Source organism: Micromonospora sp. WMMD812, assembly GCF_027497215.1.
In the GTDB taxonomy this organism is placed as follows: domain Bacteria; phylum Actinomycetota; class Actinomycetes; order Mycobacteriales; family Micromonosporaceae; genus Micromonospora.
The window spans coordinates 633,338-689,724 of record NZ_CP114904.1 but is presented as its reverse complement, the minus strand read 5'-3'; the positions used below and the strand labels follow the sequence as shown (position 1 = coordinate 689,724).

53 protein-coding genes and 3 pseudogenes (1 of these 56 cut by a window edge) are annotated in these 56,387 nt (G+C 72.9%); 36 read left to right on the top strand and 20 right to left on the bottom strand.

What is annotated here, in order from left to right; all coding sequences use genetic code 11:
- Positions 1 to 168: 168 nt before the first annotated feature.
- Positions 169 to 933, top strand: a complete 765-nt coding sequence (locus O7603_RS03110) for a DUF427 domain-containing protein (RefSeq protein WP_281574157.1) — start codon at positions 169 to 171, stop codon at positions 931 to 933.
- A gap of 57 nt (positions 934 to 990) precedes the next feature.
- Here O7603_RS03110 and O7603_RS03105 read toward each other — a convergent pair whose 3' ends face one another.
- A complete protein-coding gene (locus O7603_RS03105) occupies positions 991 to 1,416 on the bottom strand; it encodes a DUF6069 family protein (RefSeq protein WP_281574156.1) in 426 nt (141 codons plus the stop codon).
- A 131-nt stretch (positions 1,417 to 1,547) separates the two neighbouring features.
- Here O7603_RS03105 and O7603_RS03100 point away from each other — a divergent pair, with 131 nt between their 5' ends.
- Both O7603_RS03100 and O7603_RS03095 read left to right on the top strand, forming a co-directional pair.
- Entirely contained in the window at positions 1,548 to 2,717 is a 1,170-nt protein-coding gene (locus tag O7603_RS03100; RefSeq protein ID WP_281574155.1) for a histidine kinase, read from the top strand.
- Complete coding sequence (locus O7603_RS03095) at positions 2,705 to 3,367, top strand: response regulator transcription factor (protein WP_281574154.1); 663 nt, start codon at positions 2,705 to 2,707, stop codon at positions 3,365 to 3,367. Before O7603_RS03100 ends, O7603_RS03095 begins: the two co-directional genes overlap by 13 nt.
- Positions 3,368 to 3,419: 52 nt before the next feature.
- On the opposite strand, the gene O7603_RS03090 is transcribed toward O7603_RS03095, so the two are convergent.
- Positions 3,420 to 4,442, bottom strand: coding sequence for a zinc-dependent alcohol dehydrogenase family protein (locus tag O7603_RS03090; protein ID WP_281574153.1), 1,023 nt, complete (start codon positions 4,440 to 4,442; stop codon positions 3,420 to 3,422).
- Positions 4,443 to 4,688: 246 nt separating this feature from the next.
- Between O7603_RS03090 and O7603_RS03085 the strand changes: the two are divergent.
- Positions 4,689 to 6,486, top strand: a pseudogene (locus O7603_RS03085) (glycoside hydrolase family 15 protein).
- A 75-nt stretch (positions 6,487 to 6,561) separates the two neighbouring features.
- Here O7603_RS03085 and O7603_RS03080 read toward each other — a convergent pair.
- Complete coding sequence (locus O7603_RS03080) at positions 6,562 to 7,176, bottom strand: dihydrofolate reductase family protein (RefSeq protein ID WP_281574152.1); 615 nt, start codon at positions 7,174 to 7,176, stop codon at positions 6,562 to 6,564.
- Between the two features lie 113 nt (positions 7,177 to 7,289).
- Positions 7,290 to 9,053, bottom strand: coding sequence for a hypothetical protein (locus tag O7603_RS03075; RefSeq protein ID WP_281574151.1), 1,764 nt, complete (start codon positions 9,051 to 9,053; stop codon positions 7,290 to 7,292).
- Positions 9,054 to 9,437: 384 nt separating this feature from the next.
- On the opposite strand from O7603_RS03075, the gene O7603_RS03070 reads away from it, so the two are divergent.
- Both O7603_RS03070 and O7603_RS03065 read left to right on the top strand, forming a co-directional pair.
- Positions 9,438 to 10,199: a GNAT family N-acetyltransferase gene (locus tag O7603_RS03070; RefSeq protein ID WP_281574150.1), complete on the top strand. Its 762-nt coding sequence runs from the start codon at positions 9,438 to 9,440 to the stop codon at positions 10,197 to 10,199.
- A 101-nt stretch (positions 10,200 to 10,300) separates the two neighbouring features.
- A complete protein-coding gene (locus tag O7603_RS03065; protein WP_281574149.1) occupies positions 10,301 to 11,029 on the top strand; it encodes a tetratricopeptide repeat protein in 729 nt (242 codons plus the stop codon).
- 55 nt (positions 11,030 to 11,084) lie between these two features.
- Here the strand turns inward: O7603_RS03065 and O7603_RS03060 are convergent, their stop codons facing one another.
- The 3 genes from O7603_RS03060 to O7603_RS03050 all read right to left on the bottom strand — a co-directional run bounded on the left by O7603_RS03060 (position 11,085) and on the right by O7603_RS03050 (position 13,602).
- Complete coding sequence (locus O7603_RS03060; protein WP_281574148.1) at positions 11,085 to 11,552, bottom strand: hypothetical protein; 468 nt, start codon at positions 11,550 to 11,552, stop codon at positions 11,085 to 11,087.
- A 102-nt stretch (positions 11,553 to 11,654) separates the two neighbouring features.
- The gene (locus tag O7603_RS03055) at positions 11,655 to 12,578 is read right to left on the bottom strand and encodes a ketopantoate reductase family protein (RefSeq protein WP_281574147.1); all 924 of its coding nucleotides are present in this window, start codon (positions 12,576 to 12,578) and stop codon (positions 11,655 to 11,657) included.
- Positions 12,579 to 12,702: 124 nt separating this feature from the next.
- A complete protein-coding gene (locus tag O7603_RS03050; RefSeq protein ID WP_281574146.1) occupies positions 12,703 to 13,602 on the bottom strand; it encodes an alpha/beta hydrolase in 900 nt (299 codons plus the stop codon).
- A gap of 85 nt (positions 13,603 to 13,687) precedes the next feature.
- Between O7603_RS03050 and O7603_RS03045 the strand changes: the two genes are divergently transcribed.
- The 7 genes from O7603_RS03045 (at position 13,688) to O7603_RS03015 (ending at position 19,272) form a co-directional block, all read left to right on the top strand.
- Positions 13,688 to 14,443 carry a PIG-L deacetylase family protein gene (locus tag O7603_RS03045; RefSeq protein ID WP_281574145.1) on the top strand — a complete coding sequence of 252 codons (756 nt, stop codon included), beginning with the start codon at positions 13,688 to 13,690 and terminating at the stop codon, positions 14,441 to 14,443.
- Between the two features lie 119 nt (positions 14,444 to 14,562).
- Entirely contained in the window at positions 14,563 to 15,288 is a 726-nt protein-coding gene (locus O7603_RS03040; RefSeq protein WP_281574144.1) for an alpha/beta hydrolase, read from the top strand.
- A 406-nt stretch (positions 15,289 to 15,694) separates the two neighbouring features.
- Positions 15,695 to 16,225, top strand: coding sequence for a sigma factor (locus O7603_RS03035; RefSeq protein ID WP_281574143.1), 531 nt, complete (start codon positions 15,695 to 15,697; stop codon positions 16,223 to 16,225).
- 321 nt (positions 16,226 to 16,546) lie between these two features.
- Positions 16,547 to 16,768, top strand: coding sequence for a hypothetical protein (locus O7603_RS03030; RefSeq protein ID WP_281576922.1), 222 nt, complete (start codon positions 16,547 to 16,549; stop codon positions 16,766 to 16,768).
- Positions 16,769 to 16,940: 172 nt separating this feature from the next.
- Positions 16,941 to 17,507, top strand: a complete 567-nt coding sequence (locus O7603_RS03025; RefSeq protein WP_281574142.1) for a sigma-70 family RNA polymerase sigma factor — start codon at positions 16,941 to 16,943, stop codon at positions 17,505 to 17,507.
- The gene (locus tag O7603_RS03020) at positions 17,492 to 18,265 is read left to right on the top strand and encodes a hypothetical protein (RefSeq protein WP_281574141.1); all 774 of its coding nucleotides are present in this window, start codon (positions 17,492 to 17,494) and stop codon (positions 18,263 to 18,265) included. The genes O7603_RS03025 and O7603_RS03020 overlap by 16 nt, the downstream gene beginning before the upstream one ends.
- Before the next feature lie 131 nt (positions 18,266 to 18,396).
- The gene (locus O7603_RS03015) at positions 18,397 to 19,272 is read left to right on the top strand and encodes an alpha/beta hydrolase (protein WP_281574140.1); all 876 of its coding nucleotides are present in this window, start codon (positions 18,397 to 18,399) and stop codon (positions 19,270 to 19,272) included.
- Positions 19,273 to 19,428: 156 nt separating this feature from the next.
- Here the strand turns inward: O7603_RS03015 and O7603_RS03010 are convergent, their stop codons facing one another.
- The gene (locus tag O7603_RS03010; RefSeq protein WP_281574139.1) at positions 19,429 to 20,268 is read right to left on the bottom strand and encodes a helix-turn-helix transcriptional regulator; all 840 of its coding nucleotides are present in this window, start codon (positions 20,266 to 20,268) and stop codon (positions 19,429 to 19,431) included.
- Positions 20,269 to 20,381: 113 nt separating this feature from the next.
- On the opposite strand from O7603_RS03010, the gene O7603_RS03005 reads away from it, so the two are divergent.
- Positions 20,382 to 20,975 carry an NAD(P)H-dependent oxidoreductase gene (locus O7603_RS03005; RefSeq protein ID WP_281574138.1) on the top strand — a complete coding sequence of 198 codons (594 nt, stop codon included), beginning with the start codon at positions 20,382 to 20,384 and terminating at the stop codon, positions 20,973 to 20,975.
- 137 nt (positions 20,976 to 21,112) lie between these two features.
- On the opposite strand, the gene O7603_RS03000 is transcribed toward O7603_RS03005, so the two are convergent.
- Both O7603_RS03000 and O7603_RS02995 read right to left on the bottom strand, forming a co-directional pair.
- A complete protein-coding gene (locus tag O7603_RS03000; protein ID WP_281574137.1) occupies positions 21,113 to 21,775 on the bottom strand; it encodes a response regulator transcription factor in 663 nt (220 codons plus the stop codon).
- Positions 21,776 to 21,851: 76 nt separating this feature from the next.
- Positions 21,852 to 22,985, bottom strand: a complete 1,134-nt coding sequence (locus O7603_RS02995) for a sensor histidine kinase (RefSeq protein WP_281574136.1) — start codon at positions 22,983 to 22,985, stop codon at positions 21,852 to 21,854.
- A gap of 144 nt (positions 22,986 to 23,129) precedes the next feature.
- On the opposite strand from O7603_RS02995, the gene O7603_RS02990 reads away from it, so the two are divergent.
- From O7603_RS02990 to O7603_RS02965, 6 genes and pseudogenes are all read left to right on the top strand, one after another.
- Entirely contained in the window at positions 23,130 to 24,119 is a 990-nt protein-coding gene (locus tag O7603_RS02990; protein ID WP_281574135.1) for a carboxymuconolactone decarboxylase family protein, read from the top strand.
- A gap of 11 nt (positions 24,120 to 24,130) precedes the next feature.
- Positions 24,131 to 24,583, top strand: coding sequence for a DUF6220 domain-containing protein (locus tag O7603_RS02985; protein ID WP_281574134.1), 453 nt, complete (start codon positions 24,131 to 24,133; stop codon positions 24,581 to 24,583).
- Positions 24,580 to 26,319 carry a multicopper oxidase family protein gene (locus O7603_RS02980; RefSeq protein ID WP_281574133.1) on the top strand — a complete coding sequence of 580 codons (1,740 nt, stop codon included), beginning with the start codon at positions 24,580 to 24,582 and terminating at the stop codon, positions 26,317 to 26,319. The genes O7603_RS02985 and O7603_RS02980 overlap by 4 nt, the downstream gene beginning before the upstream one ends.
- Before the next feature lie 59 nt (positions 26,320 to 26,378).
- Positions 26,379 to 26,804: a nucleoside deaminase gene (locus O7603_RS02975; protein ID WP_281574132.1), complete on the top strand. Its 426-nt coding sequence runs from the start codon at positions 26,379 to 26,381 to the stop codon at positions 26,802 to 26,804.
- 515 nt (positions 26,805 to 27,319) lie between these two features.
- Positions 27,320 to 28,123 (top strand): annotated as a pseudogene (locus O7603_RS02970) (MFS transporter); the annotation flags it as partial.
- Between the two features lie 142 nt (positions 28,124 to 28,265).
- The gene (locus O7603_RS02965) at positions 28,266 to 28,910 is read left to right on the top strand and encodes a DNA alkylation repair protein (RefSeq protein ID WP_348651066.1); all 645 of its coding nucleotides are present in this window, start codon (positions 28,266 to 28,268) and stop codon (positions 28,908 to 28,910) included.
- 34 nt (positions 28,911 to 28,944) lie between these two features.
- Here O7603_RS02965 and O7603_RS02960 read toward each other — a convergent pair whose 3' ends face one another.
- Positions 28,945 to 29,988 carry a saccharopine dehydrogenase NADP-binding domain-containing protein gene (locus tag O7603_RS02960; RefSeq protein ID WP_281574130.1) on the bottom strand — a complete coding sequence of 348 codons (1,044 nt, stop codon included), beginning with the start codon at positions 29,986 to 29,988 and terminating at the stop codon, positions 28,945 to 28,947.
- Positions 29,989 to 30,089: 101 nt separating this feature from the next.
- Here O7603_RS02960 and O7603_RS02955 point away from each other — a divergent pair, with 101 nt between their 5' ends.
- The 4 genes from O7603_RS02955 (at position 30,090) to O7603_RS02940 (ending at position 32,875) form a co-directional block, all read left to right on the top strand.
- Complete coding sequence (locus O7603_RS02955) at positions 30,090 to 31,037, top strand: helix-turn-helix domain-containing protein (protein ID WP_281574129.1); 948 nt, start codon at positions 30,090 to 30,092, stop codon at positions 31,035 to 31,037.
- Positions 31,038 to 31,192: 155 nt separating this feature from the next.
- On the top strand, positions 31,193 to 31,963 hold the full coding sequence (locus tag O7603_RS02950; RefSeq protein ID WP_281574128.1) for a hypothetical protein: 771 nt from the start codon (positions 31,193 to 31,195) through the stop codon (positions 31,961 to 31,963).
- A complete protein-coding gene (locus O7603_RS02945) occupies positions 31,953 to 32,345 on the top strand; it encodes a transcriptional regulator (protein ID WP_281574127.1) in 393 nt (130 codons plus the stop codon). Before O7603_RS02950 ends, O7603_RS02945 begins: the two co-directional genes overlap by 11 nt.
- Positions 32,346 to 32,407: 62 nt before the next feature.
- Positions 32,408 to 32,875 carry a heme-degrading domain-containing protein gene (locus O7603_RS02940; protein WP_281574126.1) on the top strand — a complete coding sequence of 156 codons (468 nt, stop codon included), beginning with the start codon at positions 32,408 to 32,410 and terminating at the stop codon, positions 32,873 to 32,875.
- Between the two features lie 81 nt (positions 32,876 to 32,956).
- On the opposite strand, the gene O7603_RS02935 is transcribed toward O7603_RS02940, so the two are convergent.
- Positions 32,957 to 34,039, bottom strand: a complete 1,083-nt coding sequence (locus tag O7603_RS02935) for a hypothetical protein (protein WP_281574125.1) — start codon at positions 34,037 to 34,039, stop codon at positions 32,957 to 32,959.
- The gene (locus O7603_RS02930) at positions 34,036 to 34,602 is read right to left on the bottom strand and encodes an RNA polymerase sigma factor (RefSeq protein ID WP_281574124.1); all 567 of its coding nucleotides are present in this window, start codon (positions 34,600 to 34,602) and stop codon (positions 34,036 to 34,038) included. The genes O7603_RS02935 and O7603_RS02930 overlap by 4 nt, the downstream gene beginning before the upstream one ends.
- 404 nt (positions 34,603 to 35,006) lie before the next feature.
- Between O7603_RS02930 and O7603_RS02925 the strand changes: the two genes are divergently transcribed.
- Genes O7603_RS02925 through O7603_RS02915 form a run of 3 tightly spaced genes read left to right on the top strand, consistent with a single transcriptional unit; the run spans position 35,007 to position 37,665 of the window.
- The gene (locus O7603_RS02925) at positions 35,007 to 36,230 is read left to right on the top strand and encodes a macrolide family glycosyltransferase (RefSeq protein WP_281574123.1); all 1,224 of its coding nucleotides are present in this window, start codon (positions 35,007 to 35,009) and stop codon (positions 36,228 to 36,230) included.
- Between the two features lie 2 nt (positions 36,231 to 36,232).
- A complete protein-coding gene (locus O7603_RS02920) occupies positions 36,233 to 36,724 on the top strand; it encodes a hypothetical protein (protein ID WP_281574122.1) in 492 nt (163 codons plus the stop codon).
- Positions 36,721 to 37,665, top strand: a complete 945-nt coding sequence (locus tag O7603_RS02915; RefSeq protein ID WP_281574121.1) for a hypothetical protein — start codon at positions 36,721 to 36,723, stop codon at positions 37,663 to 37,665. The genes O7603_RS02920 and O7603_RS02915 overlap by 4 nt, the downstream gene beginning before the upstream one ends.
- Positions 37,666 to 37,720: 55 nt before the next feature.
- On the opposite strand, the gene O7603_RS02910 is transcribed toward O7603_RS02915, so the two are convergent.
- Positions 37,721 to 38,248: a LysR family transcriptional regulator substrate-binding protein gene (locus tag O7603_RS02910; protein ID WP_281576581.1), complete on the bottom strand. Its 528-nt coding sequence runs from the start codon at positions 38,246 to 38,248 to the stop codon at positions 37,721 to 37,723.
- Positions 38,248 to 38,646, bottom strand: coding sequence for a LysR family transcriptional regulator (locus O7603_RS02905; RefSeq protein WP_281574120.1), 399 nt, complete (start codon positions 38,644 to 38,646; stop codon positions 38,248 to 38,250). Before O7603_RS02905 ends, O7603_RS02910 begins: the two co-directional genes overlap by 1 nt.
- 154 nt (positions 38,647 to 38,800) lie before the next feature.
- Here O7603_RS02905 and O7603_RS02900 point away from each other — a divergent pair, with 154 nt between their 5' ends.
- Positions 38,801 to 40,000 carry an MFS transporter gene (locus tag O7603_RS02900; protein ID WP_281574119.1) on the top strand — a complete coding sequence of 400 codons (1,200 nt, stop codon included), beginning with the start codon at positions 38,801 to 38,803 and terminating at the stop codon, positions 39,998 to 40,000.
- Between the two features lie 143 nt (positions 40,001 to 40,143).
- On the top strand, positions 40,144 to 40,728 hold the full coding sequence (locus tag O7603_RS02895) for an SDR family oxidoreductase (RefSeq protein ID WP_281574118.1): 585 nt from the start codon (positions 40,144 to 40,146) through the stop codon (positions 40,726 to 40,728).
- Between the two features lie 89 nt (positions 40,729 to 40,817).
- Here the strand turns inward: O7603_RS02895 and O7603_RS02890 are convergent, their stop codons facing one another.
- Entirely contained in the window at positions 40,818 to 41,636 is an 819-nt protein-coding gene (locus tag O7603_RS02890; protein ID WP_281574117.1) for an SDR family NAD(P)-dependent oxidoreductase, read from the bottom strand.
- Between the two features lie 178 nt (positions 41,637 to 41,814).
- Entirely contained in the window at positions 41,815 to 42,915 is a 1,101-nt protein-coding gene (locus O7603_RS02885) for a winged helix DNA-binding domain-containing protein (RefSeq protein ID WP_281574116.1), read from the bottom strand.
- A 131-nt stretch (positions 42,916 to 43,046) separates the two neighbouring features.
- Between O7603_RS02885 and O7603_RS02880 the strand changes: the two are divergent.
- The 5 genes and pseudogenes from O7603_RS02880 to O7603_RS02860 form a co-directional block, all read left to right on the top strand.
- Positions 43,047 to 43,181: pseudogene (locus O7603_RS02880) on the top strand (HTH domain-containing protein); the annotation flags it as partial.
- Positions 43,182 to 43,453: 272 nt separating this feature from the next.
- Positions 43,454 to 44,083, top strand: coding sequence for a WYL domain-containing protein (locus O7603_RS02875; protein WP_348651065.1), 630 nt, complete (start codon positions 43,454 to 43,456; stop codon positions 44,081 to 44,083).
- 54 nt (positions 44,084 to 44,137) lie between these two features.
- Positions 44,138 to 46,954: a BTAD domain-containing putative transcriptional regulator gene (locus tag O7603_RS02870; protein WP_281574115.1), complete on the top strand. Its 2,817-nt coding sequence runs from the start codon at positions 44,138 to 44,140 to the stop codon at positions 46,952 to 46,954.
- A 115-nt stretch (positions 46,955 to 47,069) separates the two neighbouring features.
- Positions 47,070 to 47,594, top strand: coding sequence for a sigma-70 family RNA polymerase sigma factor (locus tag O7603_RS02865; RefSeq protein ID WP_281574114.1), 525 nt, complete (start codon positions 47,070 to 47,072; stop codon positions 47,592 to 47,594).
- 136 nt (positions 47,595 to 47,730) lie between these two features.
- Positions 47,731 to 49,686, top strand: coding sequence for a BTAD domain-containing putative transcriptional regulator (locus O7603_RS02860; protein WP_281574113.1), 1,956 nt, complete (start codon positions 47,731 to 47,733; stop codon positions 49,684 to 49,686).
- A gap of 96 nt (positions 49,687 to 49,782) precedes the next feature.
- On the opposite strand, the gene O7603_RS02855 is transcribed toward O7603_RS02860, so the two are convergent.
- The 3 genes from O7603_RS02855 to O7603_RS02845 form a co-directional block, all read right to left on the bottom strand.
- Positions 49,783 to 53,118, bottom strand: coding sequence for a S8 family serine peptidase (locus O7603_RS02855; RefSeq protein WP_281574112.1), 3,336 nt, complete (start codon positions 53,116 to 53,118; stop codon positions 49,783 to 49,785).
- 105 nt (positions 53,119 to 53,223) lie between these two features.
- Positions 53,224 to 53,811: a GNAT family N-acetyltransferase gene (locus tag O7603_RS02850; protein ID WP_281574111.1), complete on the bottom strand. Its 588-nt coding sequence runs from the start codon at positions 53,809 to 53,811 to the stop codon at positions 53,224 to 53,226.
- Between the two features lie 45 nt (positions 53,812 to 53,856).
- On the bottom strand, positions 53,857 to 55,044 hold the full coding sequence (locus tag O7603_RS02845; RefSeq protein WP_281574110.1) for a low temperature requirement protein A: 1,188 nt from the start codon (positions 55,042 to 55,044) through the stop codon (positions 53,857 to 53,859).
- Between the two features lie 265 nt (positions 55,045 to 55,309).
- On the opposite strand from O7603_RS02845, the gene O7603_RS02840 reads away from it, so the two are divergent.
- Entirely contained in the window at positions 55,310 to 56,050 is a 741-nt protein-coding gene (locus O7603_RS02840) for a DUF1223 domain-containing protein (RefSeq protein ID WP_281574109.1), read from the top strand.
- A 160-nt stretch (positions 56,051 to 56,210) separates the two neighbouring features.
- Positions 56,211 to 56,387 carry the 5' portion of a YciI family protein gene (locus O7603_RS02835; RefSeq protein ID WP_281574108.1) on the top strand. The gene runs 231 nt beyond the window's last position, so only the first 177 of its 408 coding nucleotides appear in the window; its start codon is at positions 56,211 to 56,213; the stop codon falls past the right edge of the window.

The window sequence follows — 56,387 nt, the reverse complement described above, 5'->3', positions numbered from 1 at the left end:
GGTCGGGGGCCCATCGTGCCCCGGACGCGTCGCCACCGACTCGGCGAGAGGTGGCCGAGGTGACGCGGATTACCCGCCGAAGCAACGGCGCCCCGGCGAGACACCTGAGCCTCCTGATCGTTGAGCCAATGCCACCAGAAACGGGGCTCTTGTGAACTGGAGGACGCGGTGCCGGACTATCCGAAGGCGGTCGCCCCAGAGAACCGGGTCGAGCCGGCGCCCCGCCGGATCCGCGCCTACCTCGCCGGCGAGCTGGTGCTGGACACCAGGCGGGCACAGTACGTGTGGGAGTGGCCGTTCTATCCCCAGTACTACATCCCGCTCGGCGACGTGAACCGTGGCCTGCTGATCGACGAGCACCGCACCGAGCGGATCCCGTGCGGCACCGGGCGGGTGCACGGGCTGCGGGTCGGCGAGACGTTCCGCCCTTCGTCCGCCCGGTGCTACGGCGACGACGCGCTGCCCGGTCTGGCCGACACCGTCCGATTCGAGTGGGCCGCCCTGGACAGCTGGTTCGAGGAGGACGAAGAGGTCTTCGTGCACCCCCGCAACCCGTACGCCCGGGTGGACGCGCTGCGGTCCACCCGCCGCGTACGGGTGGAGCTCGACGGGGTCGTGCTGGCCGAGTCGACCTCGCCGGTGCTGGTCTTCGAGACCGGGCTGCCCACCCGCTACTACCTGAACCGGACCGAGGTGAACTTCGGGCACCTCGTGTCGTCGGAGACGACGACCTCCTGCCCGTACAAGGGCCGGACCAGCCGCTACTGGTCCGTCCGCGTCGCCGGCACGGTCCACCCGGACCTGGCCTGGTCGTACGAGTTCCCCACCGGCCCGCTCCTGCCGATCGCCGGGCTGGTCGCCTTCTACAACGAGAAGGTCGACCTCGTCGTCGACGGCGAGCGACTCACCCGGCCGAAGACGCACTTCTCCTGATTGCGCCCAGGGCGCGCCTCGGGATCGCCGTGGCGCGCCCGGATTGTCGGATCCGGTCTACCGGCAGGTCCGCCGGCCCGGCAGCCCGATGATCAACGCCGCGCCGACGGTCAGGTGCATGCCGAGCAGCACCAGCCGGCTGCTCGTGCCGACGCCGCTGCCCAACGGACCGGCCAGCGAGAGCACCAGCACGATCAGCGCGATGATCCGGAACGTCCGGGCGGGGCGGCGGACGGTGCGCTCGAGCAGCGCGAGCAGGCCCCAGGCGGCCAGGCCGGCGATCAGCGCGGTCATCACGACGGCGACCGGACCGATGTGCCGGGTGGCGTCACCCTGGCGGACGGCGAGGTCGATGCCGGCCCAGGGGTCGTTGACGACCCACAGGAGGAGAACGCCGGCGGCTCCCGCGGCGACGGTGGTCGCGCGGCCCGTACGCCGTGCCGTGGTGTTGATCGTGTCGGTCCGCTGCATGTCGTTCGTCATGCCGATGAGCGTCGCGGTCCGGGCCGGGTCCCCACATCGAACCGGGGGCTGCGCCGGTGCTCACCTAGGAGAACCCGACCACCAACTTTGGCAGGTGTCGGCGCCCGGCACCTGCTGGTTAGCCTCGCCGGGTGAACAGCCTCGCCCCTGGGCCGGACGACTGCGACCGCCGCCGGAGCACCAGCTCGATCGCTACGCTCCTGGGTACGTCGGGCGTGCTCGTCGCGCTGACGATCCTGGGCTGGTGGAGCGACCGCCTGCCCGGTCCGCTGCTGGCGCTCGACCTCGCGGCCGGCGCGCTGAGCTGGCTGCTCACCCCGCTGTTGCTGTGGCGGCCGGTCGCCACCACGACCGTGCTCACCGTGCTGGCCGCGGTGTCGCCGGCGGCCACCCCACCGGCCACGATCGGCGCGCTGCAGGTGGCGCGTCGCCGGCGCACCCCGGTGGCGATCGCGGTGGCGGTGGCCGGGGTCGCCGCGCACGCTGTGCAGGGCGCCTGGCGGTCCCACGGCGGCATGTCGTACGGCTGGTGGCTGGTGCTGGTCGCCATCGGCTACGGTGCGCTGCTCGGCTGGGGCGCGTGGGCGCAGGCCCGCGAAGCGCTGATCCGCTCGCTGCACGACCGGGCCCGTCGCGCCGAGGCGGAGCAGGGCCGCCGGGTGGCCGAGGCGCGCATGTGGGAACGCCGCAGGATCGCCCGGGAGATGCACGATGTCCTCGCCCACCGTCTGTCGCTGCTGGCCACGTTCGCCGGCGCGATGGAGTACCGTCCGGATTCCTCACCCGAGCGGCTGTCCCGGGCCGCGGGGGTCGTCCGGGACGGCGTGCACCAGGCGCTCGACGAGCTGCGTGAGGTGATCTCGCTGCTGCGTGACGACGACCCGCCGCACAGCGAGGGCCGCCGCCCGCAGCCGGTGCTGGCCGACATCCCGCGCCTGGTCGACGAGTCCCGCGACGCCGGCACCGAGGTGCAGCTGCGCGACGCGGTGGACGAGCCGGCCGAGGCGCCCCCGTCGGTGGCCCGCACGGCGTACCGGGTGATCCAGGAGGGTCTGACGAACGCCCGCAAGCACGCCGCCGGCCAGCCGGTCCAGGTCGCCCTGTCCGGCGGACCGGGCGCGGGTCTGGAGATCGACGTCCGCAATGCGGTGACACCGGAGCGACCGGCGCCGCCCGGGTGGTCCGGAGGCGCCGGGCTGGTCGGGCTCACCGAGCGGGTGCACCTCGCCGGCGGGCGGCTCGACCATCAGGTGGTCGGCGGGGAGTTCCGGCTGCACGCGTCGATACCATGGCCGGCGTGACCCCGCCGGTGCGCGTGCTCGTCGTCGACGACGACGCGCTCGTCCGCGCCGGGCTGACCATGATGCTCGACGGCGCCCCCGGCATCGTCGTGGTCGGCGAGGCCGCCGACGGCGACCGGGTGGCGGCCGCGGCCGACGCGCATGCCCCCGACGTCGTGCTGATGGACCTGCGCATGCCCCGCGTCGACGGGATCACCGCCACCCGCCGCCTGCGGGCGCGCCCGCGGCCGCCCGAGGTCATCGTGCTGACCACGTTCGACACCGACGAGAACATCCTGCACGCGCTGCGGGCCGGGGCCAGCGGCTTCCTGCTCAAGGACACCCCGCCGGCCCGGATCGCCGAGGCGGTCCGGCAGGTCGCGGCCGGCGAACCGATCCTGTCCCCGCGGATCACCCGTCGACTGATGGACCGGGTCGCCGTCCAGGCCGGCTCGTACGCCCGGGCCAAGGCCACCCTCGCGGCGCTGAGCCCGCGCGAACACGACGTCGTGGTGGCGATCGGCCAGGGTCGCAACAACGCCGAGATAGCCACCGCGCTCGACATGACCCTGGCCACCGTGAAGACCCATGTGTCGCACATCCTGACCAAGCTCGACCTCGACAACCGCACCCAGATAGCGCTCCTCGTCCACGACGCCGGCCTCGCCTGACCGACCCACGCCGTGGCGGCGCGCGTCAGCCGGACCTGGGCGGCACCCCCCGTCAGGGCGTGAGGAGGACCTTGATGGCGCGGCGTTCGTCCATGGCCTGGTAGCCGTCGGCGGCCTGGTGGAGCGGCAGGGTGAGGTCGAAGACCTTGCCCGGGTCGATCCGCCGGTTCCAGATCAGGTCGATCAGCTCGGGCAGGAAGCGGCGTACCGGGGCGGGTCCGCCGTGCAGGTGGACGTGGGAGAAGAACAGCTCCTCGCCGGGCAGCTGGACGCCGTGGGCGACGCCGACGTAGCCGACGTGACCGCCGGCACGCGTGGAGCGGATCGCCTGCATCATCGACTCCTGCGTGCCGACCGCCTCGATGACCGAGTGCGCGCCGAGCCCGTCGGTGAGGTCCTTGATCCGTGCCACGCCCTCGTCGCCGCGCTCGGTCACGACGTCGGTCGCCCCGTAGTGGAGCGCCAGTTTCTGGCGCGGCTCGTGCCGGCTGACGGCGATGATCCGCTCCGCGCCGAACTGCTTCGCCGCCAGCACGGCGAGCAGACCGACCGCGCCGTCACCGACGACCGCGACGGTCCTGCCCGGGCCGACCTCGGCCGCCACGGCCCCGAACCAGCCGGTGCCGAGCACGTCGGAGGCCGCCAGCAGATCCGGGAACAGGTCCGCCGGGGGCAGGTCCGGGGTGGCGACCAGTGTGCCGTCGGCCAGGGGGATGCGAAGGAACTCGGCCTGGGCGCCGAGCCCGCCGATGGGCTCCCGGTGCAGGCACGAGCTCTGGTAGCCCGCGCGGCAGATGGCGCAGGTGTTGTCGGAGGCGAAGAAGGAGCCGACCACGAACTGGCCGGGCTTGATGGTGGTGACCTCGCTGCCGACCTCCTGGACGACGCCGACATACTCGTGGCCCATCGGGGACGGCCCGTTGACCACTTCGACGCCCCGGTACGGCCACAGGTCCGAACCGCAGACGCACGCGGCGGACACCCGAATGATCGCGTCGGTCGGGAGGAGAATCCGGGCATCCTCGCGCTCCTCCACCCGGACGTCGCCGGGGGCGTGCAGAACAGCACCACGCATCAGATTCTTGCTTTCACCGTGACGACTCCGGCCGCGACGCGGCCCGGTTGCCCTCCCCACGTACCCAGCAGGACGCGCGAACTGTCGCCGGTCACCGCCGTGATTCCGTCGGCCGGAGTTTCCTTCGCGAGCGCCGGCGAATCGCGGCCGGGCCGACCGTTGCCAACGGTGCCCCTGTCACGCTCGGACTGCGGTTCGAGGCATGACGTGGCGGTGTCAGTCGGTTCGGCTCGGGTAGTCCGTTCCATGGGGCGCGGACAGATCGCGGAGCACGGCTTCCTGGCCGACGGCCGCAGCGCGGTGCTGGTGGACCGCGCCGGGTCGGTGAACTGGTGGTGTCCGGCACGGTTCGACGCTCCGTCGGTGTTCGCCCGCCTGCTCGACGACGACGCCGGGCACTGGGCGATCCGTCCCGAGGGCGGGTTCAACACCGAGCGTGCCTACCTCGGTGATTCGCTCGTGCTGCGCACTGTCTTCACCACCGCGACGGGCAGCGTGGCGCTGACCGACGCGCTGGCCCTGGAACCGGGGGCGCGGGGCCACGAGGTCGGCCTGCACTCGCCGAGAGTGCTGGCCCGGGTGGTGCGGGGGCTCACCGGCGAGGTCCGGCTGCGGTCGCACTACCGACCCCGGTTGGAGTACGGCCGGATGGTCCCCCAACTGGTGCCACAGGACGACGCCCTGGCGATCAGTGCCGCGTCGGTTCGGCTGGATCTGCGCACGACCGTTCCGCTGGTCTGCGAGGTCGGGGAGGCGTTCGGGTCGTTCACCGTACGGGCCGGCGAGACGCAGCACTTCACCCTGGCGTACGCGCCGGCCTACGACTCCGGCCCGCCGGCGGTGCTCGATGCCCAAGAGGTGATCGACAACGCCGTCGCGGGCTGGCGCTCCTGGATGGGTCTGCACGACTACCGCGGCCTCCACCGGGAGCAGGTGCGCCGCAGCGCGCTGGTCGTGCAGGGCCTGACCTACCGGCCCAGCGGCGCGGTGGTGGCCGCCCCGACCATGTCCCTGCCCGAGGAGTTGGGCGGCGAACGGAACTACGACTACCGCTTCGCCTGGGTACGCGACTTCAGCTTAACCCTGGAGGCGCTCTGGCGCGTGACGTGCACCGACGAGCTCAACCTGCACGTCGGGTGGTTGGTGCGGTCGATGGGCATGAACGAGGGCATCGTGCCCATCATGTACGAGGTGGAGGGGGAACGGGACCTCACCGAACACCACCTCGATCACCTGGCCGGCTACGCCGGCAGCCGCCCGGTGCTGGTGGGCAACGACGCCTGGCGACAACGGCAGAACGACGTGCACGGTGAGCTGCTCAGCGCCTCCTGGCTGATGCGGGAACACCTCGACCCGATGCCACCGGACATCGGCCAACTGCTGCGCGCGATGACCGACCGGGCCGCGCGCGACTGGCACCTGCCGGACGCCGGAATGTGGGAAGCACGCGACGCCGAACGCCACTACGTGTCGTCGAAGGTGCAGTGCTGGACGGCGCTGGACCGAGCCGTCCGCTTCGGCTCCCATCCGGCGAACCGTGTTGACCCGGGGCTGGAGCGACCGGCTGGGGGCCTTCACGGCGGTGTTCGACACCGACGAGCCGGACGCGTCGGTCCTGCTGATGCCACTGGTCGGCTTCCTCCCCGCGACCGACCCGAGAATGCGTTCCACCATCCGCGTGATCGAGGAGAGGCTGTCCCACAACGGCCTGCTGCGCCGCTGGGAGGGCGACCCCGCCGGGTTCGTGATCTGTTCCTTCTGGCTGGTCAGCTGCCTGGCCATGGCTGGCGAGCGCGACCGGGCGGGGCAGCTTTTCGAGCGGCTCGCCGACCGGGTCAACGACCTGGGCCTGCTCGCCGAGCAGATCGACCCGCACAGCGGGGAAGCCCTGGGCAACTTTCCTCAGGCGTTCTCACACGTCGGCCTCATCAACGCCGCCGGAGACCTCACCGACCTGGACGCCGGGCGCCACGAACTCCCGGCGACACCGAAGCGGTTCATCCCGGCCGGCCAGGAGAGCGGTCGATCGGCGGACGACCACTGACGGTGGACGTACGGCGGCGCGGTCAGCTCGCCGGCGCTCGCCCGGCCGCGCGGCGCTCCGTCCCCTCGGCGCCGGCTACTCCCGTCCGGGCACCTGGTCCTTGACCTCGTCGTAGCCGACCTTGGTGGGTGCCTCGGTCGGCGAGTAGATCACCCGGATCACGCCCGTCGGGAAGACCTCCGTCGCCACCGTTCGCAGGTGGTACGGCACGTCGCCGTCGTCGAACAGCTTGCGGCCCTTACGAGCCGCCACCGGATGCACCAGCAGGCGCAGCTCGTCGACCAGCCCCGCGGCGAGCAACTGCTGCACCACGGAGATCGACCCGGGGATGAGGACGCCCCGGATGCCGGGATCGGCCTTGAGCGACGTGACGGCATCGAGGAGATCGCCGTTGATCAGCTCGGAGTTGCGCCAGGAGAACTCCAGCGCCTGGCGTGAGACGACCACCTTGCGCACGTCCCCGAGTTGCTTGGCGAACGGTGCGTCGTCCCCACCCGCGGCCTCGCGGTCCGGCCAGGCTCCGGCGAAGCTGTCGTAGGTCTCGCGGCCGATGAGCAGGACGTCGGCGGTGTCGTAGTCCTCGCCGACGGCGCGGCCCATGTTCTCGTCGAAGTAGGGAAAGTGCCAGTCGGGGTCGATCTCGGCCACGCCGTCGGCCGAGATGAACAGCGTGGAGATGACCTTCGCCATCGAGGTGCTCCCTTCGCGCCAGGTGGTGTCGATAGGCAGACCGGCGCATCATCCCAAACTCATCGGCCGGCCACAGATCTCTTCCGACGGACGGTCGGCATTGCCGGTAGCGGTCAGTCGGTGGCCGATTGGGTGCTCGACCGAGGCCGGGCAGTCCCCGGGTCCGGTCGCGGTTCCGCGCCGTCCCGCCGACGCGGCCGCGATCGCGACGTTGACCGCTGCTCGTCTCTTGCGGCGTCGGGGACCGCGACCGGTGCGGTAGTACGGCTGGCCGCGGCGTCGACCAGGTCCGGCAGGTCCCGTCCCGCGACCAGGGGTAGTTCTCGCGTGGCTGTCGCGATCGGCGCCGGCTCGCCCGAGGGGTCCGCGACCCGGGCCACCCGGGCCCGTCCCGTCGCGGTGCGCGGCATCGGCGCCGCGCTCCGGGTCGTTGCCGGTGACGCGGGGTCGTCCGGCTCCGCGACGGAGTCGGACGCCTCCGCGGTCGACGACGCCTCCGTCCGGCCGGTGGCCGACCGGGCCGGCGTGTTGCGCGACGTTCGGCGCGGTGCGGCCGCGGGCAGCAGTGGGGCGAGTTCCGCCTGCAGAGCCGCCCACCCGGAGGTCCGGGGCGTGTCGGGCTGATCCGTCGTGGAGGTGAGCTGACTCGGGCTTTCGGGGCGCTCCGACGGCCCGTCGGTACGGTCCGGCGTCACCGCTCGGAGCCCCTCCGCCGCACCTCGCTCGGCACCCGCTGCCTCCTGCTGGGCGGCGGACGCCCGCTGAACGGGGTCCCCGTCCGGCCCCGGCCGCACCGGTCCGCCGGACGTCGGGTCCGCCCCGGGAGCTGCCGGGGACGGGGGTGCCGCGTCCGCCACCGGGGCTGTGTCCGCCGCACGGGCCGCGTCCGGGGCCGCGATCGTCAGCGGCTCGGGGGCGCGGGCGAGCAGCCGCTCCGGGGTGTCGGCGAGCAGCCGAGCGGCCGACGCCAGCGCGGCGGGGTCGGGTTGACCGGCTCGCCGCCGCCACCACCGGCGGCGACCCGCCGGCAGGTTGCCGGCCAGCACGCGTGCAGGCGCCAGGTCTGCGGCGATCAGTGCCGTGAGCCCGTCGTAGTCCGCCTGCTCGGCCAGCCGCCGGGAGATCTCGTCAAGGTCGTACACCGCCACCGCGATGTCGGCCGTGGTGCCGTCGAGCGCTTGGGTGATCTTGCGGTGCAGCACCTTGCTGAGCGCCGACTGCCGCCGCTCGGCGCGGATCTGCGCGCGGGCCGCGTCGAGTGAGCCGTACAGCCCGAGGCCGGGGTCGGCCTTGGCCAGGGAGCGAGCGCGGCGGGTCAGCCACGGATGCCGCAACCAGTGCCCGACCGGTTCGTACGCCGGCGTCGTGGGCGGCAGCTGCCGCCGGGCGCGCAGCCGGTCCCGCCCGCGGTTCTCGGTGTTCATCAGCCACACCAGATAACCGAGCAGCGACATGCCCGCGTAGAAGCCCCCTTCGAGGTGGTTGCTGTGAGCCAACCAGTTGAAGGCGACCGCGGCGACGGCGATCCCGGCCGACAGCACGCGGGACAGCATCGCCCGCTCCCCCAGTCGACGGCGTACGTCGGCGTTCGCCAGCACCACGATGCCGCCCAGCTCAAGGGCACCCACGGCGGGAAGGGCGACGTACCAGGGCATGCCGAGCCGTTCCATCGCCCCGGACACCTGGCCGCCGAGCGCGATCAGCAGCACGACGACGTAGAAGCCGGTGCGCAGCACGGCGACGTGCCGCACCGCTTTGGCCAGCCCCGCGTCCCACGCCTCCGGCGGGTCGGTGCCGGGCGTCGCGCCCATGGCGCCCTGCCCCCCGCCAACGAAGTTTCCGCCGGTCATCCGGGTCCGGTCCGGTTCCTGGAACACGCCGAGCAGGTTCCTCTCTCACTCCGGCCCCGGCCTGACCGGCGCCGCGGCCGCCGACCCGGCGGTGCTGCCCGCCGAGTCGCACCAGAGCCGTGCTCCGGCTGCCGCCCGTCGTCCGCCGCATGCTACTAGGTGGCCGGCCGGATCGGAGATCTCAGATCTACGGACGGTGCCGCGCGGCCGCCTCGGCGAGCGGGGTCGCGCGGGTAGGGCCCGCCATCGAGCGGGTGGCGGAGTTTGCGCTGGCGGTTGGGCTGGCCGTGGATCAGGCAGGGCGGCCACCCTCCGTTGTGTGGGCGACGCCTCGACGGCGAGAAGCGGTAAGAGTCTGTCAACTCGCCCCGGCTAGGGTGCCGCTGGCTACGAGACATGAGGGGGACGGCAGTGACCACCACCGCCGATCGGATGGCGGCGGCGTACTTCGACGCCATCGAACTGCTCTGCCGGGTGACCCCGAAGGGCTGGTACGCCGAGCGGGGCACCGCCCGCGGGGCGGTGACCCACGCCCGCATCGCCACGCTGAACGCGGCCTACGACACGGCACGGGAACCGGATCTCGGGTCGCTCGACGAGATGGCGGGCGAGGTCGGCCGGCAGGCCGCGCACTGGTCGATCATGGTTCGCGGCGACGCGGGCGACGAGGTGGCCGGCCTCGCCGCCCGGCACGGGCTGCTCGAACGCAGTGATCTGCCGCTACTGGCGTGCACCGCGGGCGACATCCGGTACGGGGCGGGTGCGGCACAGCGGAAGCTGGTGCGTCAGGTCGACGCGGGCGAGAGCGACCTCTACACCGAGGCCCTCACCCAGGGCTTCGAGGCTCCCGAGGACGCCTTCGGCCCCTTGATGGGCGGCGGCGTGCTCGACGCCGGCCCGGTCACCGGCTACCTGGCCGAGGAGTCCGGCCGGACCACCGGCACCGGGCTCGGGATACACACCGCCGGCGTGGTCGGTGTGTTCAACATCGCCGTCGTTCCCTCCGCACGGGGTCGTGGCCTGGGCCGGGCGATCACCGAGACCGTGCTGTGCGACGGCGTCGCAGCCGGTGCGGACGCGGCCTACCTGCACGCCAGCGCGATGGGACGGCCGCTCTACGAGTCGATGGGCTTCCGCCTCGTGGAGAATTGGACCGTTTTCACCGCACGGTGACGGACGCGGCGCGGCTCGGGTGTCGAGGTGGCGGCCGGACGCCTCGCCACCCGGGCGGACCTGCCTGACCACACCGTGACACACCTGCGGGGAGAGGACTCATGACCTTCAGTGAGAACGTGCGCTCGGCCTTCCGACGCGGTGAGACCGACGCCGTGGTGCGCATGAGCGAGGCCGAGATCGAGCGGGCCCAGGCGGCCGGCGACCCGGCGGGCGAGGTGGAGGCCCGCTACAGCCTGGCCCGCGTCGCCATCCGCGGCGGTGACCTGCCGGGCGGAGAGGCCCGGGCCCGGGAGGCCCTCGCGGTCGCGGTGCGCTCCGGGGACCGGAGCCTCGAGGAACGGCCGAGGCACGTGCTCGCCGCCGTGGCGCGCATGTCCGGCGACCTGCTCCGCGCTCGGGAGCTGTACCGGGAGAGCATCGCGCTCAACGAGGCGCTCGACCGGCCCGCGACGGTCAACTCGGAGTGTCACAACCTGGCGTTCTGTGAGCTGGGGCTGGGCAATCTCGACGCGGCGCGGACCCTGTTCGCCGAGAGCCGCGAGCGGGTGTTCCGCAACGGCTGGGCCGACTTCGTGCCGTACGTCTGCGTGGCGGACGCCGCGCTCGCCTCGGCCGAGAATGATCACTCCCGGGCGGCGCGGATGATCGGCGTCGTGGAGGCCGCGTTCGCGTCGCTCGGCCAGGTGCCCGACCCCGACGACGCGGCCGACCTCGCCAGGGCGCGCGAGGCAGCTGTCCAGGCGCTCGGCCCGGCCGCGTTCGACGAGTCGTACGCACAAGGTCAGCTCCTCGATCCACGCGCGGCCTTCCCCGACGATCGACGCTGACCATCCTCGGCGTCGCCTGTCCCCGGCACCCCCGTCTGCGCGGTTCGTCGCTCAGCTAGGAGCACAGCCCTCGCAGTCGGCGCACCTCGTCGAGGATCTCGCCGTCGGTGGGGACGACGAGCACGGCGCGGCCGGCCGGATCGCGTTCCGTGACGACCATCCCCAGCGCGAGGGCCAACGCTGCGCGAAAGTCGCCGAGTCGCTGGGCCGAGTCGCCGACAGGGCCGTCAACTGGTCCTCCACCTTGGAGTGCGGCGATCCTGTTGACCTCGTCAAGCGCACCGACGAGGCTTTCCGGTCCCGCGTCGTTCCCGTCGCGGTCGCCCGCGACGGCAGGGCTGAGGTGCACCAGGGCTCGTGCTCTGCCCAGGCTGACGTCCAGCAGGTCATGTACGGCGTGAACGCACTGGAGGTCGCTCAGTCCGGTGGCCCGCAGCGTGGCCAGGACGGTGTCCAGGTCGTCGCCGGCGCTGAGCCGACTTCTCGCTCTCTCGACGGCGGCTCGACGCCGCTCCTCCTCCACCGGTCAATCGTGACACCGGCGGCCCGGGTCCCGCGGAGGTCGGTCGGGCGAAGGGCGGGGAACGACCGGGCCCGGGACCGGGTCGGCCCGGGCGACGGCACCCTATTCGCCGCCGATTCGCTTCTCGTGTACGCGCAGCGCCACCGTCGCGGCGTCCAGCAGCGGAGTTCGCACGCCGAGCGTGCGGGCCCGCGCGATGAGGTCGCCGAAGATGTGCTCGGCCTCGGTCGGCTGCCCGGCGATCAGGTCGCGGTACAGCGAGGCGGTGTCGGCCGAGCCGGGACGCGTCACGAAGGCCTGGACGTTGTCGAGGGTCTGCTTCGGCACCGGGTACCCGCTCGCCGCGGCCACGGCCGCCGCCTCGGCGGCGATCTGCGCGCCGAGGCGGTCGCCTTCGGGGACTGCCACGGCGTCACCCACGGAACCCCGCACGAGGGTGTTGAGGGCGCCGACTGTGCTGATGAAGACCCACTTGTGCCACATGGCGCTGCGGATGTCCGGTGCGAGGGAGAAGTCGAAGCCCGCGCCGGACAGCACCTCGGCGACCTGCGCGAGGCGCGGCGACGTGCCGCCCCGCTGTTCACCGACGACGATCTCGGCCAGGGAGCCCAGCCGGACGATGTCACCCTCGGCGTCGAGCGTGGTCAGCACGCGGACCACGCCGCCCAGCACGGCGTCCGCGCCGAAGCGCTCGTTCAGCGCGTCCAGGTGCGCCAGGCCGTTCAGGAACGGGATCACCGTCGTACGCGGGCCGACCGCGGCGGCGACGTCGTCGATCGCCGCCGGCAGCGCGGTGGCCTTCACCGAGACGAGAACGACATCGTAGTGCCCGTCGATGCCGGCGGCGGTGACGAGCCGCGGCGCGAGCACGGTCGCCGTCCCCAGGCCGGTGATCCGCAGGCCGCGCTCGCGGAGCACATCGGCACGCTTGGGCCGGACGAGGAAGGTGACGTCCCGGCCGGCCTGCTGGAGTTGGGCGCCGAAGTAGCCACCGGTCGCGCCCGCCCCCACCACAAGAATCCTCATGCGCCGAGACGTTACTAGCCGAGCGCATCCCCTCCCCCCGCCGATCTCCGCCCCGACCGACGCGGCGCTTGCCAACTCCGCGCGCGGTGGCGGCATGACGGTAACGCCCCTGCCGCCCGCCGGTTCACCAACGGCGCAGCGCGGCGGCCAACTGCGCCAGGGCGAGATGGGCGGCGTCGAACAGGGCCAGTTTGCGGGGGAAGTTGTGGATGAGCCCCTGGTAGCGGGTCGCGGTGACGGGAACGCCGGCCGCCAGCAGCCCGGCCGCGTAGCGTTCACCCTCGGCGGACAACAGGTCGAGCTCGGCGGTGATGACCACGGCGGGGGGCAGGCCGGTGAGGTCGGCCCGCAGTGGGTCCAGATCCGGCTGGGTCCGGTCCACGCCGGGCGGGGCGAACGCGTCCCAGAAGAACCCCATCTCCTCCCGGTCCAGGCCGTACTCGTCCAGGGCCGGGTATTCGGCCGCCGGGTCGATGACCGGGCAGATGAGGAGCTGACCCGCAAGGCCGATCCCCGCGTCCCGGGCGCGCCGGGCGGTCACCGCCGCGAGGTGCCCTCCCACGGAGTCGCCGGCCACGGCTGTCCGGCCCGGGTCGAGGCCGTGCCGCGCCGCGTCGGGCCCGCGAAGCCAGGTGAGCGCGCGCGCCATGTCGTCCACGGCGGCCGGGTACGGGTGTTCGGGGGCGAGCCGGTAGTCGACGGAGAGCACGGCCCAGCCGGAGGCGGCCGCCAGGTGCCGGCACAGACCGTCGTGGGTGTCCACGCCGCCCATCACCCAGCCCCCGCCGTGGGCGTAGAGGACCACCGGCATCGCGTCGTGAGCGGCGTCGCGGTAGAGGCGGGCGGGCACGCCGCCGGCGTCGACGGTGACGACGGACCGGATCGCCGCTCCACTGCCCACCTCGGACGGGGTCGCCCGGACCATGCTGAGCCGTGCCGCCGGGAGGGTCGCCCGGGTGAGCGGGACACGCTGCTGGACCTGCATCGCCGCCCGCGCCTGTGGATGGAGTCGACTGGGGTCCACCCGCCCATTGTTCCCTGCTCGCCGACGTTCGATGTGGCCGGTACGGCGGTGCCGGATCGGCCGGCGGGCGACTACGGTGTGGACCGTGGATGAGCTTCTGCCCGCACTGCCGGAGGACTGGGAGCGCTGCCTCGCGGTGGTCGCACACCCGGACGACATCGAGTACGGCGCGGCCTCGGCGATCGCCCGGTGGACCGCGCAGGGCAAGCAGGTCGCCTACCTGCTGGCCACCCGGGGCGAGGCGGGGATCGACTCCGTGCACCCCGACCAGGCCGCGCCGTTGCGCGAGGAGGAGCAGCGCGCCGCGGGCCGGGAGGTCGGCGTCGACGTCGTGGAGTTCCTCGATCACCGGGACGGGGTCGTCGAGTACGGGCCCGACCTGCGCCGCGACATCGTGCGGGCGATCCGCCGCCACCGGCCCGACGTCATCGTCTCGGGCGCCTTCACCATCCGCATGGTGGGCGGGCTCACCAACCAGGCCGACCACCGGGCGGTGGGGCTGGCCGCGCTGGACGCCGCCCGCGACGCGGGTAACCGGTGGATCTTCCCGGAGTTGGTGGACGAGGGGCTGCCGCCCTGGGGCGGCGTACGCTACGTCTGCTTCGCCGGCGCCGAGCGCCCCACGCACGGTGTGGACGTCACCGGCGAGCCGTTGCAGCGGGGCATCGCCTCGCTGGCCGCGCACGCCGAGTACACGAAGGGCCTCGGCGTGGCCGGCCCCGAACCGGGCCCGTTCCTCACCTGGGCGGCCCGGCAGGGCGGGCCGGCGCTGGGCGTGGAGGCGGCGGTCCTGTTCGACGTGCACGCCCTCGGCTTCGAAGGTCCCCCACCCTGGCTCTGAGCCGGTCCCCCGGCGCTGTCCGACGCCTCCATTTCGCGGATCTCCCGTCTCCGTCGGGGCCAGACAACTAGTTTGGCCCCGACGGCCGCGACGACGGCCCACACCTGACGGGGGATCCGATGAGCGACATGCCCGGTGGCGTCACCGTGGCCCTGGTGCACGGGGGCTTCGCCGACAGCTCGAGCTGGAACGGGGTGGTCGGCCGCCTGCAGGCCGGCGGCGTGCCGGTGACCGCCGTCGCCAACCCGCTGCGGGGCCTCTCCGAGGACGCCGCGTACGTGGCCAGCGCGCTCAAGCAACTACCCGGTCGGCTCCTCGTCGTCGGTCACTCCTACGGCGGGGCGGTCATCACCAACGCCGCCGCTCAGGTCGACAGCGCTGTCGGGCTGGTCTACGTCGCCGGTTTCGCCCCGGACGAGGGCGAGAGCCTCATGGACGTCGAGAAAGACTCCAAGGACAGCGTCCTGGTCTCCGCGCTGAAGGAGTTGCAGTACCCGACGGCGCAGGGCACCCAGGTCGAGTTCAGCATCGACCCCGCCAAGTTCCACGACGCGTTCGCCGGCGACGTCCCGGAGAAGGAGGCCGCCGTCATGGCCGCCACCCAACGCCCCTTCTCCTCGCTCGGGTTCTCGGAGAAGTCCGGCCCGCCGGCCTGGAAGAAGCTGCCGGTCTGGTCGATCGTTCCGACCGGCGACAAGGCCGCCGGCACCGACGCCCTGCGCTCCATGGCGCAGCGCGCGAAGGCCACCATCACCGAGGCCGACGGCTCCCACGTCATCATGGTCAGCAACCCGCAGCTCGTCACCGACGTCATCATGCAGGCCCTCGCCGAGGTGGGCCGCTGACCGGCCACCAGCGGTGCAGCCTGGGTGCCGCGGTGACGGCGTCGAGTGAGGCGGCCCACTCGGCGGTTTCCTCGGGGTCGCGGTCGGGAATCTGGTCGAGTGCGCGTGGCTGCTGTCGCCCGGTGTCGGTCATGGTGGGCCGCCTTCCGATGGTTCCGGACCTCACGTCGGCGGGGCGGGAGGTCGAGACGATTCGAGGGGTGGCCAGCCCCTGGGGAGTCGCACCATCAAGGACCAGGTGAGCTGCGGATTCGTGACACCCGGGCCGGCGCCGGCGGCCTGTCACGAACAGCGGAGCTGTGCGGTCCTATCTGGGAACGAGCAACGACCAGCGCAAGGAGAACCGCCGTGGCCCTCATTGTCCGAATCCCCCCCGCGCTCGGGCTCGTGGACTCCTCTCCCACCCGTGAGTGACGAACTGCCACCGTTGGGGCCGCCCGCGAACACCGGGAATCCGGTCGTCTTCGAACGACTTCTCCTCCGCACCATCGCGCTGCACCTGCTCGGATGCGCCGCGGACGCCGAGGACGCGGTGCGGCGGACCTACGTGCGCTGGTACACGGTGAACGGCGATCACCCGGCGCGGATCGACAACCACCTCGGTTGGCTCGTCCGTACCGTCGCGCGCACCTGCCTCGACGCTCTCGGGGTGCGACCCGACGGCCTGGGTGCGGAGCCCATCGGTGGCGGCGCCCTGGATAGGACGGGGAGCCACCTGGACGGTCACGTCGACCCCGTCGGCCTTGCCCTGCTCACCGTCTTCGAATCGATGACGGCCGCCGAGTGGGTGGACCTCGTGCTCCAGTCCCGCCGGACAACGCCGTCGCCGTCCTACCGCTGCGTCCTGGGCGGGCCGGAGACGACCTGCGGCGGCCCCGCCCGCTGCCGACGCCGGCCGGGCCCCGGGACCGCGCTGACCGGCGCGCCGCCGCCGTGACACGCCTTGCCCAGGCGGTACGCGGCTGCGGTGGCAGCAGACGGACCGGATCGCGGTACGGGATGTGACGGCCTCGTCACCACGACAACCAGGCTCAGCCTGAACGCGGCGACCTCGGCTCGCGCCCGACGCGAGTCCTACGTCGGCCCGTGGCTGCCGGAGCCCGTCCAGACCGCGGCCGACCCGGTGAGCCGGGTCGAGGAGGGTGAAGCGCTCGCGGCACGCGCCGGTCACGCCGGCCGACCACGGCCGGCTGCTCCACGCCTTCCTCGCCGCCGCACGCTCCGGTGCCCTCGGCCAGCTCGCTACCTCCGCGGCCTCATGACGAAGTACGGCCAGGACATCTCGCTGGACGTCGTCGATTCCAACGGGCAGGAGGCCGTCCTCGTCCGCCGGGCGGAATCGGTCGTTGCGCTGGGCGCGATCGATGCCTCCCCCGAGGGGATCGTACGAGTGTTGCTCGTGCTCAACCCGGCCAGGCTCGCCGGGTTCCGTCCAATTGACGCCACCCCGCGAGGAAGAATCCGGCTGTTCGAACGGTGACTCCTGCGACAACTCTTTGCCCAGGACAGGCATTTTCAGCCGGGCGCTGGCAGCCGTACGGGAATGAGAAGGCCGACCTTTCGGCCCCGGTGGTGGCAGCCCGCGGATCCGGGTGTGACAGTTGCCGCTGGGCTGGACAGGTAGGGGGCATGGACAACCTAGAAGAACCCAGATGAGCGGCGCTGACGTGGGGGCCCGGGAGGAGCGGTTCCGCGCTCTGCACGCCGAGACCTACGCCGACCTGCTGCGCTTCGTCGAGCGGAGGGTCCCGGCCGCCGAGGCGGAGGACGTCGTCTCGACGGTCTTCCTGACGGCCTGGCGGCGATTCGACGAGTTACCGGACGACGCGCGGCCGTGGCTGTTCGCGGTGGCTCGCAAGACCATGGCCAACCAGTCGCGCGGCTGGCTGAGGCGCCGGGCCCTGGACGTCCGGCTGGTGTCGCTGGAGGCACGCGAACTGTCCGACGACAGCGCGGGTGCTGCGGCGCGAATCGACCTGCAACGCGCCTGGCGGGCCTTGCGCCCCGAGGACCGGGAGGTCCTCGCCCTGGTCGCGTTCGACGGCTTGACGGCGGAACAGGCCGCCACCGTGCTCGGCTGCCGCCGGTCGACCTTCGCCATGCGGCTCGGCAGGGCCAGGCAGCGGCTGCGGGCCGCCCTGGAACCGGCCGAGATCGTTCCCCCCTCGTCCTTCCGTCCTCACGATTTCAAGGAGCAGCAGTCATGGAGCCGAGCATGAAGGACCTGCAGCAGCTGGCCGTCCTTGACCCGGCGCGCGGGCGGGAGCCCAGCCCGATGGAATGGACCCGTTCGGAGGCGTTCGTCGAGCGGGTGATCGCCGGTCAGGCCACCGGGACGCCGGCTCGCCGGCCGGTGGGGCGCCGGCTGGTGGTGGGCCTCGCCGCGGCCACCGTGGGTGCCGTCGCGGTCGTGACCGTGCCCGCGCTGCTGCCGGGGACGGCGGAGGAGGCGGTCGCGGCCTGGACGCCCGCGCCCGGGTCGCTCACCGGTGAGCAGGTGCTGCCGCAGGCCCGGATCTGCGCCGGAAACGACGTGGGGGGCAGGTCGTCGGCGGTCGACCCGGCGGACGTGCTCCTCGCCGAGCAGCGCGGGCTCGCGACGCTGCTCATCATGCGCAAGAGCAACGGTGTCGTCGTCGAGTGCATGAGCGCGGGAGACGACGACCTGCTCGCTTCGATGGGTCTGGCCGACGGCCCGCTGCCGGCCCCGCCCGCCGGGACGGTGGACCTGCAGACGATGAGTTCGCTGGGCAGTGGCGACGCCATGTGGTCGAACATCGTGGGCCTGGTCGGCCCGGGGGTCACCGGGGTGGACGTCCGGCTCGACAACGGGAAGGTCTTCCAGGCCAGCGTGAAGGCCGGCTGGTGGGCGGCCTGGTGGCCCGGCCCCGAGGGCGGCGAGGTCGACCACCTCACGGTGATCGTGCACAGCGCCTCGGGCAAGACGACCAGCTACCGCCCGTCCGAGCTGGCCTGACCGTGACTCGGCTGCGGCGGCCCACGGGCCGCCGCAGCCGGGTGCTTCCCCGTCCCGGTGACCAGCACGAATGACGCTTCCGCCACGTGGGTGGTTCGGCCCGGTGGGCACGTGACCGTAGTCTCACCGTCATGACGACGACCCAGACACACACGCTCGCCGCGCCCGGCGTCGATCTGGTCTACGACGTACGCGGACCGCTCCCCCCGGCTGACCGCCGGCCAGCATTGCTCATGATCGGTCAGCCCATGACGGCGGAGGGCTTCGACGCGCTCGCGGCCAACGTCACCGACCGCACGGTCGTCACCTACGACCCGCGCGGCCTGGGCCGCAGCAACCGCACGGACGGTCGGTCCGACCACACTCCGCAGCAGCAGGCGGCCGACCTGCACCTGTTGATCGAGGCGCTGGGTGCCGGTCCGGTCGACCTGTTCGCGAGCAGCGGCGGCGCGGTCACCGCGCTCGAACTGGTCGCGACACACCCCGACGATGTCGTCACGCTGGTGGCGCACGAGCCGCCGATCAACGCCGTGCTGCCCGACGCCGCCGGCGCCGAGCGCGCCCGGGCCGCCTTCCACGAGGCCTACCAGGCGAACGGCTTCGGCGCGGGGATGGCCGCGTTCATCGCGATGACGTCATGGCAGGGTGAGTTCACCGACGCCTACTTCGCCCAGCCCGCGCCCGACCCGGCGACGCTCGGCATGCCGGCCGACGACGACGGCACCCGCGACGATCCCCTGCTGTCGAAGAGCTCCTGGGCGATCACCGACTACCGCCCCGACCCGGGCCGGCTCACCGCCGCGTCGACCCGCATCGTGATCGCGGTCGGCGAGGAGTCGGGGGACACGTACACCGCGCGTACGGCCCGAGGAACGGCGGCTCTGCTCGGCCAGGAGGCCACGGTGTTCCCGAGCCACCACGGCGGCTTCCTCGGGGGCCAGTTCGGGTACGCGGGCAAGCCCGAGGAGTTCGCCACGAGGCTCCGCGAGGTGCTGGACGCGGGGTGACGCGCCTACCGGGTCCAGGTCCGCGTCGCGGGAGGGTCGTCGACCGGGTGGCCGTTGATGATCAGGTTCGCCGGTCGACCGCGGCAGCGCCCAGCGTCGTACGCCGGTAGCGGATCTCGTGCCGGTGGCGTTCGCCGACGACGAACCCGGTCTCGGCTAGTTGACGGCGCGGAGGATCCGGCCGGACTGGCGGCGCAGCTGCTGCATCGCCCGCGCCGTCGCGTCGTCGGCGGGCAGCAGCACGACCAGCTCCTGCGCGTCGGTCTTCGGCAACTCGAGCTTCTCGCGCTGCCACCGGAGCTCGTGCCCGACGGGGTGGTTGAGGCGGAGGGGGACGTGCGGCGGGGGCAGGTGGCGGTCGAGCCGCCGGGTGAACTCCGTTCCGGCCACGGGGGCCAGCTCGGCCCTGAACCATTCGGAGGTCTCAGCGGACGGCCCGAGCCAGAGCTCGAAGGCCCGTTCGTCGGCCACCTGGTCCCAGTCCCGGAAGAACGTCCGAGCGCGCGGTTCGGTGAACACGTAGCGCGTCAGGTTCGGCGTCGCGCTCTCGAGCAGCCCGATCCCTCGCATCAGCAGCTCGAATCCGCTGGTGTAGGCGAGCACATCGCCCAGGCGGTTGGTGACGAATGCGACGCCGGGCTCGAGAAGGTGGAGGGTCTCCAACACGGTGGGCCGGACCTCACGGTTCGGTGGCACCGGGCGCCCGCGCCCCGGGCAACCGCCGAGGGTGATCTTGGCGAGGTGGCGCAGGTGATTGCGCTCGGCGGCATCGAGGCTCAGGGCGTCCGCGAGCGCGTTGAGCACGGGAGGGGACGGGTTGCGGTCCCGCCCCTGCTCGATGCGGGTGAGGTATTCGACACTGATCCCGGCACGCGTCGCGAGGTCTGAGCGTCGTAGCCCCGGCGACCGCCGGCGGCCACGATCAGGCAGCCCGATCGACTCTGGCTGGATGCTGTCGCGCTTGGCGCGGATGAAGTCGCCCAGCGGCGTGCTCATGGTCCGAGTCTACGGCGATCTCAGCGACGTCCCGAAGCCCGCAGGGTGGCCCCACCAGGGCCAGCCTGCGCCCGGTCTGGTTGCCACCGTCGGAACGACGCACCGTTGAGGGCATGAGCACGAAGCACAAGTTGGTCATCATCGTCGGGAGCGTCCGAGAGGGCCGTTTCGGTCCGGTCGTCGCCTCCTGGGTCGCCGAGCAGGCGCGCGAGCACGGCGGCTTCGACATCGACGTCGTCGATCTCGCCGACGTCGAGATCCCGCTGTCGCTGCCGGCGGTCTCACCGAGGTTCGCCGGCGACTCGTACCCGCGCCCCGACGGAATCGCGTCCCTGACCGCCCACCTCGAGAGCGCGGACGCGATCATCCTGGTCACGCCGGAGTACAACCACAGCTACCCCGCGTCCCTGAAGGCCGCCATCGACTGGCACTTCACCCAGTGGCGGGCCAAGCCCGTCGCCTTCGTCAGCTACGGCGGCGCGGCCGGCGGCCGCCACGCCGTCCTCCACCTGGAGAATGTGCTCACCGAGCTGCACGCCGTCACCATCCGCGACGGCCTGGCGTTCCCGTTCTACTACAAGTCGTGGGAAGACGGTCGGCCGCTGGACCCGGAGGCGCCCGGTTACGCCAAGACCCTGCTGGACCAGCTCGCCTGGTGGGCCGCCGCGCTGCACGCGGCACGTAACTCGATCCCGTACCCGGCCTGAGGGTCACTCCGCCGCTCAGCCGCTGAACATGGTCGAAAGGCCGCCTCCCCACGCGGGAGACGGCCTTTCTGCCGTGCCGAGGTCGACAGCGGGCAAAGGGGTGCCACTGGTGACCTGCGCCAGAGAACGACGAGCTGTCAGCGGCGACGCGGTGTGATCAGCCCGGACTCGTACGCCCACACGACCAGCTGGGCACGGTCGCGGCAGTGCAGCTTCGTCATCGCCCGGTTGACGTGCGTCTTGGCGGTCAACGGGCTGATCACCATGCGCTCGGCGATCCCGTCGTTGCTCAGCCCCCGGGCGACGAGCTCGACGATCTCCTGTTCCCGGGCGGTCAGCACCTCGCGACCGGCCGCCGGGTCGGCCGGTGGCGGGCCGGCCACGAACTCGCCGATGAGCGTACGCGTGACCGCCGGAGCGAGCAGCGCGTCGCCGCGGGCCACGACCGCGACGGCCTGCAGCAGGTCGGCGGGGTCGGCGTCCTTGAGGAGGAACCCGCTGGCGCCGGCGCGGAGGGCGGCGAAGACGTAGGAGTCGAGCCCGTAGTTGGTGAGGATGAGGACGCGGACCGCGGTGAGGTCGGGGTCGGCGGCGATGCGCCGGGTGGCTTCGATGCCGTCGAGCCCCGGCATCTGCACGTCCATCAGCACGACGTCGGGCCGCAGGCGTCGCGACAGCTCGACGGCCGAAGCCCCGTCGGCGGCCTCGCCGACGACCTCCAGGTCGTCCTCGGCGTCGAGCAGAGCCCGGAACCCGGCCCGCATCAGGGCCTGGTCGTCGGCGAGCAGGACCCGAATCATGCCGGGCCCTCCCTCCGGTCTGGTCCGCCACGATCCGTGGCGGACTGAGCTGGCTGGACCTCGCGCACGCGCTCGCTCATGCCGGACCGTCGTCCAACGGGAACCTGGCCCGTACCGCGAACCCGCCGGCGTCGCGGGCGGCGGCGTGCAGCGTGCCGCCCAGTCCGGTGACCCGTTCCCGCATGCCACGCAGGCCCACACCCGGCGTCACCGGCCGGACCGGCGACGCCTGGCCGTCGTCGGTCACGGAGACGGTCAGCTCTACCGGGGCGTACTCGACGTGGATCTGCGCGGTGGCGGAGCCGGCGTGGCGGGCCACGTTGGTCAGCGCCTCCTGGACGACGCGATACCCAGCCTGGTCGACCTCGGCGGGCAGGTCGCGGCGCTGACCGGTCACGGTCACCTGCACCGGTACGCCCGCCGCCCGGGTCCGCTCGGCGAGCTCGCCCACCCGGCCCAGCCCGACGCGGTCCCCGTCGGAGGGTGAGCGCAGGACGTCCAGCGTCGCCCGCAGCTCCCGCATCGCCGCTCCCCCGGCCTCCTGGATCGCCAGCAGCGCGGCCGACGGCTCCTCGCCGTGCTTGCGGGCCAGGTGCACAGCGATCCCGGCCTGCACCTTGATCACGGAGATGCTGTGGGTCAGCGAGTCGTGCAGGTCCCGCGCGATGCGCAGGCGCTCCTCCCCGGCTCGGCGCAACGCCATCTCCTCGCGGGTGCGTTCGGCGTCGACCGCCCGCTGCTCGACCTGTTCCAGGTACGCCCGGCGCTGCCGCGCGACGAGCCCGGCGACGTTGGCCGCCACGAACCAGCCCAGCAGCAGGGCGGTCCGCTCGACGATGAGCTGGCCGGGCCGGCCGGCGGGCGCGACCGAGATGTCGCGGGCCAGGAAACCCCCGAGGAAGACGACGCTGGCCAGGGCGGCGGCGGATCGGTGCCCCCGCCAGGCGGCGACATAGACCGCGCCGAGGACGGGGAACGCGGCGGACACCCCGGAGTGCACCCGGACGTGGAGGGCCAGCATGGCGGCGGCCACCGCGAGCAGCGCCACCACCGGGTACCGCCGGCACACCGCCACGGCCGCCGCCATGACCAGGACCAGGACGACGTCGAGCGCCCGCACCGGCGCGGCGTCCGGCGCGAGGGCGGCGTTGCCTAGCAGGAGGACGCCGAGGGCGAGGCCACTCAGGGCGTACGGCAGGTCGCGGCGCATGAGCGCACTGTAGAACGGCCGTACGCCACCGAGCATCCCCCGTCCGCGGTAGGTGCGGCGTACCGCGGACGCGGTATCGGCGGCCGGGCAAGTGCCTGCGGCGGCACGACGTTTTCCCGGCCCGCCGAGGCGAGCATCGAGCCCATGACATACCGCTTCTTCACTCCCCCACCGGCGAAGGCGGCGACCGGTCGCACCGCGGAGGTCTACCAGCAGCTGCGGGACGAGTTCCTCGGGCCGGTGCCCACCTTCCAGGCACTGTCCGCCGTGCCGGAGCTGCTGGCCGCGACGTGGGCACTGATGCGCGAGGCCCTGCTCGCCGGGGACGCGCCCCGGGTCGACCGGGAGCTGGTCGCGTCGGTGGTGTCGCGGGCCAACCGCTGCCGGTTCTGCGTCGACGCCCACGTGATGCTGCTGCACGCGCTCGGCGAGCACGAGCTGGCCGAGGTCATCTCCCGGGGCGGAACGCCGTCGGAGCCGAGACACGCCGCGCTCGCCGCCTGGGCCGAGGCCAGCCGCACCCCCGAAGCCGCCGACTGGGCCAGCCCGTACCGCCCCGAGGTCACCGGCACCGCGATCGCCTTCCACTTCATCAACCGGATCGTCTCGGCGCTGCTCGACCCGGACCTGCTGCCCGGCGGCCTGCAACGCTCCCGGGTGGTGCGCTCGGCCGGGGGCCGGCTCTACGCCCGGACGGCCCGGGAGTCGAAGGAGGCCGGCCGCAGCCTGCCGCTGCTCGGCGCCGGCGAGGCGGCGCCACCGGCGTGGGCCGGCGACAGCCCGGTCGGCGTCGCGGACGCCTCGTTGCGGAGCGCGGCCAGGCACGGCGGAGACCTGCTGGGCGACGTGGCGCGCCAGACCGTCGTGGCCACCGTGCGCTGGGAAGACGGGCGGCATCCGGCCCAGCCCGCGGAGTGGGCCGCCGACCTGATCCGCGACCTGCCCGGCGAGGACCGCGTCGGGACGCGGATCGCGCTGCTGGCGGCGTTCGCGCCGCACACGATCCGCCCGGGCGACGTCGCCCTCTGGCGGCTGTCCCATCCGGACGACGCCGACCTCGTGCGGCTGGTCGCCTACGGCGCGATCACGGCCACCGACCACGTCGCCCAGGCACTGTCCCCGGCCCAGCTCTAGGAGGTCACCCCATGCGCAAGGCCTTGGTCGTCGTCAGCCTTCTCTTGCTCGTCGCGTTCGCCCTGCAGTTCGTCTTCGCGGCCGTGGGCGCGTTCACCAAACCCGCGGGTGACAGCGCGTACGCGCTGCACAGTGTCACCGGGATGGCCGTCATCCCCGTCCTCACCCTGCTCACCATCCTGCTCGCCGTGCTGGCGAAGGCGCCGGGCCGGCTCATCGGAATGGCGGTCCTGCCGCTCGGCCTCGTCGTCCTGCAGGCCCTTCTCGCCATGCTCGCGAACGCCTTCACCGACGCCGCGGGCGCCAGCACTCCGGTCGGCCTGACCATCGCCGGGCTGCACGCTGTCAACGGAATCGTGGCGGTCCACGTCGTGGTCGGTGTCCACCGGGCCGCGCGCGACCTGGCCAGCCCGGCCCCGGCCGCCGCCGCCAGCGTGACCGTCCGGGAAGCGGAGCCGGCATGACCGTCGGCTCGCTGCTCGCGGCGGACCTCGTCATCGCGGTCCTCGCGGCCGCCGGGTGGCTGGGCGGCGGCGCCGCGTCCGCCGCCCGACGACGTCGACTCGCACTGGGGCTGGCCGCCTTCGCGCTGCTCGCTACGGTCGCCCGGGCGATCACGATCACCGCGCTCGCCAACTCCGGCTGGTGGTTCGCGGCGGAGAAGGTGCTCATCGCCGCCCCACTGTCGCTCGCGGCCGCGGCCGTCGCGGGGCCGCGGCTGCCGCGGGCCCCGGCCGACATCCGGTCCGTCGCGGTACCGCTTCTCTTCGCCGGGTACGCCGCGAGCGCCGCCCTGCTCGTGACGGTCCTGCACGGCTATCCCGCGTCGGCCGGCGCGGGACTGCTCGCGGTCGCCGGGGTCGTCACGGCGACCGCGGTCACCTGGCGCGCCCTCGGCGCGCGACCGTCCCCGACGGTGTCCCGCACGGCCGTCGCGGTGGCGGTCGCGGCGCTGGTGACCGGAACCGGGCTGGCCGCCACCCCGGACGCCGCCCCTGCCGTACCCCATGATCATGAATATCGGGAGGCGCGGGCGGTGGGCGAACCGACCAGGCGGTTCACCCTGACTGCCGGGACCGCCACGGTGAGCGTGAGCGGTCGTGACGTCGCGGCCTGGACGTTCGACGGGCAGGTCCCCGGGCCGGAGCTGACCGCCACCGTCGGCGACATCCTGGAGGTGACGCTGCGCAACCGGGACATCGCGCGGGGTGTCACGCTGCACTGGCACGGGTACGACGTGCCGAACGGTCAGGACGGGGTGCCCGGCGTGACGCAGGACGCGGTGCTGGCCGGGCAGGAGTTCGTCTACCGGTTCCGCGCCGATCAGGCCGGCACGTACTGGTACCACACGCACGCGGTGTCCGATGTCGGGGTGCGGATGGGGCTCTACGGGGTCCTGGTGGTGCGCCCGGCGCCGGCGACCGGCGTCGACGTCACGGTGCCGGTGCACACGCTGTCCGGCCTTCCGCTGCCCGCACCGCGAACGGAACCGGTCGAGGCGGGTACGCCCGTGCGGCTGCGGCTGATCAACACCGACAGCACGACGCACCGGTACGCCCTCGCGGGAACGCCGTTCCGGGTGGCCGCGATCGACGGATACGACCTGCGGGGCCCGACCCCGCTCGTGGACACCACCGTGCTGATCCCGGCCGGGGGACGCTACGACCTGGTGTTCACCGCGCCCGCCACGCCGGTCGCGCTGTTCGTCGACGGACGGGCGGTCTACTCGACCGGACCGGTGCCCGCGGCACCCGGCGCGTGGCCGGTGCTCGACCCGCTCACCTACGGCGCCGGCTCTCCGGCACCGTGGTCCCACTACGACCGGGAGTTCACCCTCGTCCTCGACCGCGGCCTCGACCTGCGCGGGCTGCTTCCGCGCTACGCCCACACCGTCAACGGCGCGGCCGACCCGGACATCCCGCCGCAGGTCGTACGCCGTGGCGACATCGTCAGGTTCACGATCGTGAACCGATCACTCGTGGTGCACCCGTGGCATCTGCACGGGCATCACGTCCTGGTGCTGTCCCGCAACGGGGAGCCGGCGACCGGGAGCCCCCTGTGGCTCGACTCGTTCGACGTACGCCCCGGCGACGTCTGGGAAGTGGCCTTCCGGGCCGACAACCCCGGTATGTGGGCGAACCACTGCCACAACCTGGCCCACGCCGACGCCGGGATGACGCTGCACCTGATGTACTCGTGATCCGCGGTCGTGAAGGTCTTTGCGGCCGGGGCCGTGCACCACCGTTCTCAGGAGGACCGATGACCCCCGACGACGAGACGTTTCTCCGCCGTGCCGTGGAGATCGCGAGCCAGGCCGGCGCGTCCGGCGAACGGCCGTTCGGCTCGTTGCTTGTCGGTGCGGACGGCACAGTCCTGGTCGAGGACCACAACACCGTGGTTTCCGACTCGGACATCACCGCCCACCCGGAGCTGAAGCTGGCCCGCTGGGCCGCTCGGGAACTCGCCCCCGACGTGGCGGCCGCCACCACCATGTTCACCAGTTGCCAGCCCTGCCCGATGTGCGCGACCGCGATCGCCCGCTCCGGCCTCGGCCGGGTGGTGTACGCCCTGTCCACCGAACAGTTCGAGGAGGTCAAGCCGACCACGCCTCCGCCGCCTCCGGTGCGGTACGAGGGGCCGGCGCTGTTCGACGCGGCGCGCCAGCCGATCGACGACTACTACTAGAGCGCGCCCGGCGCACGCGCCATGTGCCGTCGGCGCGCGGCTGACCGACCGGCGTCGCCCGTGCGGGCGGCCTGGGCGAACCCCGATTTTCGCCGCCTCTGGGCTGGGCAGAGCGTGTCGTACCTGGGCTCGCAGGTGAGCCTGCTGGCGCTGCCGCTGACCGCGGCGGCGGTCCTGGACGCCGGTCCGGTGGAGATGGGTGTCCTGACGGCGTTGAACCGGGCCCCGTACCTGCTGCTCGGCCTCTTCGTCGGTGTCTGGGTGGACCGACTACCTCGACGACGCGCGTTGGTCGCCGTCAACCTGGCGTTGGCGGTGGTGCTCGCGCTGATTCCGGTCAGCGCCGCCGTCAACTGGCTGAACCTGACTCAGTTGTACGTGGTGACGTTCCTCGCCGGATCGTTGACTGTCTTCTTCGACATCGCCTACCTGGCGTACGTGCCGGTCCTGGTGCCGGCCGAGCAGCGTAGCGGGGCGCAGAGCATGGTCGAGGTCAGCCAGTCCGGCGGCCAACTGGCCGGGCCCGCCTGGCCGGCTGGCTCGTGCAGACGCTCACCGCGCCGATCGCCATCGTGCTGGACGCCCTGTCCTATCTCTTCGCCGCCGCGTCGGTGGTCGCGATCCGCGAGGGCACGCCTCAGCGATCGGGACAGCTGCCGTCGGTGGGCGTGGTGCCGGCCATCCGCGCGGGCCTGCGGGTGGTCTTCGGTGAGCCGGTGTTGCGGGCGGTCACGTTGGGCACCGCCACGTTCGTCTTCTGGTCCAGCGCCTCCTCGGCGCTGTTGGTGCTGTTCCTGCTGCGCGATCTGGGTTTCGCCCCGTGGCTGCTCGGCGTGGTGCTGAGCGCCGGGGCGACTGGTGGGCTGCTCGGTGCGGTCGCCGCGGCGCCGCTCGGACGTCGCTTCGGCAGTGGGCGGACGATGACGTACGCCCTGCTGCTCGGGGGCGTCGGCGCCGGCGTCGCCCCACTGGCCGGGCTGGTCCCGGCCAGCGGGGCCCTGGTGCTGATCGTGCTGTCGCAGCTGGTCGGCTGGTTCGGTCAACAGGTCTACAACGTCCAGCAGGTACCTGTCCGCTACGCCCTGACCCCGGACCAGTTGCACGGGAGGGTCAACGCCACGATCCGTACCGTGGTCTGGGGATCCGCTCCGCTGGGAGCTCTGCTCGGCGGTTTCCTCGGGGAGCAGTGGGGCCTCCCCGCCGTACTGGGGATCAGCGCTGCCGGTGCCGCGCTCGCGGCTGGCTGGATCTTCCGGTCACCCGCTCAGCGCGTCCACCACGTCGCCGATCTTCAGCCAACCAGGATCCCGGTTGGCTGATCAGCAGTGCCGGAGACGGGGGACCCTCGGCGGCTGCCACCGCACCGGCGTGCACGACGCGTCGTAGGCTGCATGCGCGGGTGACGGACAGGAGGCTGAGGTGGCCGGGACGACGCTGACCGAGACGACGGTGGCCGAGGTGATGGCCGAGCTGGCCCAGCTCGAGGACCCCAAGGCGCGTGAGGTGAACGAGCGGCGCGGTGACGATCACGGTGTGAACCTCGGCAAGCTACGCGCTGTCGCGAAGCGGCTGAAGACGCAGCAGGAACTCGCGCGCCGGCTCTGGCAGACGGAGGACACCGCGGCGAGACTGCTCGCGCTCCTGATCTGCCGCCCGAGGGCGTTCGAGCGTCACGAGTTGGACGTCATGCTGCGCGAGGCGCGCGCACCCAAGGTGCACGACTGGCTCGTGAACTACGTGGTGAAGAAGAACCCGCACGCCGAAGAGCTGCGCGTGGCCTGGTTCGCCGATCCGGACCCGGTGGTGGCGAGCGCCGGCTGGGCGCTCACCACCGAACGCGTGACGAAGAAGCCCGAGGGCCTCGACCTCGCCGGGCTGCTCGACGTCATCGAGGCGGAGATGAGGGATGCCCCGGATCGCCTGCAGTGGGCGATGAACCACTGCCTGGCTCAGATCGGGATCGACCACGCCGAGCACCGCGCCCGCGCACTCGGCATCGGTGAGCGCCTGCAGGTGCTCAAGGACTACCCGACCTCGCCGGGCTGCACGTCTCCGTTCGCGCCCATCTGGATCACCGAGATGGTGCGCCGACAGCACGACAGCTAGGAAGGGTTCGGCCGCGGTCCGGATCCGGCGCCGGTCAGCCGCGCGTGTCGAGCGGGACGTGCAGGGACAGGTGCGGAGCCAGGGCGCGGAGGAAGTCCGGGGCGTCGAAGACCGCGCCCGCGGAGGCGACGCCGGTCGTCCTCGTCCGCCCGCCGAGGATGCGGTCGACGGCCTCCACCGCGAGCGGCGCGCTGATGGCGTAGATGTCCTGTCCGGTGGCGGCGACGCGGCGTTCCGTGCCGCCGGAGCGAACGAGGACGTCGACGACGAAGGTCTGCGCGGAGCGACCGCGCGCGTCGACGGCGGTCGGTGCCGAGGCGTCCGGGGCGGACAGGTCCGCGGCCGCGTGGGCGGTCATGTAGGTGCGCACCTCCGGGACGGCCAGGTGGCTGGGCACGGTGACGACGTCGGCCATGGTGAACTCGCCGATGACGCGCTGCGGGCCGAGCGGAGCCGGGAAGGGCCACTCGAGCGTCGGCAGCGCGTCGTCGTGGTACTCCAGCCGTCCGCCGGAGTAGCGGACCCGGCGGCCACCCCGTCGCTGCCCGGAGACCACGCCCGAGGCGAGCGTTCCGGCCGTGGGGTGCCAACTGCTCAGGCCGTATGCGACGTGCGCCTCGTCCGCCGCCGTCCAGTCGCCCATCGCGGTCGTGACCAGCAGGTCGCCGAGGCCGCCGTAGAAGGCCATCGCCGGGACCACCAGGGCGCCCACGGCGCGGGCGCGCTCGGCGAAGTGCGCGAACGTGTCGACGTTCGCCTCGATCTCGGCCGCCACGTCGACGTACGGGATGCCGGCGCGCAGGGCCGCCTCCACCACCGGGGCGGCGGTCGAGGCGAAGGGCCCGGCGCAATTGATCACGGCAGCCGCGCCGTGCAACGCGCGGTCGAGCGAGGCCGGATCGTCGACCGACGCCTGCCGCGTCTCGAGCCCCGGTTGGGCCTGCGCCAGCGCGCGCAGCTTGTCCCGGTCGCGGCCGAGGAGCAGCGGGACGTGCCCGCGCTCGCGCACCTCCGCGACCACGAACCGCCCGGTGTGCCCGTAGGCGCCGAACACCGCCACGTTCCGACCCGATCCCATGACTGCTCCCGCGTGCTCGAAGTGATCCTCTGCGAAGAGCCTGTCCCCTGTGGGCGTCGGCGCCCAGTGTCGGGAACGACACGACCCATACAATTCCCGACATGAACTCGGTCCCGCGCTCCGTCGCGGTCGCTGCCACCGACGGGATGCTGCACTTCGAGTTGGCCCTGGCCTGCGAGATCTTCGGCTCCGCCCCCGACGCCGTGCCCGGCCCCTGGTACGACCTCACGGTGTGCGGCACGCACGCCATCCGGGTCGGCCGCTTCCTGATGGAGCCGGAGTGCGGCCTCGACCGGTTGGTTCACGCCGACACCGTGATCGTCCCCGCCGTGGCGGACGTCGACGAGGACCCGCCGGCCGACCTGGTCGAGGCGGTGCGCGCGGCCCACGAGTCCGGCGCGCGGGTGGTCTCCCTGTGCACGGGCGCGTTCGTGCTCGCGGCCGCGGGCCTGTTGGACGGGCTGTCCGCGACCACGCACTGGGCCCACACCGAGGAACTGGCCACCCGCTATCCCCGGGTGAAGGTCGACCCGGACGTGCTCTACGTCGACAACGGCAGCGTGCTCACGTCCGCGGGCAAGGCCGCGGCGATGGACCTGTGCCTGCATCTGGTCCGCCGCGACCACGGCTCGACGATCGCCAACGTGGTCGCCCGCCGTCTGGTCGTGCCGCCCCACCGGGCCGGTGGCCAGGCCCAGTTCGTCACCACACCGGTGCCCGCCCAGGACGGCCATCCCCTGGCCGACCTGCTCCCCTGGGTGATGCGGCGGCTGGACCAGCCGCTCACGGTGGAGGATCTGGCCCGCCAGGCGAACCTGAGTTCGCGCCACCTCGCCCGCCACTTCCGCTCGGTAACGGGCACCACCCCGCTGCAGTGGCTGCTGACGCAGCGGATCCGCCGCGCGCAGGAGTTGCTGGAGACCACCGACGACAGCATCGACACCATCGCCTCGGCCGCGGGCATGGGCACGGCGACGACGCTGCGCCGCCACTTCCACCGCACGATCGGCGTACCGCCGGACACCTACCGCCGCACGTTCCGGGGATGAGACCGCGGTCCCCGACTGCGACCCGCTTGGTGGGCCCGGACATCCAGGAGCGGTGGCCAGGTATGGCGCCCGTTCAACCCTTCCGCAGAACGGTTGGCGGAGCAAACCATTCTGGGATACAGTCTTCTGGGGATCGATCCCACCGGGAGGGCGTCGTGTCGAACCAACCAGACCCCTGGTCGAGCAGCGAGTCCACACCCGGCGAACTCCTGGCGTCGGTGGCCGCGCTCCGGCGACGCAGCCGGGCTGCCCGGCACGCCTACTGGTTCCCGCTCGTCCTGTTCGGTCTGCTCATCGTGGCGGCGGCGCCGCTCTACGTCGAATCCGCGGAACCTGGCCCCCTGCGAGCCGCCTCGCCGAACCCCGCGCTGACCGGCCTCGGCGGGGATTTCCTGGAGCACTCCGCAGCCCTCGGCTGGTACTGGCTGGCGGCGCTCATCGGCGGCTTTCTGCTCAGCCTCCGGTGGTACCGGTGGTATGGCCAGCGGGTCGGTCTGCAGACCCCGACCCGCGCATACCTCACCGCCGGTGTCGCGGGCATCCTGGTGGGACTGGCGCTGCCGGGCGCACTGCGCTTCCTGCTCCTCAACACCGCGACCTCGGTGTCGAGCGCGACCGGTGGAGTGACCGCGCCGCTACTGGGCGTCTCCAACCGGGGCATGCTCGCACACCTGGTCATCGCGGTGGGCCTGTTGGTCCTGGCCCGGCTGGAGCGCAGCCGGGCCCTGCTGGCCGTGGTCCTGGGCTATTCCGCCGCGCTCCTCGTCGTCACCGTCTACTTCCACACCACCGACTTCGGACCGGGCGACCTGAACCGATTCAGCTTCATGCTCGCGGCCCTGCTGCCGGCGCCGATCCTGCTCGTCGGCGGCACCGTCGCCCTCCTTGCCACGCTGAAGGCGTCCCGGAGCCGACGTGGGCACTGAGGACGACGCCAATCCCCCGACCGCGAGCCCGCGCCACGCCAGCCATCCCACGAACGGCCTCAGCGACACCGTCCACCAGCGCCACCGCCTCGGCATCCTCACCATCGCGGCGGACGCCGAGCGGGTCGAGGTCGCCTACCTGCGCCACGCGCTCGAACTCACCCCCGGCAACCTCTCCCGGCACCTTGCCGTGCTGGAGGAGGCGAGCCTGATCCAGATCGAGAGGGGCTACCACGGTCGCCGGCCCAAGACCTGGATCAGGATCACCCGACAGGGGCAGCGCGCGCTGGCCGCCGAGATCAGCGCGCTCCAGGAACTCCTCCGCCGCCACCACCGCCCGTCACCGACGGCGGCGCGCCGCGAAGCCGCGGACACACCCTGACGCCGGTGGCCGGCTCCTCCTCTGTTTAGATCGTTCTGACGATCGGAAGGGAGCGGTACGCCGTGACGCCAGAACTTCAGGAGCAGGAAGAACGCCTCCAGTTCGACCGCTTCGACCACGACGACGCCTGGGAGCTGGGAAACCGCCTGGTCGGGCTGGCCCGGGAGCGCGGCCATGCCGTCACGGTCGACATCCGCCTCGGCGACCAGCAGCTCTTCCACTACGCGCTGCCCGGCACCTCTGCCGACAACGACGACTGGATCGAGCGGAAGATCCGCGTCGTGCGTCGGTTCGGGCACAGCTCCTATCTCGTGGGCCAGACCTACCGCGACCGCGGCACCACCTTCGAGGCGCAGTCCGCCCACCTCGAACCGGCCCGGTACGCCGCGCACGGCGGCTGCTTCCCGATCATCCTCCGCGGCACCGGCCCGATCGGCACGGTAACCGTCTCGGGTCTGCCCCAGCTCGACGACCACCGCCTCGTCGTCGAGGCCCTCGGGCTCTTCCTGGATTCCAAGCGCTCCGGATAGGGGAGCGCCGCCGTACGGACACGGCAGAGGCCGGGGATCACGGGATCCCCGGCCCCGTCCCGCTCGGCCGATCCCCGGCGACTACTCGCAGCCCAGGGCCTCCTGGTATCCGGCGGGCGCCTGTCCGGCGGCCACCTTGTCAGCGGTCTCCCAGAACACCTCGGGCCAGGCGCCCTCGTCGTTCATCTGGTGCAGCACCTTCCACTGGTGGCTGCTCCGCAACGCGTCAGCGGCCCGGTGGAGGGCGGCGGCGTCGCCGGCCGTCTTCGCGCGCAGCCACTCGGCGATCCACCCGCAGCCGACGCGGCTGGTCACCGCGGCGCCGAACTGGTAGGCGTCGTTGGTGCCGAGGCCGTCCAGCGCGGCGGGGTCGAAGCCCGGAGGCAGCGGCACGTCGGCGAGCACCGTTGCCACCTGCCCCTGCACCCGCTCCGGCGTGACGATCTCCGCCGGGAGCGCGGCCAGCCACGTCTGGGCGTCGACGCGGATCACGTCGGCGAGCACACGATCGAACTCGCCACGCGTCCAGTCGCCCCCGGTCCGCAGTTCGACGAAGGAACCGTCGCGGGGGCGGAGCATGGCGGCGAAGTCGCTCGCGCTGTACCGGAACAGGTCGCCGGGCCAGCCGTCGACCTTCACCGGCTCCGGCTTGCTGACCCCGAGCCGATCCTTGTGGTAGCCGTCGTACTGGTCGGCCGGGTACCAGGTCATCTGCAGCTGCCGTTCGCCGTTGCTGAACGCGATGGTGCCCTCCTTCTTCGCGAACCCGTAGACGGTGGTCGCCGTCCAGCCCGGCTGGTCGATCAGCAGCCGCGGGTTGTCCTCGGCCGCTTGGAGCACCATCGCCCGATACGCCGTGGTCCCGCTCGCCTCGGAGGTGGTCGCTGGGGACGCCTGGCGGCCCGTCGGCTTGTCGCCGTTCATGACCGAGACGGCCAGGACGGCGGCGAGAAGGGTCGCCGCGACGCTGGCACCGGCGATGCCGCTGAGCACGACGCGGCGCGTTCGGCCACGCCGGGTCGGCGGTCCGGCGACGGGTTCGACGGTTGGCACGGACATGATCTCCTCCAGAAGGTGCTGCGCGGCCCCGTCGAGGTGCCTGATGACCTCGGGTCGGTACGGGTCGGCGTCTCGGACCAACCGGTCGACGTGCTCGTCGTTCATCTGCCCTCCTCGGGGGTGGGTGCGGCCATGACGTCGAGTACATGTCCGGGCGGGCCGAGATCGTTACCGAGAAGGTCTCGCAGCCGCGCCCGGGCGCGCGACAGCCGGGTGCGGACCGCGGCCGGGCTCACCTGGAGGACTGCGGCGGCCTCGTGCGGCTCCAGCCCCTCCCAGATGGTCAGCATCAGCACCTCCCGGTCCAGCTCACCCAACCGCGACAGTGCGGCCTGGACCGTGAGCCGTTCGGGCACCTCGGTGCCCGGGTCGACGGCGACAGCGACCCTGAGGCGTTGCCGCAACCGCTCGCCCAGGCGTTCCCGGCGCACGCCGCTGCGGTGGTGGTTGGCCAGCACCCGCCGGGCCACGCCGTACAGCCACAGCCGCACCTCGGCCTCGGGCGGCAGGTCGCGGCCGCGCCGCCAGGCGACGAGGAAGGTCTCGGCGACGACGTCGGCGGCGTCTTCGGGCTCCTCGACCCGCCTCAGGGCGTACGCCAGCAGCGGCTCGAAGTTGACCGCGTGGACGCGCCGGAAGCGGTCCTCGTGCTCGGTGCCGGAGCTCATGCCTACCTCATGTCCGGTCGAGCCCTCATCGTGACAGGCCCGAGTCGAGCATCGCCGCGGTCACCCGCGTCGGCGCGTCGCGGCCCCGCCGGGCCGGGCCGGGCGGGGCCGGGCCGGGCCGGGCCGGGCCGGGCCGGGCCGGGAGGTGAGTACCTGGTCCGCGGCGTGCGGCCAACCGGCACGGTCTACGCTGTCACCGGCGGCCACCGCACCATGCGACTGATGTCCGAACATGCAGTCCATGCGGTGGCTGCGCTGCGCTTGTCGGCCCCGACCCGACATCCGGTAGGGGCGGCTGCCGCACTGGCGCAGACGGACGCGATCCTGCGTCGTGGCGAGGGAAGGCGGGTCATGACCTCCAGATGGTGTCGGGCGCTGACGCCCTTCCTGTCCCGGACCGGCCGATGAGCACGATCGCTTTCCTCAACATCGCCATGCACGGGCACATCAACCCGACGCTGCCGATCGTGACCGAGCTTGTTCGTCGCGGCCACACCGTCACCTACCACACGCCGCCCGCCTACGCCGAGGAGATCGCGGCCACCGGCGCGCGCGTGTTCCCCTACTCGGGGGACGACGTGCCGCTCTCCGGCCCGCCGGCGCCGGTCACGGTGATGGAGCAGCTCGTGCGCATTGCCGTACGCGTGCTGCCCGCCGTCCTCACCGACCTGCGCGGCACCCGGCCCGACCTGGTCGTGCACGACTCCCTCTGCCCGTGGGGGCCGGTGGCCGCCCGGGCACTCGACGTGCCGGCAGCGTCGTCGTTCACCACGTTCGCGTTCAACCGGCACGTGCCCAGCCCCACCCGCGGCTCCTGGGAGCTGCTCGCCGCGGCGGCGGCCCTGCCCCGCCCCACCGGGGGATACCTGCGGTCGCGCTGGGAGCTGCGCCGCCGGTACGACACGCGTACGCTGCCCCTCGTCGACCTGGCGAACATCCGTCAGCCGCTGAACCTGGTCTACACCTCGCGGGCGGTCCACCCCGGGGCCGACGGTTTCGACGAGTCCTACCGGTTCGTCGGACCGAGCATCGGTGCCCGCCCGGCCGACTCGTCGTTCCCGCTCGACCAGCTGCGGGACCCGGTGCTCTATGTCTCGATGGGCACGCTGTTCCAAGCCGAGCCGCGCCTGCTGCGCAGCTGCGTCGACGCGCTCACCCCGCTGGGTGGCACCGTGGTCGTCTCCACCGGACACACCGACCCGGCCGCGCTCGGTCCGCTGCCGGCCAACGTGCTCGCCCACCGCTCCGTGCCGCAGCTGGAGGTGCTGGCCCGCGCAGCACTGTTCATCACCCACGGCGGGGTGAACAGCGTCAACGAGGCCCTGTACGCCGGCGTTCCGATGCTGGTGATCCCACAGGGCGCCGACCAGCTGTTGGTGGCCTCCCGCGTCGGCGAGCTCGGTGCCGGCCTCTCGATCGGGACCGAGGACGTCGACGTGGAGGTCGTGCGCACGCTCGCCCGGCGCCTCCTCACCGAGCCCCGATTCCGGGACGCCGCGAGCACTCTGCAGGTCGCCCAGCGTGAGGCGGGCGGCTATTCGCGCGCCGCCGACGAACTCGAGCGCTACGCGCAGCAGATTGGCCTGGTCGCTCAGCCGGGCTCTGCCGACCTGCCACAGCAGGGCTGACCGTGTCGCCCGTCGTCGCCGTCCTGCTGCTGTTCGCCGGGTTGTCCGAGGCCGCCGGGCGCCTCCTGCCCGTGGTGGCACGCCTGTCCGGCGCGTCGCGCACCAGGGTGGTCGGGTTGATGCTGGCCGGCGCCGTCGTCGAAGGCGCGGTGTTCGCGCTCTGGCCGCTCACCGCGTGGACCCTTGCCGAGCTGGCACTGCCCACCGCACCGTACGGCGAGGCCGTGCTGGGCTGGACACCAGGTCTGGTCGCCCCACTGCTGCTCGCCGCGGTCCTGGCGTTCCCGCTGCTCGGACCCCTGCTGCACTTTGTGCTCCTGGTGGGAGTGGGCACCGGCCTCGCCGGCGCGCTCGCCACGTCGACCGGGCTCGGCTGGTGGCATGCGGCCGGCTACGTGGCCGTCGCGGGAGTCGCGCTCGGCGTCGCCGTCGAGGGCGTCCGCCGCCTGGTCGTGAAGCTCAACACGAGACGAGCACCGGAGCCACGTACATGATCGGATTTGCGCTCCTGCTCCTGCTCTGCGGTATCGGGCCGGTGCTGATCGCCGAAGCGCTGCTCGCCCGCTACGAGGTGCTGGCGTACGCCGCAGGCTGGCGGGCTCCCACCACCGCGCTCCCCACCGGCATGCCCTACGCCCGGGGCGCGGACCCGGACCGCCCTCCGGACGCCTACCTGGTCTATCTGGACGGCATCGGGAAGCGCCGCTTCCACGACACGCGGGACGGCGGTCGACTGGTCAAGTCCCTGATCCGCGACGCGCCGGAGCTCAGGGTGCTGGGCCAGGTGCAGCCCTACTCTCCGCTGGCCAACCCGCTCGCCAACCGGCCGGTGTGGGTTTGGCTGCGCCGCCGCATCGGGCTGGTGCTGTTCCTGCACAACGTGATGCAGATCTTCGTCGCCGCCGACCGCCGGTACCGTCCCCTGTACAACCGCGCCGTCGGCTCGCAGATCGCCAGCCAGCTCCGGCTCGCCGGTTACCAGCCCGACAGCGGGATCCCCGTCGTGCTGCTCAGTTACAGCGGCGGCGCCCAGGTCGCCACCGGCGCGGTGAACGAACTGTGGTCCGAGCTGCGCTGCCCGCTCTGGCTGATCACTCTCGGCGGGTTCCACAACGGCGCCAACGACATCACCCACGCCCAGCAGCTCTACCAGCTCACCAGTGCCGGTGACCAGATCGAGCGAGTCGGCGCCTGGCTGTTCCCGCAGCGGTGGCGGCTGTTCCGCAACAGCGGATGGAACCGGGCCGACCGCGAAGGGAAGATCACGGTGCACCGGCTCGACCCGGCCAGCCACGTCGGCCCACGCAGCTACATCAGCCCGGGGGCCCAGCTACCCGACGGCCGCAGTCACCTCGACCGGACCGCCGACACCGTGATCGCGCTGATCCGGGATCGCCTCCGGGCGAGGGCGGAGACCGACGGCCCGCTGCCCTGAACCGCGTGGCCATCGGGCGCCGCACGCACCGACCACCCGGATGACGTCCACTCGGTCAATCCGTTCGACGACGGGCGGCCGCCCACGACGGGTCGAGCGACCGCTGGCGCTCCAGCAGCTCGACGAAGCGGCGCGTGGCGGGGCTGACCGCCTCCCCGGTCGGGAACACGAAGTCCAGGCGGCGCTCCAACCGCACGTCCGCCAGGTCGATCAGCCGGACGTTGAGGTGGCGTCGATAGCGTGCGAAGTCCAGCCCGGCGGGGACCAGGGAGACACCGACGCCGGCGTCGACCAGGTCGAGCACGCTCGTCCACTCGTTGACCTCGCAGACGATCCGCCGTACGAGGTTCGCGGCCTGGAACGTCTCGTCGACCAGCACCCGGACCGCCCAGTCCGCAGGCGTCTCCACGAACCGTTCGCCGTCGAGCTCCGCCAGGCGGACCCTGCTGTTACCGGCGAGCGGATGGTCCTCGGTGCAGGCCAGCACGACCGGATCGGAGATCAGCGGAAGGGCCGCCAGCGCGCTGGTGTGCGGGGCGGAGAGCAGCGCGCAGTCCAGCTCGCCGTTTCCCACCATGTCCATCATCCGCAGCGCCGCCTCCTGCTTGACGACGATGTCAACCCCGGGTGCGCGTGGGCGAACTCCGCCAGCCAGGCATTGAAGGGCAGGGTGTGACCAATGCTGTTGATCGTTCCGATCCGCAGCCGTCCGGAGAGCGTGCCCTCCACGTCCTGTACGACCTGGCGGGCCGCGGCCGCCGCGTCCAGGGCGCGTCGGGCCGCGCCGACGAGCGCGTCGCCGGCCGCGGTCAGTCGCACCGGCCGTGTGCCCCGCACGAACAGCCGCGCCCCGACATCCTTCTCGAGCGCCCGGACGGACGAGGACAGCCCGGACTGCACGATCCGCTCTCGGGCGGCCGCCCGCGTGAAGCTCCGCTCCTCGGCGAGGGCGACGAAGTGCCGCAGGTTCCGTAGTTCCACCAGGCCATTATCTCTGGCAGAGATGGAAACTATCTCAACCATGTCTGTCAGACCTGAATAGGATCTGACCAGCCCACCTGTTGTCGGTGTCGTGACAGTTATCGCTTCTCCACGACACCGAATCACGCACGCGCCCGGCTTCTGGCTCGTCGCAGTGGCGTTCCTCAGCCTGATGGCGTTCGGCACACTGCCGACACCACTCTGGCCGATCTACCAGGTCAGGGACCACTTCGGCCCGCTCCAGGTGACCATCGCGTTCGCCGCGATGGTGGTCGGCGCCGCGGCCAGCTTCGGCGCCCTCGGGCACCTCTCCGACCGGCTCGGCCGCCGCCGGATCATCGCACCCGCGCTCGTCGTCGCCATCGTCTCCGCCGTGCTGCTCGCCGTCTGGCCGGAACTGCCGGGGCTGATCGTCGGGCGGGTGCTCACCGGCGTCGCGGTCGGCCTGATGGCGTCGACCGCGACCGTCTACCTCGCCGACCTCTACCGCGAGGCGTACCCGCAGCGGCGTGACGCCACCGTCCCGGTGCTGGTCTCGACCGTGGCGAACCTCGGCGGCCTGGCACTCGGCCCGCTGCTGGCGGGCGCCCTGGCCGAATGGCTGCCGGCGCCCTTGGTCGCCCCGTATCTGCTGTTCGCCGCGATCATGGCGATCCTGCTGCTCCTCGTACTGTTCGTCCCGGAGACCGTTGACCGCGAACTGTCCGGCGACAGCTTGCCCCACCGTTTCACGCTCGTCCCCGGCCGGACCGCGATGTTCGGGGCAGCCGCCGCGACGGGATTCTTCGCGTTCGCGCTGATGGGCCTCTTCTCCTCACTCGGCGCCGTCATGGTCCGCGATGAACTCGGCATCACGTCGACGTTCGTCGTCGGCCTCGCGCCCTTCACCGCCTTCGCGGCGTCCGCGGTCGCGCAGCTCGCATTCGGCACCGCGCCGGAGCGGCATCAACTCGTCACCGGCACCGGCCTGCTGCCGATCGGGCTCGCGGTCACCACGTCCGCGCTGTACCACCCCGCCCTCTGGCTGTTCCTCACCGGCGCGGCCATCGGTGGCGCGGGCGCCGGACTGCTGTTCAAGGCGGCGGTCACGCAGATCGTGATGGCCGCCGATCCACCGTCCCGCGCCGGGGTGCTCGCGGTCTTCTTCGTCGTCGCGTACGCCGGTATGGGCGTGCCGTCCGTCGCGTTCAGCTACGTCATCCGTCACGTCGCGCTCGCGCCGACCATGACCGGGTTCGGCGCCGTCCTGTCCCTCGGCACCCTCGCGGCGGTGGTCGTCGCGCGGAACGCCGCCACTCCAATCCAAGAAATCAGAGTCAAGGAGACACACCATGTCAGTCCCTCAGACACATGAAGGTCGAGTAGCTGTCGTCACCGGAGCCGGACGGGGCATCGGTCAGGCCATTGCCCGCCACCTCGGCGAACGCGGTGCCAGGATCGTCGCGGTCGACCTCGAGAGTCCGACAGAGACGGTGGCCCTGCTCGCCGACAGTGGCCGTGCGGCGATCGGCCTCACGGCCGACGTGTCTCGACCCGGAGCAGACCGCGGCGGTCGGCGCCGAGATCACCCGCCGGTTCGGTCGGGCGGACATTCTGATCAACAACGCCGGCATCTTTCCGTTCCGCGACATCGACGACCTCGACTACGAGACGTGGCGACGGGTCATCGCGGTCAACCTCGACTCGCAGTTCCTCATGGTCAAGGCCGTCCTACCGGCGATGAAGCAGGGCGGTTGGGGCCGGATCGTCAACCTTACCTCCAACTCGATCGTGACCACGAGCCCTGGGCTGTCGCACTACATGGCGAGCAAGATGGGCGACATCGGATTCACCCGCGGCCTGGCCAACGACCTCGCACCCTTCGGCATCACCGTCAACGCCGTCGGCCCGACCCTGACCATCACTCCGGGCGTGCTGCGGGTCCACCCGAAGGAGGCCCTCGCGGCGGTCGCGGAGGCCCAGGCGATCAAGCGCAACGGCCAGCCGGATGACATGGTCGGCACTGTCGCGTTCCTCACCAGCGACGACGCCGGCTTCGTCACCGGCCAGACAATCATGGCCGACGGCGGACTCGCCCGATGACGACCCTCAAGTCGCGCAGAAGGCCAGCTCGCGGGGCCGTTCACCCCCAGGGATCGTCCGGGCACGGCAGCGCGCGCCCCGGCTCGGGGTCAGGCCGACGAGCCGCCGAGCCAGGGTGCGAGCAGGGCCATGGTGCGCTGGTGGAGGTCGTCACGGAAGCGCGCGACGCGGACCTGCCCGGCGGGCTCGGCGACTCGCCGCTCGTCCAGATAGGCCCCGCTGGGCACGTCCGGGTCGCAGGCGGCGTGGAGGACGTTCGCAGCCCCGTGCGACACGCTCTCACCCTGGACCGCGAACATCGCGTGCAACAGTCGAGTGTCGACGACTCCCGGGTGAACACTGACGATCCCGGGCCGGTAGTGCCGGGACTGCCGGACGGCGTGGGCGACCAGCGCGAGCTTGGACCGGGCGTACGCGGCAGCCGGCTGGTAACCGTGCTGGAACTGCAGGTCCTCCAGGTCGAGGTGGGCGGAGAGGTGGGTCGCCGACGACACGTGCACCACCCGACCCGTCGCGGGAACGAGCGGCAGGAGGCGCTCGGTGAGCAGGACGGCGGCCAGATAGTTGGTCTGCAGCGTCGCCTCGTAGCCGTCCACGCTGCACCGGCGGCTATCGGCGCCGGCCCGTCCCGCATTGTTGATCAGCACGTCTACCCGGTCGGCGGCGTCCGCCACCTGCCGGGCCAGGGCCACCACGTCATCGAGTCGATCGAAGTCGGCCTGCGCGTAGGCGATCTCGGCGCGACCTGCGGACCTCAGGTCGTCGAGCAGCGGCCGCACCGCCGCGTACGGCTCCGGCCCGTGCACGATCAGCCGTCGGACCGATCCGGCGATGCGCCGCGCCGCCGCCGCACCGATCCCGCTGGTCGCCCCGGTGAGCACGACCGTCCCGGGTGCCTGGCCGACCATCCCCGGTCGCCCTCCCTCTCGCCGTAGGTCCCGTGTCCGGCCATCATCGGCCGTGCCGCGCCCCGGTGCGGCCTGTTCGCCGCGGCACCCACACCGGATCCGCGAACCCCGCCGCCGCGCCCCGGACCGCGTCGTCCGGCGGTCCGACGCACGGAGAGGCGGTTCGCGGGTGGGTCGCTCAGTCCGCAGACGCGGCGATCTCCACCCGGTCGCTGTCGTTGTCGGTCAGGAACGCCGCCAGTGCCCGCCCCTGCTCGTCCACGCTGCTGCGATCGGCTCGGGATAGGCGCCGCAACGGGGTGACGCGCACGGTGTCGTCCGTCACGGTCCACGTCGCGGCGACCCGGCCGTCGACCAGCACGACCCGCGCGCCGGCGACCGACAGGCCGCGGTGGGCGTCGTCGACGATCCGACTGCGGTCGTGATATCCGAGGAGCGCGTTGTCGAACGCGGGCAGGAACCGCACCGGCGCGGGTGTGTCGGCGTCGGGGCGCGGCGCGTCCGGGAGGTCCACCAGTTCCCGACCTCGCTCATCGCGGAAGCTGACCAGCTCGTCGCGTATCGCGGCGACCGCCGCCGGCAGCCCGGCGAGGCCGCACCAGGCGCGCAGGTCGGCCGCGGCGGCGGGGCCGAACGCGGCGAGGTAGCGCCGCACCAGCGCCTCGCCCACCGGATCGGAGCCCTCCGGGGCTGGCGGGTCGATCTCGCGTCCCAGCCAGGAGGAGAGCAGGACGGTGCGCACTCCCGCCCTCGTCCGCCACAGCCCGCGCGGTGGCAGCTGCGCCACCGGCAGGAGGGCGGCGAGCACCATCTCGCCCAGCGCCCGTGGCCCCGGTTGCGGCCAACGCTCGGCCAGCGCCCGCGCGACCTCGGCCATCGAGCGCGGCTCGCCGTCGGCCAGCACCGCCCGGCCCGCCGTCGCGAGCTCGTCGAGGTCCACTCCGGCGAGCTCGCGACGGTAGGTGCCGAGTACCCGTTGGCGCAGCATGGTGTCGTGGCGGGCCCGCCAGGCCACGGCATCGTCGGCGGTGAGGAGGTGGACGGTGCGGCGCATGAGGTGGATCCGCACCACGCCGCGCCGGGTCAGCAGGTCCGAGAGGACCGCCGGGTCGAACCCGCGGAGCCGGGACCACAGCCCGACGAACGGTTCCTGCGGTTCCTGCGCCTGCAGGCCGCACAGGTGCGCGACGGCGTCAACGACCGGCAGGTCGGCGTGGTCGAGCAGCAACTGTCGGGCGAGTGTCGCGCGGTTGAGCGCCCGGGTGTCGAGAACGGTCATCGGTCAGGAGTACCTCGGCCCGACCAGGCGCGGTGCGCTGACCGTCCGGTCGTTCGAGTTGGTGTCGTTGGCTGGCACGCGTCCACCATCGCAGGCGTAGCGGCCAGGAAGTGTCCGCTTCTGTCGGCACTATGGTGCGTATGCCGAAGACCTCAGCGCGGCTGCTGTCGCTCCTCTCGCTGCTGCAGGCGCGCCGCGACTGGCCGGGGGCGGTGTTGGCCGAGCGGCTGGAGGTCAGCCCGCGCACCGTGCGCCGCGACGTTGACCGCCTGCGCGAGCTCGGTTATCCGATCGTGGCGTTCAAGGGGCCCGACGGCGGGTACCGGCTCGACGCCGGCGCCGAGTTGCCCCCGTTGCTGTTCGACGACGAGCAGGCCGTCGCGCTGGCCATCGCCCTGCAGGTCGCCGCCACCACCGGCGCCGGCATCGAGGAGGCAGCGGCCCGTGCGCTGAACACGGTGCGGCAGGTCATGCCCGCCCGGCTGCGTCACCGGATCGACACGCTTCAGGTCACCGCGGTCGAGCGGTCCACGAGGCGATCGGACCCGCCGGTCGCGAGCGGCGTGCTCATGGCACTCAGCGCCGCCGTGCACGCCCGCGAGGTGCTGCGTTTCGACTACGCCGCCGCGGGACCGGACTGCCGCGGCCCGCGGATCCCGCCGCGCCGGGCGCAGCCCACCACCTGGTCACCTGGGGCGGACGCTGGTACCTCGTCGCCTGGGACCTCGACCGCCAGGACTGGCGCACGTTCCGCGCCGACCGGATCACCCCGCTCGCCCCCACCGGGCCCCGATTCGCGCCGCGAGAGGTGCCCGGAGGTGACGTGGCCGCCTTCGTGACCCACACGTTCCGGGGCGTCGGCGGCTCCGGCGACTGGCCCTGCCGGGGTGAGGTGATCCTCGACCTGCCCGCCGCAGCCGTTTCCCGCTACGTGCCGGACGGAGTCGTCGAGGAGATCGACTCGAGTCGCTGCCGGCTCGTCCTGGGCTCGTGGTCATGGCCGGGCCTGGCCGCCACGATCGGCAGGTTCGACGCCGACATCGAGGTCGTCGGTCCGGCCGAGCTCAGGAAAGCCTTCGCGCAGCTGGCCCGCCGCTACGCCGCCGCCGGCGCACCCGCCGCGTCGCCCCGCCGCGAGGAACCGGCCACGCGGCGGCCGCGTTCCTGACCGGCGGGTGGCCGCGAGCTCGGGGTGGCCGGTCGGCCGGTTACCGTTGCCGGCGTGCGGGCGGAGGCGGGCGAGGCGATCGGCTTCTCGGTGCTCGGCTCGGTCCGGGTCGTCCGCGCCGGCGCCGAGCTGCGTCTGGGCGCCCGTCAGCAGCGTCTGGTGCTCGCGTTGCTGCTGGCCCGGGCCGGTTCGCCGGTCGCCCTGGCCGAGCTGGTCGACCTGCTCTGGGACGAGGAGGCCCCGGCCAGCGCCGCGAACGTCGTGCACCGGCACGTCGGGGTGCTCCGGCGGCTGTTCGAGCCCGACCTGCCCACCAGGGCGGCGGGCCGGCACATCCTCCGGGACCTCTCCGGTTATCGGTTGCGCGCCGACGAGGAAACCCTCGACCTGCTGAAGTTCCGGTCACTGAGCCGGCTGGCCGGCCGGAGCCTGCAGGACGGCGACCCGGAGTCGGCGCTGCGGCACTCCCTCGACGGGCTGCGACTGTGGCGCGGCCGATGTGCCGCGGGCCTGGAACCGGCGTCCCGCCGGCATCCCGCGTTCCTCGCCGTGGAGGCCGAACGCGCCCAGGTCGTGCGCGAGGCCGCCGACGCCGCCGAGCGCTGCGGTCGACTGAGCGCGGTGCTGGCGCCGTTGCGGCAGGCCGCCGAGCAGCACCCGCTCGACGAGTCGCTGCAGAGCCGTTTGCTGCTTGCGCTCGCCGCCGACGGCCGCCAGGCGGAGGCCGTCGAGACGTACCGGGTGGTGCGCCGCCGGCTCGCCGAGGACCTGGGCATCGATCCGGGCGAGGAGCTGCGGGAGGCGTACGACCGGCTGTTGCACCAGCGCACCGGGCCGGCGCGGACCGGGTCGCCGGCGCCTCTGCCCCGGCCCGCGCAGCTGCCGCCGGACCTGCCCTTCTTCAGCGGCCGGGACGACCTCATCGCCGAGGCCCGCGCGGCGGTCGCGCGCCCGGGCGGGCCGGCGGTGCTCGCGATCGACGGCATGCCCGGGATCGGCAAGACCGCACTCGCCGTCCACCTCGCCCACGAGTTCTCCGCCGGCTACCCGGACGGGCAGCTGTACGTCGACCTACGCGGCTACGACGGGCGGGACGCGGCGATGAGCCCGGCCGAGGCGCTGCGCGGTTTCCTCGGCTCGCTCGGGGTGCCTCAGCAGGGCATTCCCGCCGAGTTGCACGCTCTGGCGGGCATGTACCGCAGCAGTCTTGCCGGCCGGCGGTTGCTGATCGTGCTCGACAACTGCCGGGACGCGGAGCAGATCCGGCACCTGCTGCCGGGCAACCCGGCCTGTCTGGTGATCGTCACCAGCCGCAGCCGGCTCAGCACCCTGCTGACCACGACCGGCGCCCACCCGTTGCCGGTCGGCCTACCGAGCCTCGACGAGGCCCGCGCGGCGCTCCTCGGGCCGCTCGGCGCCGGCCCCGTCGCAGCGGACCCGGCCGCGATCGACGCGATCATCGCCAGCTGCGGGCGGCTGCCGCTCGCGCTGGCCGTGGTGGCCGCCCGCGCGGCGAGCGTGCCGCGGACGCCGCCGGCGCAGATCGCCGCCGAGCTGGCCCACGCGCCCGGCAGCCTGGACGGATTCGACGGTGACGACCCGCAGACCGGCCTGCGTGCCGTCTTCTCCTGGTCCTACCGGGCACTCTCCGCCCCGGCCGCCCGACTCTTTCGGCTGCTGCCGATCCATCCCGGTCCCGACATCTCGGTCGCCGGTGCGGCGGGCCTGGCCGGCGTCCCGCCGCGCGTCGGGCGGGCGCTGATCGGCGAGCTGAGCCGGGCGCACCTGATCAGCGAGGACCTGCCGGGCCGCTACCGCGCCCACGACCTGCTGCTGGCCTACGCCAGGGAGCTCGGCGAGGAGATCGACAACCCGGCCGAGCGCGCCGCCGCGGAGCTGCGTTGCCTGCAGTTCTACCGGGCCACCTGCTATCAGGCGCACCGGCGGCTGCTGACCTCCGAGGACCACCCGCTCATCGAGCCGGGGCCGGGCGAGACCCCCCTGCGGTTCGCCGGCCACGGCGACGCCATGGGCTGGTTCAGCGCCGAGAGGCAGGTCCTCATCGCGCTGGTCGGTCGGGCCGCCACGCAGGGCCGGCACACCGACGCCTGGCAACTCGCCCTGGGCATGCAGCATTTCTTCGACCGCAGCGGCCGGTGGACCGACTGGACGGCGACCGGCGAGGTGGCCCTCGACGCCGCCCGGGCGGGCGGCGACCTGGTCGGGCAGGCGAGGATGCACCGCAGCCTGGCCGGGGCGGCCTACTTCCGGGGCGAGCACGAGGCCGCGGTCGGGCACCTCGACCGGGCTCTCGAGTTGCTCGCCCGGCTCGGCCTGCACGGCGAGCTGACCCGGGCCAGGATCAACCGGGCGATGATCCTGCACGCCCAGGGGCGGCACGAGGAGGTCGTCCGGGCGCTCTCCGCGGCGCTGGGACCGGCCCGGGCGGCCGGTGACGACAAACTGCTCGCGGACGGTCTGGTGATCATGGCCGGAAGCAACGCCGAACTGGGCCGGGAAGACGAGGCGATGCGCTGCGCCGAGCAGGCGATGGCGCTGTCCCGCGCAGCGCAGTACCGGCTGGGCATCGCCGAGGCGTGGGAGGTGCGCGGCCGGGTGCATTCCGCCCGGCGCGAGCTCGGGAAGGCGGTCGGCTGCTGGCGCGAGGCGGCCGTCGCCTACCAGGAGGCCTCGGCGTCGGCGCCGGCCGCGGAGGTGCTGACGCTGCTCGGCGACGCCCTCGCCGCCGGCGGCGACCAGGACGCCGCGGTGCGGGCGTGGCAGGAGGCGCTGGCCCTCATCCCGTACGCGCAGACCGGGACCGGCCGGCGGCTGGCCGGCCTGCTCGCAACGGTCACGTCGGGTCCGTGACCGACCGCGATCGGTGACGGCACTCGATCCGCACTTACGCGTCAGTCCATTCGCGTCGATCGTCCCTAGGCTCGTGCCGCACTGACCGTTGCTCCTGCCTGTGGGGGGAGATGCCGTGCTGCGGGCACGCGACGAATCACCGGCCGGCCGGGCCGAGCGCATGAACACGCTGCACGCGGACCACGCCCACGCCGTGCTGCGTCTCCTGCTCGTGCTGACCCACGGCCAGCGGCAGACCGCCGAGGACCTGCTCCAGGAGACGATGCTGCGGGCCTGGCGGCACCTCGACTCGGTGCCGGCCGAGCCCGAGGCCGCCCGGCGGTGGCTCGTCACCGTCGCCCGGCGGCTCGTCATCGACGGCGTCCGGCTGCGGCGGGGCCGCCCGGCCGAGGTCCAGCTCGTCGACATGACCTGGATTCCCGCTGGTGACGACACCACCGGCAGCGCGCTGGCGGCGTACGCCATCCGGCACGCGCTCGACCGCCTGAGCCCGGCCCAGCGCAGTCTGCTCTCCGAGGTCTACCTGGTCGGGCGGTCGCTGGAAGAGGTCGCGGGCCGGCTGGGAGTGCCGATCGGCACGGTGAAGTCCCGGACGCACTACGCGCTGCGTGCCCTGCGTACCGGCCTCAAGGCGGCCTGAGCGGGGACGATTTACCCGCCGGCGACCCGGCCGCTGAGTCGAAGCTCACAGCGCGGCGGCGTGCGCCCGTTGCGGCGCACGGGTCCTGCCAGGCTGTGGCGTTCGTGGCAACCGGCCCGGTATGGATCGCATCAATATGACCAGCCCGCTCTCGTTCGCGATTCTCGGCCCGGTGCGGGCCTGGCACGGCCAGGCCGAAATCGACCTGGGCACCCGGCAGCAGCGGCTGATCGTGGCGTTGCTGCTCGCCCGTGCCGGCGGTGCCGTCAGCGTCGCCGAGCTCGTCGACCTGCTCTGGGAGTCCGACCCCCCACCCAGCGCGGTGAACGTGGTGCACCGGCATGTCGGGGTGCTGCGGCGGCGCTTCGAGCCGGGCCTGCCGACGCGGGCAGCGGGTTCGGTGCTGATCCGCGACGGTGCCGAGTACCGGCTGCGGATCGACGGACAGTCGCTCGACCTGCTGCGTTTCCGGCGCCTGGTCGCCCGGGCCGACGGCAGCTCCGGCGCACCGGCCGTCGCGCTCTACCGGGAGGGGCTGGCGCTGTGGCGGGAGCGGTGTGCCGCGGGCCTGCAGGCCGGCGGGCGGGTTCATCCGGAGTTCGTCGCAGTGGACGGTGAGCGGTTCGCCGCCGTGCGGGCGGCGACCGACGCCGCCTTGCGGGCCGGGTGCACGCACGTCGTGCTGCCCGCGATCCGGCAGGCCGCCGAGGTCGAGCCGCTGGACGAGGCACTGCAGGCGCGGCTGCTGCTCGCGCTCGCCGCGGACGGCCGGCGCGCCGAGGCCCTCGCGGCCTACGCCGACATCGAGCGCCGGCTGGGCGACGAGCTCGGCATCCAGCCGGGTGGCGACCTGCGCGCGGCCCGGGACCGCCTGCTCGACCACGACGCCCCGGCCGACGGCGCCAGGTCGCGGCGCGGCGCGAAACCGGCCCTCATCCGGTCCGGAGCGTCCGGTGGCGGCGCGGAGCCCGAATCATGGCCGCCCGCCGAGGTGGAGTTGTCGCAGCCGACCCCGACCGATCCGCCGGCGCAGTTGCCGGCCGACCACCCCTATTTCAGCGGCCGCCGCGACGTGCTGGCCGCCGCGCGGGAGCTGCTGGCCGGTGACCGGCGGACCACGGCCCTGTTGATCGACGGCATGCCGGGCGTCGGGAAGACCACCCTCGCGGTGCACCTGGCCCACCAGCTGGCCGCCCGCTATCCCGGCGGGCAGTTGCACGCGGACCTGCGGGGTTTCGCCTCCGGCGACTTGGCGATGACACCGGCGGAGGCGTTGCGCGGCTTCCTGTGGTCCCTCGGGGTCGCGCCGGCCGCCATCCCGGCCGAGCTGCACGCCCAGACCGGCCTCTACCGCGGCATCCTGGCCGAACGTCGGATGCTGATCCTGCTCGACAACTGCCGCGACTGGGACCAGATCCGGCACCTGCTGCCCGGCACCGGCGGCAGTCTCGTCATCGCCACCAGCCGCCGCCGGATCAACGGCGGGGCCGGCCCGGCGGGCGCTCACCCACTGCACCTCGACCTGCTGACCGACGCCGAGGCCCGCGAGCTGCTCACCCGGCGGCTGGGCGACGCGGCGGCCGTCGACCCGGCCGCCGTCGACGAGATCATCGCGCGGTGCGGCCGGCTGCCGTTGGCCCTGGCGCTGGTCGCCACCCGGGGCGTCGGCCGGGGCGGGCTCAGCCTGCCCGCGGTCGCGGGCGAGCTGGCCGAGACCGACGGCCGGTTGACCGGCTTCGGGGACGCGCGCGCCGACCTGGAGGCGATTTTCTCCTGGTCCTACCGGGCCCTGACTCCGGAGGCAGCCCGGCTCTTCCGGCTGCTGCCCCTGCACCCGGCCGGGGAGCTGAGCACGCGAGCGGCGGCCGCCCTGGGCGGCCTGTCCCTGCGCTCCGCCCGCGGCCTGCTCGCCGAGCTCGGGGCGCAGCTGCTGGTCCAGGCCGGCGACGGCCGATGGCGGATGCACGATCTGCTCCGCGCCTACGCCGTGGAGCTCGGGGAGGAGCACGACGATCCGGCCGAGCGGGACGCCGCCGTCGAGCGGGCCGTCCACTTTGCCAACGGCGACCCGACCCTCGGCGGACCGGCGTGAGCGAGGCTCTCGCCGAGCACGACGGGTCGGGCTCGCCGTCGGCCTGGCGACGGTGACCCGGACGCGGCGCCTGCGCGCCGCGCCCGGGTCCCACCCTCAGTACCGGTAGGCGCGGATGATGGTCTGCTTGACCGTGTTGCCGCCGGTGTCCGTGGCGGAGGCCCGCAGCGACACGAAGCCGCTACCGGACGGGTTGCGTACCCAGGCGACCGCCTTCTCGCCGGAGCGCAGCACCGTCAGCTTCCGCCAGGTCTTGCCGTCGTCGAAGGACGCCTCGACGGTCAGGGACCTGGTCCGGCCCGGCGCCGCGCCGACCTGACGGTCGAGCGAGACCGGGATCGCGAACAGCCGGCCGGCGGGCGCCCGGTGGTCGACGTCGAGCTCCGGGTTGTACCGGATCGCCGTCATCGGCAGCTTCACCAGGTCGCCTTCGCGCACGTGCCCGGACTTGAAGGTCCACTCCGCGTCGACCGCCGTCGACAGGGTGAACGCCGGGTCGCTGCGGAAGGTCGCGGCCAACCGGTAGTCACCCGTCTCCGCAGGCACGTCCCACGTCCAGGGCACCTGATTCGCGTCGCCGACCTTGACCCCGTTGCGGTAGAGGTTCACCTGCACGCTCCCGCCGCGGACGTGCCGGAAGCCCATGTGTCCGGCGCCGTCGCCGTGCAGCGGCCCGGGCCCGCCGATCGTGTCGCCCCAGTAGCGGGTGGCGAACTGCTGGCCGAAGTTCGGCGCCGGGAAGACCGGCCCGGCCACCCCGTTGGCCCACTTCACCGTGTACGTCCGCCCAGGCTTGTAGCTGGTCCACGCCGACTCGTAGTACGTGTACCTCAGCTGGGCCGAGGTCGACTGCCACACGGCCTGCTTGTCCTGGTTGTAGTACTCGGTGATGGTGCGCGGCGCGTCGTAGGTGAAGCTCGGCGGGATGTTGCGCTCGTCGCGGTAGACCGGCGAGTTGCCCGGCGCGTGCGCCACCGCGGACCGCGACACCGGCACGTCGGCCACGTCCGCGCTGGTCTGGGAGCGGACCGTGGCGAAATCACCCGCGCGCAGCTTGCGGGTCAGCCCGGTCATCATCTTCTCCGGCTCGTAGAGGTAGACCCGGTAGACGTAGGGGCTGTTGTGCAGGGTGCCGTCCTGGGCGGGCTGACCCCACATCCCGTGGACGTACGAAACGAAGCCGGGCGTCTTGCCGGCCCCGATCTGCGCGGTCCGCACGTGGTCGAAGGGCACGCCCATCAGCACGCCGAACGGGTCGTTGCTGCCCCAGATCTGCGGCCGCTGCGTCCGGATCGTCCAGCCGGACTCCTCGTGGACCGCGGTGGCCCCCGGGTTCGGCACCGACACCGCGATCGGCTTCGCGAGGCGGGTGTCCACGGTGAGAGCCTGGTCCGTGGTCAGGTCGAGGCTCGGGCGCACCAGCGTGGTGACGTGCGGGAAGGACGGCTCGCCGGTCAGCAGGTAGGTCTGGACCAGGTAGCGGCCCGCGCGGACCCGGTACCTGCTGGTAGCCGGGTTCTCGAGCACCAGGACGGTCTGCCGGTCCAGGTCGGTCAGGAGGGTGACCCAGCCCTGGTCGGGCGTGGGCGCTCCGCCGTCCGGCCCGACGAGCTTGAGGGTCAGCTGGTGGCGGGCGACGTCGAGCGCGACCGGGGTCTGCACCCGCGCGCCGCCGCCGGTCGCGGTCACCTCACCGCCGAAGTAGCGGTCGGGCAGGCCGGCGCCGGCCTGCACGGTGACGGTCACGGTGGCCGTGCCGCCGGCCGGGACCGTCACCGAGGAGGCGCTGAGGCCGAACAGCCCGGCCGGCGCCGGAGCGCCGTCGGCGTCCTTGGCGTCGAGCGAGACAGCCAGGGTGAGGGCGGAGGAGCCGCTGTTGGCGTACGTGATCGTGCTCTTCTGCGCCGCGGTGCTTCGCTCGAAGGCGACGCTGACCGGGCTCGCCGTGACGGCCTGCTGGGTCGCGCGGGCGACGTCGAGGAAGCCCGCGCCCTGCTCGTAGACACCGATGGTGTCGCTCGGCGCCGCGGCTGCCATCAGCGTGGACTTGATCCGCTCCGGCGTCCAGTCCGGGTGCTGCTGGGCCAGGATCGCCGCCGCGCCGGCCACGTGCGGAGTCGCCATCGAGGTGCCGTTAAGGCTGGTGTACTGCGGGTTCTCGGCGTTCGGCGACAGGTCGGAGGTCGAACTGCGGGCAGCGACGATGCCCACGCCGGGCGCGGTGATCTCCGGCTTGATGCCGGCGTCGCCCGTGCGCGGGCCTCGGCCCGAGAACTCGGCCAGCTCGCCCGTCTTGGTCACGGCGCCCACGGTCAGCGCCTCGGTCACGCTGCCGGGCGAGTTCACCGTGGACTCGCCGCCCAGGCCGTCGTTGCCGGCGGCGACGACGAAGAGCATGCCGTATCGGTGGGTGAGGTCGGCCAGGGCCGCCTCGATCGGGTCCGTCTCCGGGCTGTCCGGGCCGCCGAGGCTCATGTTGGCGACCTTGACGCCCTGCTGCGCCGCCCAGGTCATGCCGGCCAGGATCGCCGACTCCGGGCAGCCCACCTCGGTGCAGACCTTGGCGCTGTAGAGGGTCGCGTCGGGCGCCATGCCCTGGTAACGGCCCTGCGACGCGGCCGCGGTGCCGGCGATGGTGGAGGCGACGTGGGTGCCGTGGCCGACCCGGTCGAGGGTGTCCGCGTCGGCGGTGAAGTTCTCCGCGGCGGCGACGCGGCCGGCCAGGTCGGGGTGGGTCTGGTCGACGCCGGTGTCGATCACGCCGACCTTCACCCCCGCTCCCGTCCAGCCGGCCTGCCAGGCCTTCGGCGCGCCGGTCAGCGGGACGCTGACGTCGAGGGTGGGTTGGCGCAGCCCGTCGAGCCAGATCTTGTCGAACCCGGGGCGCAGTTGCCGCTCGGTGCCGCTCGCGGCGGAGGTGAGGTTGTTCCAGAAGGACACCGCGTCCGCGCGGCTCTCCGCGACGGCGCTCGCCCCAAAGAGCTGCCGGGTGGTCCGGGCACCGGGGAGGCTGGCGGGGGCGGCGCTGCCGTGCTGGACGATGAGCGGCAGGGTGGCCCGGCTGTCGTCGTAGCCGAAGCCGACCAGCATCGAGATGTCGAAGAGCCGCTCGTCGAGCTTGCCCCGGTTGAGCAGGCCGACGGCGTCGGCGGGGATGACCCGCACGTCCTCGCCCGCGCTGTGGGTGATGAACGGGATCCGTTCCCGCCCCCTGCCCGGGACGACGTCGACCGCCGTCTGGCCGTTCACGGTGCTGACGTGGACGGTGTCGCCGGTGAGCAGAGTGACCGTCCGGGCCTTGGACGCGACCGCCGGCGTGGTGGCCGGTTTCGCGACTCGGGGCTGCGCCGACGCCGGCGAGCCGCCCGGAGCCGCCGCGGTGACGCCCAGCACCAGCAGTGCCAGCGCCGATATCGTACGAACTGTTCGCATCATGCTCCCTAGATGAATGCGAGAGGTATCCAGGTGCTCTGGACGTGACCTGCGGGTGAAAGTTCACCCCGAGTGATGTGCGTCACAGCCAGGGAGCCGGGCGGGTTACTCGTCGCCCCGGATGCGGGCGTGCAGGTGCATGTCGTGTCTGCCGTCGGAGTGGACGGCGTCGCTCCGCTTCGTGCCCTCCAGGACGAAGCCGGCCTTGGCGGCGACGCGGCAGGAGGCGAGGTTGCGGGTCGAGTGATCCAGCTCCAGTCGGTGGAAGCCCGCCTCGCCGAGGGCCCATGCGCTCAGGGCCGTGAGCGCGCGGGAAGCCACCCCTGCGCCACGGGCGGGCGGGAGGACCCAGTACGCGCAGTTGGCGACACCGTCATCGAGATCGACTCCGCGCATCGCGATGCGTCCCAGCACGTCGGCGCCGTCTCGGGTCACCGCCCAATGTGCGCCCCTCTCCTGCGCCCAGTCCCGGCGGTACTGGTCGAACCACGCGCGGACCTGGTCCTCGGAAGCGGGCTGGCGGGTGTGCCAGTGCCGGATCTCCGGATCACGGTAGGCGGAGAAGAAGACCGCGGCGTCGGCCGCTTCCCACGGCCGTAGCAGCAGACCGCCGGCAGCGGAGAGCACCGGCTGCGGGCCATCGGCGAGTGTGCCGCCGGAAATGGCGGGCGGCGTCGACAGGGGCGAGGTCACCGCTCATCCTGGCCCGGCGAGGATCATGGGTGTCAAGTCACCGGTTCACCAGCGGGTACGGATGTGCCAGTGAGTGCGGTACACCGGTTGCCCCCAGTGTGGGACGAAGGCGATCGCCATCATGCCCGCGGTCATGACGACGGCCACCACGAGCGGTGGCAGCCCTCGCATCGCCGGCGCCGCCAGCGACAGGACCACCACGCCGACGGGCAGCCGCCACAGCATCGCCCGGAACACCACCAGCGCGTAGACGGTGCGGCCGGCGAGGAACACCACCGGGCCGGCGACCACGATGGCCAGCTCCGTGGGGCTGGTCTCGCCGAGGGGGTCTCGGGCGACGAGGGCGCCCCCGGCGGCGACCAACACCACGCCGGCCACCATGACCAGATGCGCGTACGCCGCGACCAGCGCGATCCGGCCGGGATTGTTGGCCTCGTCGATCCCGGTGGCGAGATAGTCGGCGACGTACACGATGTAGATCCGCCACATCGTCACCGTCATGGCGAAGAGCAGGATCACCCCCGCCGTCGCCAGGGACACGAACGGAGGGTCGCCGTACTGCCGCACCCCGACCAGAATGATCTCCCCCAGGGTGACGATGAACATCTGTCGGTACCGTTCCGCCAGGTGCTCGCCCCCGACGCGGAGCTCCTCGACGCCCGAGCGGCCGAGCCGGGGCAGTGGATAACCGAAGAGGCCGACCGTGTAGTCCGTCGTGATCGCCACTGCCCAGAGCACCAGCCGGATCGGGCTGGGCAGGAACGCGCCGACCAGCCACAGCACGCCGGTCAGGCAGAACCAGATGAGCACCCGCATGGGCCGCTTCTGCAACGCGTGCCCGCGCAGGGCGGTGATGAGGATGAGCCCGCGACAGAGGTGCAGGCCCACGTACGCCCCGGCGAAGGCGATCCCGTTGACCCCCTCGAACGCGCTGCTGATGGCGAGCGACATCAGCAGTCCGCCGAACAGCACGCCGAGGACGATCAACTGGACGAGCGGCAGCCTGGGGTCGTACCAGTCGGTGGTGTACGCGGTGACCGTCCAGACCCACCAGATCGCGGCGAGCAGGACCACGGTTTCCAGCGCGTGATTCCAGCCGAGGTCGCCGGTCAGCCGGTCGGACAGCCGCATGAGGGCGACGATGAGGCCCAGGTCGAAGAGGAGTTCCAGGTAGGAGATCCGGCGGGGACTGTCCTGACCGCGCAGAATCCACCCCGACCGCGCCGCCGTCACCGCCCCCGTTCCTCCGGACAATCCCGCCCAAACTTCGTATCATGCTCGGACCGGCAGGGTGCGGCGTTGCCCAAACCGATCGCCCGCGGGGTGGGCCCGCAAGCCGGGTGATCTGTCGCGGCGCCGGACCCCGGACCCGGTCCAGGGCCGACGCCGAGGCCGGGGCCCGGTCCGGGTCCGCGGCCGGGGCGCCCGCATCCAGAATGGTTGCCGCGGGATGGGGAAGGTCAGGGCCGCCAGCAGGACCGACCGAGGAGGATGGGCCATGACGGACACACCGGGCACCCGGTCTGGTAGTGCCCAGCCGGCGGCCGGCGGCGGCTTCGCCGTCGTGGAGATGTTCACCTCCCAGGGCTGCAACAGCTGTCCCCCGGCCGAGGACGTGCTGTCCGAGATCGATCGCGACGCCCGGCAGCAGGGGCAGCGCGTCTACGCCCTCGGTTTCCACGTCGACTACTGGGACCACCTGGGCTGGGTCGACCCGTTCGGGGCCGAGGCGCACACGCTCCGGCAGGAGGCGTACGCCCGGGCCTTCGGCTCCGGCGGGCTCTACACGCCGCAGATGATCGTCAACGGCACCGTCGAGTTCGTCGGTTCGGACCGCCGGCAGGCCTCATCGGCGATCGCTACCGCGCTCAGAGAGCAAGCCGCCACATCGCTCGCGCTGTCGGTCGACGGCGTCGTCGAGGACACGGGCGGCGGGTCCCAGGTGGTGGTGAACTATCAGGCCGCGGGGTTGCCGGACCGGGCGGTGCTGAACGTGGCAATCGTGGAACGAGGCCTGGAGAACGACGTCCCCCGCGGCGAGAACGCCGGGCGGAGGCTGCGACAGGACGGCGTGGTGCGCGCCTTCACGTCCGCGAGGCTGGACACGGGGAGTGGACAGGTCGTGCTCGGGGTCCCGCGGGAGCTCGTGCCCGGGCACGCCTCGGTTGTCGGCTACGTGCAGAACGACGGTGACAAGGTCATCGTCGGCGCCGCGGCCGTCGACGTGTCGGCGACGTGACGGACACGACCGCCCAGTCGCCGGCCCGTCACTGCTGAACCTGAAGGACCGCCACGAGAGCCAAAGAAAGTGGACGGGCGATGTCGAGATCGCCCGGCCGGCTCCGTCCCCGCGGTGAAGGTGACCACAATGGGTCGCACCAGCACCGAGGAGAAACACGATGGCCAAGTACCTGCTGCTCAAGCACTACCGCGGCGCACCGGCTCCGGCCAACGACGTGCCCATGGCCCAGTGGACGCCGGAGGAGATCTCGGCGCACATGCAGTACATGCACGACTTCGCGGCCCGGCTCGAGGGGACCGGCGAGTTCGTCGACAGTCAGGCGCTCGCCCCCGAG

Bases quoted from the DNA above. Each gene is read 5' to 3' on its own strand.
- O7603_RS03015 (WP_281574140.1), top strand. From the start codon at position 18,397: ATGACGACGACCCAGACACACACGCTCGCCGCGCCCGGCGTCGATCTG.
- O7603_RS03065 (WP_281574149.1), top strand. From the start codon at position 10,301: ATGACCTTCAGTGAGAACGTGCGCTCGGCCTTCCGACGCGGTGAGACC.
- O7603_RS02915 (WP_281574121.1), top strand. From the start codon at position 36,721: ATGATCGGATTTGCGCTCCTGCTCCTGCTCTGCGGTATCGGGCCGGTG.
- O7603_RS02995 (WP_281574136.1), bottom strand. From the start codon at position 22,985: ATGCGCCGCGACCTGCCGTACGCCCTGAGTGGCCTCGCCCTCGGCGTC.
- O7603_RS03025 (WP_281574142.1), top strand. From the start codon at position 16,941: ATGAGCGGCGCTGACGTGGGGGCCCGGGAGGAGCGGTTCCGCGCTCTG.
- O7603_RS02980 (WP_281574133.1), top strand. From the start codon at position 24,580: ATGACCGTCGGCTCGCTGCTCGCGGCGGACCTCGTCATCGCGGTCCTC.
- O7603_RS03005 (WP_281574138.1), top strand. From the start codon at position 20,382: ATGAGCACGAAGCACAAGTTGGTCATCATCGTCGGGAGCGTCCGAGAG.
- O7603_RS03080 (WP_281574152.1), bottom strand. From the start codon at position 7,176: ATGGCGAAGGTCATCTCCACGCTGTTCATCTCGGCCGACGGCGTGGCC.
- O7603_RS02955 (WP_281574129.1), top strand. From the start codon at position 30,090: ATGAACTCGGTCCCGCGCTCCGTCGCGGTCGCTGCCACCGACGGGATG.
- O7603_RS03095 (WP_281574154.1), top strand. From the start codon at position 2,705: ATGGCCGGCGTGACCCCGCCGGTGCGCGTGCTCGTCGTCGACGACGAC.
- O7603_RS02990 (WP_281574135.1), top strand. From the start codon at position 23,130: ATGACATACCGCTTCTTCACTCCCCCACCGGCGAAGGCGGCGACCGGT.
- O7603_RS03000 (WP_281574137.1), bottom strand. From the start codon at position 21,775: ATGATTCGGGTCCTGCTCGCCGACGACCAGGCCCTGATGCGGGCCGGG.
- O7603_RS02860 (WP_281574113.1), top strand. From the start codon at position 47,731: ATGACCAGCCCGCTCTCGTTCGCGATTCTCGGCCCGGTGCGGGCCTGG.
- O7603_RS02960 (WP_281574130.1), bottom strand. From the start codon at position 29,988: ATGGGATCGGGTCGGAACGTGGCGGTGTTCGGCGCCTACGGGCACACC.
- O7603_RS03020 (WP_281574141.1), top strand. From the start codon at position 17,492: ATGGAGCCGAGCATGAAGGACCTGCAGCAGCTGGCCGTCCTTGACCCG.
- O7603_RS03010 (WP_281574139.1), bottom strand. From the start codon at position 20,268: ATGAGCACGCCGCTGGGCGACTTCATCCGCGCCAAGCGCGACAGCATC.
- O7603_RS02975 (WP_281574132.1), top strand. From the start codon at position 26,379: ATGACCCCCGACGACGAGACGTTTCTCCGCCGTGCCGTGGAGATCGCG.
- O7603_RS02935 (WP_281574125.1), bottom strand. From the start codon at position 34,039: ATGAACGACGAGCACGTCGACCGGTTGGTCCGAGACGCCGACCCGTAC.
- O7603_RS02890 (WP_281574117.1), bottom strand. From the start codon at position 41,636: ATGGTCGGCCAGGCACCCGGGACGGTCGTGCTCACCGGGGCGACCAGC.
- O7603_RS02885 (WP_281574116.1), bottom strand. From the start codon at position 42,915: ATGACCGTTCTCGACACCCGGGCGCTCAACCGCGCGACACTCGCCCGA.
- O7603_RS03030 (WP_281576922.1), top strand. From the start codon at position 16,547: ATGACGAAGTACGGCCAGGACATCTCGCTGGACGTCGTCGATTCCAAC.
- O7603_RS02840 (WP_281574109.1), top strand. From the start codon at position 55,310: ATGACGGACACACCGGGCACCCGGTCTGGTAGTGCCCAGCCGGCGGCC.
- O7603_RS03040 (WP_281574144.1), top strand. From the start codon at position 14,563: ATGAGCGACATGCCCGGTGGCGTCACCGTGGCCCTGGTGCACGGGGGC.
- O7603_RS02985 (WP_281574134.1), top strand. From the start codon at position 24,131: ATGCGCAAGGCCTTGGTCGTCGTCAGCCTTCTCTTGCTCGTCGCGTTC.
- O7603_RS03055 (WP_281574147.1), bottom strand. From the start codon at position 12,578: ATGAGGATTCTTGTGGTGGGGGCGGGCGCGACCGGTGGCTACTTCGGC.
- O7603_RS02910 (WP_281576581.1), bottom strand. From the start codon at position 38,248: ATGGACATGGTGGGAAACGGCGAGCTGGACTGCGCGCTGCTCTCCGCC.
- O7603_RS03105 (WP_281574156.1), bottom strand. From the start codon at position 1,416: ATGACGAACGACATGCAGCGGACCGACACGATCAACACCACGGCACGG.
- O7603_RS02925 (WP_281574123.1), top strand. From the start codon at position 35,007: ATGAGCACGATCGCTTTCCTCAACATCGCCATGCACGGGCACATCAAC.
- O7603_RS03090 (WP_281574153.1), bottom strand. From the start codon at position 4,442: ATGCGTGGTGCTGTTCTGCACGCCCCCGGCGACGTCCGGGTGGAGGAG.
- O7603_RS02965 (WP_348651066.1), top strand. From the start codon at position 28,266: ATGGCCGAGCTGGCCCAGCTCGAGGACCCCAAGGCGCGTGAGGTGAAC.
- O7603_RS02855 (WP_281574112.1), bottom strand. From the start codon at position 53,118: ATGCGAACAGTTCGTACGATATCGGCGCTGGCACTGCTGGTGCTGGGC.
- O7603_RS02930 (WP_281574124.1), bottom strand. From the start codon at position 34,602: ATGAGCTCCGGCACCGAGCACGAGGACCGCTTCCGGCGCGTCCACGCG.